Genomic DNA, 49,284 nt, shown 5'->3' with positions numbered 1-49,284 from the left:
CTTATATATTTAGGGCCTGTTGCAGCTCAGGCAACCGCACAGTTATTGAAATCTTCTGGAAAGTCTGCCCATTTGACTCTAATAAATTTGCCTAATGAGGCAACAGAACAATCGTTGGCTGTATTTCATTTTAATGGTGTAAAAGTAAAACATCAGTTGCCTATACAAGCAGTATCAGACATAAGACGTTTCTCTCTTTACGGAGCAGATCGAGAATTAATGAACAACAAAGATCAATTTATTCGAGAGCTCTCCTGCCTACATGGAATTTCTGAATCCCCACGGCACGAAAATATACTTGAAACTGCATACGACATAAATGAAGAGCTATACCTAGATGCAGCTGAAATATTTCAGTACTACTACTAACTAAGTAAAAAATGAACTATTTAGTATTAGATTTTGAAACAACCGGGCTTGACCCTTCATTTCACGAAGCATGTCAAGTATCCGCTGTATTTTTAAACCAAAAATTTGAAAAATATGCGGAATTTAACTCTCAAATTAAGCCAATATACCCAGAAAGAATCGATCCTGAAGCACTAAAAATTCAAGGAAAAACCCTTAATGAATTGAACAACGCCCCCAAAAGCTCCGATGTTTTTCGCGCATTAATTCAGTTTAGCAAATTAAATATCGAACCTTCCATCATAGTTGGCCATAATATTGCATTTGACCTTCAATTTTTAAGAAAACTGGAAGAAAATCACATTGAAACACTCGTAAGAACAGAAAAATACATTGATACTTGCATAATTTCAAAAATAGTCCTGCAAAGTCGAAAACTCATACCAAACTGCAAGTTATCAACTCTAACATCTTATTATGAAATAGAACATAATGCACACAATGCAGATAGCGATGCAAACGCAACCGCAAAACTCTTACATAAGCTATACCTTGCTTCACCAAAACTAATTGAAGCCAGCATAAACGAAGGAGTTTATCAATACATCATAAGATCAGCGTATATTATCGAGCCAAATAGCTCCTTTATTAAATCATGTGAAAAATTCCTAGAAAAGAATGGATTCCTCTCATCAAAACAACTATTAGCTCTAGCAAATATATGTCATCAATAATCATATAAAAACAATTAGACTACTCAAGTCATTAATTGACCATAGCGCATCCTCGCCCAACTCTTTCCCAATGGCGTCTATAGCACAGGCTGAGCTATAATAAATGCATAACGATTTGATAGAGGATCTACCAACCATGCTTACCAGCGACCTTTCTCACCTCATCTCCAAAGCCTTTGCCGACCGCTCCCTACTTGAGCGCCAGGACGTTAAAGATGCCGTTCTCGACGTCATCGCCCGCCTCGACCGAGGCGAGCTTCGCGTCGCCGAGAAGGTGAACGGCCAGTGGATCACCAACGCCTGGGTCAAGGAAGCCATTCTCCTTTACATGGCAAGCCAGCCCGTCCGTGAGATGGACGCAGGCAGCCTTCAGTTCCTCGACAAGATTCCTACCAAGCGCGACCTGGCCAAGACCGGCGTGCGCGTGGTGCCCCCGGGTGTCGCCCGCTACGGCTCCTTCCTCGAGCCCGGCTGCATCTTGATGCCCGGCTACGTGAACATCGGCGCCTACGTGGGCGCTGGCTCCATGGTCGATACCTGGGCCACGGTGGGCTCGTGCGCCCAGATCGGCAAGAACGTCCACCTCTCGGGCGGCGTCGGCATCGGCGGCGTGCTCGAGCCCCCGCAGGCTTCGCCCGTCATCATCGAGGACGGCGCCTTCATCGGCTCGCGTTGCATCGTGGTCGAGGGCGTCGTGGTCGAGGAAGAAGCGGTGCTCGGCGCGAACGTCGTCATCACCGCGAGCACGCCCATTGTGGACGTGACCGGGCCCGAGCCCGTAATCATCAAGGGTCGCGTGCCGGCGCGCTCGGTCGTCATTCCCGGCACCATGCCCAAGGAATACCCGGCGGGGACCTTCGGCGTGCCCTGCGCGCTCATCATCGGGCAGCGGAAGGAATCGACCGACAAGAAGACGTCTCTGAACGACGTGCTACGTACCTTCAACGTCGCGGTCTAAGGAATCGGATTCACTTCCCCGCCCCTCCGGGGGCGGGGATTTAATAGGAATAGAATGTCCATGACGCTGGCTGAAATGACCCTCCAACTCTGCCGCATCCCGAGCGTGACGGGCGACGAAGGGGAAATCACCCGCTACATCGCGGGTACTGCGAGCCAGTGGGTGCCTCAGTCCTGCATCCGGGTGGTGGGGAACGCCGTGGTCATCACCCCGCCTGCCAAGCCGGGGCTCCCCACCATCGCCCTCTTCGGTCACACTGATACGGTCAAGCCGGCGGCAGATCAGCCCTTGCGGCTGGACCGCGATCGCGTCTACGGCTGCGGCGCAAGCGACATGAAGGGCGGCCTTGCCGTCATGCTCGAACTCCTGCGCCTCTCGCCCGGCATGACCCGCGCCAATCCGGTCTTCGTCTTCTACGACAAGGAAGAAGGCCCCATCGCGGACAGCGGCCTGCCGCCCCTGTTCGAGGCGGGCGCCATCCCCAAGGGCATCGACCTGGCCTTCTGCCTGGAGCCCACCGACAACCGCATCCAGGCGGGCTGCGTCGGAGGCCTGCACGCCGAGGTCACCTTCCGGGGCAAGCGCGCCCACAGCGCCCGCCCCTGGCAGGGTGAGAACGCCATCTACAAGGCCACCGGCTACCTGCATCGCCTCCGGGACCTGGGCCGCAAGGAGGTCCGCTACGGCGATCTGACCTTCTACGAGGTGATGAACGCGACCATGGCGAGCACCGCCAACAGCCGCAACGTCATCCCCGACGCCTTCACCCTCAACGTCAACTACCGCTTTGCCCCCGGCAAGTCGAGCGAACAAGCCATCAACGAGCTCGAAGCCCTGGTCCAGGGCGAGGGCGAGGTCAAAATCATCGACGTGGCCCCCTCGGGCGCCGTCTGCCTCGACCACCCCTTGCTCGACGCCTGGCGGCGCGCCCAGGACCTCGAAGTCGAAGCCAAGCAGGCCTGGACCGACGTGGCCCAGCTCACCTCGCGCGGCATCCCCGCGGTCAACTTCGGCCCCGGCGAGACGGCCCAGGCCCACCAGGCCAACGAGTCGGTGCCCGTTGCCATGCTCGAAACCAACCTCAAGGCCTTCAAGGAGCTCTTCGGCGCATGAACCCCGTCCTCGCCCAGATCGCCCCGTCCCTCATCCGCGAGCTGAACGCCAAGAAGCGCCCCGACTCCCTCGACTTCGGCCTCGGCGAGCCCACCCTGCGCCCCGATCCTGCCCTGTTCGAGGCCGCGACCCGCTGGGTCGCCGAGAACGGCTGTCCCTATACCCCGAACGCGGGCTTCGGCTGGCTGCGCGAGGCAATCGCGCAACACTACGCCTATCCGAACTACGACCAGGCATCAAACGTCTGCATCACCAACGGCTCCCAGGAGGCCCTCTACCTCGCCATCAAGGCGCTGCTCGATCCCGCTGAGGACGAGGTGCTCGTGGTCGAGCCGGGCTACCCGCTCTATCCCAAGCTCTGCCAGATGGAAGGCATCGCGAGCCGGACCGTCACGCTCGATAGCGAAACGGGCTTCGCCCCCTCGGCCGAGACGGTCCTTGCGGCGCTGGGCCCCAAGACCCGCATGATCGTCCTCAGCTCGCCCTGCAACCCCACCGGCCGGATCTGGCCCGAGCACGAGCTGCGCGCCCTCGCCCAGGGCCTCTCGAACCGACCCGGCGCCCCTGTGTGGGTCCTCTCGGACGAGGTCTACCGCGAGCTCTACTACACCCCCGAGCCGCCCGCCTCCATCGCCCAGTTCTACCCCTACGCCCTGGTCGCCAACAGCCTCTCCAAGAGCAACGCCCTCACCGGCCTGCGCCTGGGCTGGCTCCTGGCCCCCAGCGCCGTCATGCCCGCGATCATCAAGGTCCACCAGTTCGTCACCACGGCGGCGAGCACCTTCTCGCAGGTCGTGGCGGGCGAGGTCTTCCGCACGCCCGGTGGGCTCGGCGTTCACCGGGCCCACTACGCGGCCCTGCGCGAGTCGCTCATCCGACACCTGACGGAGAGCGGCCTGGACTTCGTCGCACCGGAAGGGGCCTTCTACTGCCTGATCCGCCTGCCCGAACCCTACGCGGCGGACTCGATCCAGACGGCCTATACCCTCCTGGATCGTGCCAACGTGGTGCTCACGCCCGGCAAGGCCTTCGGGGCGGAAGGCTGGCTGCGCCTTTCCTGGGTGAGCCCTCCCGAGGTGCTCGCCGAAGGCATCGCCCGCCTCAGCAGGACGCTCCAAGCCTGATCCAAACGCACGAAACGGCGGCCAAGTCTTGGCCGCCGTTTCGCATCGAAGGATTGAAAAATCAGGCGAGGCGCGAGAGGTCGCTGACCGCGTCGCTGAAGACGTTCCAGCCGTTGAGGCCGCCGTTCACGGCCCGGCGCACGCCCTGCCAGTCGCCGGCCACCGCCTTCTCGGGGATGTTCCGGTCCTGGAAGTACTGCACCAGGATCTTGGCCGAGACCGCCGGATCCAGCGCGAGGTCCGGGTTGCTCTCAAGGTCGATGCCGAGCTTCTTGCCGTACTCGCGGTAATTGGCACGACCAGTCAGCTGGATGAAGCCGCGCCCCTTGAAGCGCGCACCATCGCCGGGCTCGGTGTTGCCCAGGTCCGAGCGACCTTCGTAAGCATGGCCGCTCGCGTACTCGGAGATGGGCTGGAAGCTGCCGGTCTCGACCTTGACCGTGGCGAGCATCGCCACCATGGCCTCGGGCTCGTTGATCCCCGCATCCTCCATGGCCTTGGCGATGTGGGGCCAGTACTGCTGGACATTCTCCAGGGGCACGCCGAGCTTGCTTGCGATCTCCTCGGCCGAGACGGGCGGCTTGTAGCCTTCCGGCAGCGGCGAGATGCCCCCGGCACCCGACGCCCCTTCGCCACGGTACGAGTTGAAGCGCTCGGCCCCATTGGCCTTGGCGCGGTCGCCGCCGAGCTTGAGGTTGGCACCGGCGAGGATCTGGTTGGGATCGGTGATGCCGTTGTCCTTGGCGAGCTTCTGGACCGAAGTCCCGAACTTCGCCGCCAGGCCGCTCAGGGTATCGCCCCACTTCACGTTGATGTTCATGGCCACCTCACACAAAATACAACCGAGCCATAGTTTATATTCCCAGAAAATAGACCGCCCTCTCATCAGAGGGCGGTCTATTTTCTGAAAACGCGCACCGCGCTAGGTGGAGAGCGATCGCTTCCGGCCGAGCTCGGCCAGTTTGAGCATCTGGATGTAGTCCATGACCTTCTCGATCTGGGCGGGGCTGAGGCCCCGGACCGCCTCGAGGATGGTCGGCGATCGCTCGATCTCGTCGAAGGGGTCGTGGACCGGGGGCATGACGGCGGCCGGCACGGTCTCGGGCACCGCCGGCAGCATGGTGGGGGCGGGAAGCTCGACCTTTTCGCCCTGCGCCACGCGGTGCAGATCGACCAGGGGGATCGCGAGCCCCTCGGAAAGGGTCCGCATGGTGTCGGCATCGGGCTTGTCACCGTGCTCGATGTCCAGGACGACCGAGACGGGGATCTGACAGCGCTGGGCCACGTCCATGGCCGTCAAGCCACGCGCCTGTCGGAAACTGCGCAAGAACTCGCCGAGCGGATTTGCGAAACTCATGTGCCTGTCCCCCCTTTCTCTGTTGTTTGGCGGCACTCAGCGGTGCCGCTCCTCCTGTAGAGCCGTCCTGGGCACATTATACGCCTATGTGAGCACTCTGCCGATAGTTATTACCGAACAAGCAAGTCGCAAAGCTTTACAAACATTCGTAACGTAAGTAAAATAATCCTACCGTGCAGTCAAGCCATCGCGATTCAATGGCGCATCGCCAATTGGTCCGGCTGCGTGCGCAAGACCTTTCGGTCTCGCTCTCAAGCCCCTTGCAATGGCGCAGGGGGCTTCTTCTATGGCTGCCCCGTCCTGAGGAAGACGTTGTGCACGACCTCGATGGGCCCGTTGACGGTGGATTGGCAGGCGAGACGCCAGTTCCGCTTGATCTTGTCCCGGCCTAGGCGGAAGGTCTCGTTGTGATTAGGGGCGCTGAGGTTCTTCTCCCCGGCCAGGACCTTGACCTTGCACGTGCAGCACCGGCCAGACTTGCACACGTACTCGATGGGGACTCCCGCCTCGATGGCCGACGCCAGCAGATTGACCCCGGGCTCCACCGAGAAGGTCTGGGTCTCTTCGCCAATCGTGAACTTCACATCGATCATGCCGGGGTCCTTGTCTACTACGTCGTTATAGAAGCGCCCAAACGGGCTTGCCAGGCGCTCTTGGTTACCTCATACCCCGCTTAGGTACTTGCAACGCGCTCCAGCTGGGCGATGATGCCGGGCAGCTCGCCCAGAGCGAAGATATCCCCTTCGTCGGCGGCGAATTCGAGCTGCGAATGAAGGGCATCCCGGAGGATACCGGCATCCTCGGCGCCGAGGTCGAGGCGGTAGGCGTTATTGCCGATCTGGTCCTGGGCCTGATCGAACAGGCGCTGGAGGATGGGGGGCATGACTTCGAGGGCGTCCTCCTCGACGGGCGGAAGGGTCGCGAGGTAGGCTTCGCTCAAGAGGCGCAGCTGGCTGATGTCGAGATCGAGGGGCATAGGTTCAAGCTTCTCCTGAGGTAGAAGGGCGTAGGGGAACGGACGGCAAGAAGGAGGTCAGGCGGCGCCAGGCGCTCGAAATGATCTGCAGGCGCGTGTCACCCGCCTCGGGCGAGCTGAGGTATCGCAGGGTGGGCAGCAGCGAAGCGACGAGCTCGCCGCGCATGGCCCGGTCGAAGAGCGATCGCTGCAAGAGCTGGGCCATGGCCTGGTCGGCCCTGCCGCTCGCGAACCAATCGAAACCGAGCGCCCGCACCGGGGCGGCGTCGGGGGTGGTGAGGAAGGCCGCGAGCTGCCCCACGAAGATCGACAGGTCCAGCTCCGGGTGATCGAGCGCGAGGGTCGCGATGAAGGTGAGCTCGTCGCGCTGGGTCGGGGTCAGGGTCTCGAAGAACGCCACCCCTTCGAGGATCAGGGCGCGCCCCGCCTCGGTCTCGAAGGCGGTGGCGAGCCAATCGACCACCGGCTGGAGGCTCAGCGCCCGGTCCGAGAGCATGACCTTGCAGGCGGCAAACGCCGCCCCGATCAGGCGCGAGGCATCCGGGTGGGCGCGCAGCTCGGCGAGCATGGCCAGCACGTGGCGCGCCGGGCCCGCTTCGAGCGAGACGTGACGCACGCGCGGCACGACGACCTCCAGCCAATCCAGTCCGTCGTGGGTCTGGAGGAAGGCGAAGAAGGGCATCAAGACGTCGCTCGGCGACAGGCTGGGGTCCGAGGCGAGGCGGACAACGATGCGTTCGAGCACGCTGTCCTCGGCCATCATCTCGGGAGAGAGCACCGAGACCGTGAGCGCGTTGCGGTGGGCGCGCGCCTCGGCCGAAAGCAGGTAGGAGACGGCCATGGGCGCGAGCTCGCCGACCCGGAAGGTGGGCTCCTTGGCCGCGAACTCGAAGAGCTCGAGCAGCCGGTCCAGGCGGAGGCGATCGCCCTGCATCAGGTCCGCGAAGAGCTTGTCGCGCAAGAAACGCTTCTCTGGGTTGAGCATCAGCTTGCCGGCAAAGGGCAGGCCCACGTTGAGGAACTTGTAGGCAGGCTCGTGTTCGAGCACCACCCCCTCCATGCTACCCACCGAGCGCATGAGGAAGGCGAAGCGCTCGGGCAGGAAGAAGGGATAGTCGTACATGACCTCGCTGACCCGGTCGAGGATCTCCTTGAGGCTGTAGGTCTTGCCCGTCAGCCCCATCTGGGTGACGTAGACGTCCTCGACGATGGGCAGCACCCGCGCGCGATCGACGTTCTCGGGCAGGAAGTCCAGCTTGACGAGGTCGGTGATGAAGCCGTCGAAGTCCAGGTGGACCAGGTGGATGAACAGGTCCACCAGGATGTGCTGGCTCTCTTCGGGCAAGGTGTCCACCATCCCGAAGTCGATGTAGACCACCTCGCCCGAGGGCCGGATCAGGATGTTGCCCGGGTGGGTGTCGGCGTGGAAGAAGCCGTCCTCGAGCACCTGCTTGATGAAGGCGCGCACCCCGAGGTTCGCCACCTCGACGTAGTCCAGGCCCGCGCCCTTGATGCCCTCGTAGTCGTCGAACTTGAAGCCCTCGATGTACTCCTCGGTGAGCACCCGCGTGGTGGTGTAGTCCCGGTACGGCTTGGGGGCCGTGACCATGGGGAAGTCCTTGAAGTTGCGCCGGAAGACCTCGATGTTGTCGGCCTCGCGCACGAAGTCAATCTGCTCGTAGAGGCTATTGGCGAGTCGGTCGGCGATCGCGACGTAGGGCATGTCCTTGGCGACCGGGATGCCGAAGCGCGTCAGGTCCTTGCCCGTGCCCCACTGGGCCAGGCGGCGCAGGATGGCCAGATCGAGCGCGATCACCTCGCTGAGGTTCGGGCGCTGGACCTTGACCACCACTTCTTCGCCCGAGTGCAAGCGAGCGCGGTGGACCTGGCCGATGGAGGCCGCCGAAAGGGGCGTCTCGTCGAAAGAGGCGTAGATCGCATGGGCGTCCTGCCCCAGCTCCTCGCGGATGATCGCCATGGCGACGCGCGAGTCGAAGGGCGGCACCCGGTCCTGAAGGGCGGCGAGCTCCTTGGTGTAGGTCAGGGGCAGGATGTCGGGGCGCGTCGCGAGCAACTGCCCGATCTTGATGAAGGTGGGCCCCAGCTCGATCAGCGCTTCACGGAAACGCACGGCCGCGCGGTGCTCGCGGGCCTTGACCAGCTCGGGGTCGCGCGAGGCCCAGGGCTGGCGGTTGAGCCATGCGACGAAAGCGAAAGAGGCGAGGATGCGCAGGAGCAACCACAGGCGCCGCAGCACCCGCAGGGGGTGGGTGCGAAGCATCAAGTCGGCCTTTTCAGGATCGTAGCGTTCGGACAAAGGGCAAACCGCCGTTTCGAGAGCGAGCAAACCCTATTAGTATCGCCCAAAACGGCACGAGGCGAAAGGGCAGACGGCCCGTTCCTCAACGCGTCCGCGTGTGTCCGACCAGGTGGTTGCTCTTGCCCGCCACCCAGAGGTTGGCGGTCGAGTCCACCGCCGCGCCCGCGATGCCGCCCGGCATGGTCGCCGACGAGAGGCCGCCGCTGCCGGCGAGCGGGCTGCCCGCAGTATCGAGCCACTGGATGACGCCCGTCGTGTCGTTGACGACGATCGGGGCGTTGCCGCCCTTTCGGACGAAGAGGCGATCGCCCGCCGTGGCGTAAGGAGCAGCCGCGCGCGCGACGGTGATGCGCTCGCCATCGAAGCCGAGGGCATAGCGTGCGAGGCCCGCGCTGCCCAGCACCCAGCAGAACCCCTCACTCTGCACCTCGCTGGGCGCCAGGTCCTTGAGGGCCCCGATCCCCGCAACACTGACGGTCGTGCGCGCATAGGAATCCATGGGATCGTAATAGGCGAGCGTATCGCCCCCGAGGGCCCAGAGGCCGGCCGTCTGGTCGAAGGCGAGCGAGATGGGGGCCTCGCCGGCCGCAAAGTTCAGGGTGTAGTTCTTGGTCGGAGTTCGCAGCGCGATCGTGCCGTCGCCCGCAAGCGCCAGCCACTCGCCCGCATTGGTGCGCCGCACCGCCAGGGCGGGGCTGGTGCGCGTGGCGAGGTTGTAGACCTCGCTCGCAATGACGCTCATGCTCGCATCCAGGCGCATGAGGTGCGTCCCGTCGGCCAAGAGGACGTCAGGTCCCGAGAAGGCCATGCGCCGGAACGAGAATTCCAGGGCGACCTGCTGCTTGAAGGCCCCGAAGGCGCCAAACTGCGAGAGGCGGTAGGGCTTGCCCTGGACATCCGGCGTGCTCGGCTGGGAGAGGACGTAGACGTTGTTCGAGCCGTCCACGCCGATCGCCGAAGGATTCTGCACCGCCAAGGCCATGGTGAGGCTGCGATCCCAGCCCTCGGGTAACGAAGAGGTCGGCGCCGGGGTGGGCGTGCGCCGGGGCGGGGTGGGATCGTCGCTGGGCTCTTCGCCCCCGACCTCGCCCATCACGCCCGGCTTATCCCCGGTGCCGGGAAGCAAAAGGATCCCGTCCTCCTCGCTTGCACAGGCGGCGAGAGGGACGAGACAGAGGGCTGTTGCGATCAGACGGCGCAAGGTGATCCGCATGGATAGAATCCTCCTGGAAGCGGGAGGGGGCATCGCTGCCCCCTCCCGTCCCGGCTAGTACTGGTAGTCGATCTGCAAGCGGGTCGCGAGGGTGCCCGAGAAGTTTTGACTCGGCATCACGATCCGCCAGCGCACGTAGCGCTTGCTCAGGGTCTGGACCTGGGTGGTCCAGGGGCTCCAGTTGGCCTTGTCGGCGCTGTCAGAGAACTCGACGTTGGCCAAGGGGGCCCCTGTCGGCTGATCCATGGTGTACGAGAGGTACTGGACCGCCTCGTTGCCGGCGCCCGTGTCGTACTCCTTGGACTGGGCGATCGCCGTGCCGCCCTTCCAGGCGGAGGTCACCCCCCAGTTCATCAGGAACGGCGACTTGGTGGTGTCGCCGGTCTCCAGGTACGCGCGCAGCTTGATCTGACCCGTGTGAGCAGCGAGCGCATCCTTGACGCTGACGGTCTTGCCGAGGTCCTCAGGGGCCAGGGTGTAGAGCACCGCGTTGGCGCTATTCAGGATCTGTACCTTGATGGCGCTCTGGTAGGGAAGCACAACCCCCGTGCTCAGCGTATCCCAAGCCTGCCCGGAAGGCAGTGAGATCAACGGGGATGTGACGTGGTGCGTGCCGCGCGCGTTACTGAACACCGCGCCTGACGAAACATTCTTGCTGAGCATGCCGGCACTCGGGTGCCACACCCAGTAGCAGTCGTTCTTCATGTCGTAGCAAACAGACGCGTTGTTGTTGCCCGAACCGTAGGCGCCGGCATTGATGTAGAACGGGACGGTCGTGTACGGGCGAGTGGCATCCGACTGGACGACCATCTGGTGATAGTAGTAGGTGCTCGGATACGCCAGGTAGTAATAGCGATCGTCACCCGTGAACGTCTGGTAATCTCTGGTGTCAGCCGGCTGCGCCCAGCTCACCATCGAGGAGGCGCGGACGTAGGTCGGTGTCGCGAAGCCATTGACGATGAACTCGTAGATATTGGCCGCCGTGGTGATGTTCGGCGTCGGCGAGGGAGCGGTCCCGCCCCAGATCAAGAGCCGCGTCCCGTTGGACCCGATACGGAAGCCGTAGGTGGCATTGCTCGCATACTTGTTGATCAGGAAGGGAAGCTGCACCACGGGCCCCCGAGTGATGCCGTAGTTCGTGAGCACCAGCGTGTAGAGCTTGTCGGTCGAAGCGATCCCGGTCGGCAGGTAGTAGAAGATATTGCTGCCCGGGAAGCCCGCGAGGCCCGCGGTTTCGTTTGCACGGGCTTCGCTGACGAACGGCAAGCCGAGGTCATTGACCTGGTACTCCTGGTTGAGCTGGCTACCTTCCTTGTTCTTGTACAGGCGAAGGGTGCCGCCAGTGTCCAGCGCGAGCAACACCTCCCCGTTGGTCGCGAGGGACTGGTAAGCGGTCAGCGCCGCGTTGCGGTGGGTCTCCATCTCGACGAAGTTGTTGCTATTCACCGAACGCACCAGGCCGACTCCGCCGCCCTTGGGGTAGGTCCCCGAGAAGGTGTTGACGAAGCTGGTGCCCGACTGGGCGGCGAAATCCATCCCTTCCTGGCGCCACCTCACCACGTCCGGCATGTCGAGGGTCTTGGTGTTCGACCAGGTCAGGGTCGTGCTGGCATCCCGGGTCGCCGCATCGGTGAAGGTCTCGACCAGCGACTTGGGCCCCGAAGAGATGATCCCCAGGTAATGGGCGCCGCTCACGCCGTTCGAGTTGGTGATCTTGACCGGCCCGCTGGCAGCGCCAGGGGGAACGGTCAGGGTCAGGTGGGTGGCGCTGCCGCCCGTCACGGGCAGGTTCAGCGCATTCAGGGTCACGAGATTGTTGGCCGGCACCGGGTCGAAATTGCGGCCGGTGATGGTCAGGCTGTCGCCCACCCGGAGCACCGAGCGGTTGAGCCCCGTGATGACCGCCGTGTTGACGGTGTAGCCCGGGTTGATGACCGTGAAGGGGAAGCCGTTGCTCGTGCCGTTGACGGTCGTGACCGTCACGTTGCCGGTGGTCGCCCCGTCGGGGACCAGGACGTAGAGCGTCGTGCGGCCGCGCGCCATGAAGGTCCCGGCGGGCGCCCCGTTGAAGCTGACGGTGGCAGCCCCCGAGACGGGGCTGAAGCCGTCCCCGAAGACCGCGACCAGCTCGCCCGTCGCTCCTCGCACCGAGGAGAGACCGGTGACCACCGGCTGGATCCGGGTGATGGTGGCAACCGGGTCCACGTCCCCGCCGAGCGCCGCGGTAACCGAAGCGGTGAGGTTGTTGACCTCGGGGGCGGTGTGGCCCGTGACAGGCCCCGAGTAGGTGCTGACGCCCCCCGCGTAAGCGACCTTCCCGATGGTGGAGGCGGGCGTCACGTTGGCGGGGTCGATCTGGCTCAGCAGACATAGCGCCGTGGTCATCGCCGTCAGGGCGATGGTCGAGGAGCCCGTCGTGCTGGTCCAGCCCGCGTTGGTCCACTGGAGGTAGGTGCGCAGGCGAACCGCCGTGTTGCCGAGGCCGTTGCTGCCCAATCCCTTGACCGCCTGGATCGTGAAGACCTGGCCGGGGGTCGGGGTGTAGGTGACGGGCAGCGAGAGGCTGAAGTTCTGGGCGGCCGCCCCGGTGTTGCCGGTGACGCCGGTGGTGATTGTCATGCCCGTGGCGACGTCGATGAGCTGGAGGCTCGCCGCGTTGATCACCTCCGCGGCGGACGCCTGAGTCGTGCGCGCCACCGGAAACTCGATGACACCCGAGAGCACGCGCGGGTCACGCTGAATCGTGGCCCCGCTGCCCTGGGCGGCAGGGGCCGAGAGACCCAGGCCCGGCGAGAGACTCAGCGAAGCCGGGGCCTTGCAAGCGGCGAGCAGGGAAGCGGACAGGACCAGGGCGGTCAGAAGACGAAAATGCGACATGGTTCCACCTCCCTAGTAGTGGTAGTTGATCTGCACGCGCCGGACCACGGGCGGTGCCAGAACAGTGGCGGGTGAGGCGGCGACCGTCGGCACCACCTGGAACTTCAGGAAGCGGCGGCTGACTGCGTAGAAACCGCTCTGGAAGCTCGAGAAGCTGACGCCGTCCTCGCTGTCCGCGAACTTGTAGTCGACGGCCCCGCCGTTGGCGGCCTGGGTGAACTGGACCGAGTCGATGATGATCCGGTCGCCGGCACCCGCGCCGGTATTGATCGCCTTGGACTGGGCGATGGGCGGGGTCGCCATGGTGTTCAGGCGGATCCCCCGGATGACCGGGGTCGTGGTGGTCCCGCCCGAGAGATTGAGCCTCACGCGGATCGTGGGGGCGACGAGCCCCGTCAGGCTCGCCCCGGGGGCGAGGTTCTGATAGCCCCCGATGGCGTTGCCCGAGCCGTCGAGGATGTCCACCGTCACGGCAGCACCCACGGGCAGCGGATCCATGTTGAGCTCCACGTTCGCCCACATCCGGCCGGCAGGCAGGTTCTGGTTCGGGGTGGTCACGTTGGCGGTCGCCTCGTAGACCTTGGCCTTGGCGAGTGTCGAGGGGATGTAGTGGCGGTAGATGTAGCCGGTGTTGTAGGTCCCCGAGTAATAAAGGTCGTTCACCGCGTCGTACACCACCGCGGAGTAGTTGGTGTCGTTCGCGCGGAACCGGACGTTGATGTTCTTGCTCAGCTTGGACCTGAGCGAGTAGGCCATGTAAGTATCGTTGCTGCCCGCCGTGCGCACAGGCAGATAGAAGGCCCGACCATCCACCGGCATATTGGTGTACTGGTAGAACATGAAGGTCGCACCACCCGGCATCTGCACATCTTCGAGGATGCCGACCAGGGTCAGGCGGGTGGGATTGGTGTAGGAGTCGGGACGGAATTTGTAGAGGTTGATGTTCGACATGTACTGGTTGTAGCCGCCGACCACCGCGGTGCCCGACAACAGGTACAGGTAGGTGCCGTCCGACCCGATCTTGGTGCCGTGGACCAAGCCACCGATGAGGCCGCTTGCGATCTTGTTGATGGTGATCGGGCTGACGTCGTCGAGGCCGTACAGGAGCACCGTCTTGCTCGACGCATTGGCGAAGGCATTGGGGCCGGGTGCCGTGATGATGCCCATGTTCGCGAACTGGGCGGTGGTTTCATCGTGGTAGCAATAGACATCGCTGCCCACGAAGCCCGCGATCTGGACGTTGGCAGGCAAGCTCGGAAGCCCCGCGATCGTGGAGCCCGAGTAGGGCAGGCCTGTCGCGAACGGGAAGCCGTCGGCCCCCGTCGAGAGGTAGCGGCTAGTGTTGCTGCCGTTGCTCATGAACAGGCTCGCGCCGTTGGTCGCGAGCTGGTAGATCGCGTAAGTGCCGCTGGTCCGCATATCGGTGTGCATCGTCTGCCCATTGGTGTACGGGTAGTTCGCGTTCGTGTCGGACAGGGCGATCTTGATGGAGGCCGGGTTGGCGGCACTCAGGCTATCGAAGCCGATCTGGGCGTTCTGCGCGGCGAGGGTGTCGAACTCGGCAAGGGTGTCGAAGTCCGCGAGCGGCGTCCCGAAGGGCACGATCCCGCCGATCCACGAGGTGTTGGTGACGGCGGTGTCGTTGCGGCTGTTGTCGACGAAGGTCTCGACGATGGAGCCCGCCGCGTGGAAGACCTCGATCCAGTAGCCGTTGCCCGTACCGTTGTTGTTGGTCACCGTGATGGGACCGCTCTTGGCACTCGCTGGGACCGCCACCGAGATCTCGTTGTCGCTCAAGAGAGCCGCCGCCGCGGTGGTGGTGCCGGCGCCCGTGGTGAAGGTGACGGTGTTGGTGCCGTTGTTGAAGTTCATCCCCCCGATCCGCAGGGTCTCCCCGACCGCGGGGGCGGGCTTGTTGACGCTGCTGATCTGGGGGCTGTTGGGCAGGCTGCCGATAGCCGGGGTGACCGTGAAGTGGGTGGTGCCCGAGGTACCGGCGGCGGTCGTGACCGTGACGTTGCCCGTGATGGCGCCCGAGGGCACCGCCACGATCAATGCACCCTTGCTCGCGTACATGACGCTCGCGGTCGCCGCCCCGGCGAACAGGACCGTGTTGCCCGAGGGCAGGGGGCTGAAGCCCGAGCCCTGGATCTGGACGACGGTCCCAGCAGGGGCCGCGTAGGTGCTGAAGGTGTTGGTCACCGGCACCAGGGCCGCGTTGGCACCCGCGATCGGATCCGCGTCGGCCGTGAGGCTGTCGACGACCATCGCGTTGAGGCCCGCGAGTTGCGCGTCGGAGACGCCCGCCCCCGTGAACTGATTGGCCTGACGCAGGGAGCCGCCGAGGGTCACGGTGCCGCGGTTGTCCCCGAAGTACACGCTCGCAAGCGGGATCGGGCCGAAGCCGTCGACGCTCTTGAGGTAGACGGCCGTGGTCATGGGGCTGACGCCGATCGAGTCCGTGCCCGTCATGCTGGTGAAGGCGCCCACCCCGCTGAGCTTGCGGATGAGGGTGCGCATGCGCACGACGTTCTTGCCCATGGCGTCGCCGCCGAGGCCCTTGTAAGCTTCGACCACGTAATCGCCCCCGAGAGGAGGGTTCCAGCTGGCCGGCAGGGGGATGGTGAAGTTGCCGGCGCCGTTCGTCACCGAGGTCGCGACGGTGGTGTTGGTCGCCGCGTCGATGATGGCCACGGTCGCGTTGCTGACCACATCGGCGCTCGTCGCCTGGGTCTTGAAGCCTTCATCCCCGAGTGACAGGCGTCCCGAGAGGGAGTGGCCCGTCATCTGGATGGTGGTCGTGTCCCCGTCGCGGACGACGCGCGCGCCGTCCTGCTGGGTGACGACGGCCGGGCCGTTCGTGTCCGTGGGGCGCGCGAGGAAGCCGGGGAAGCAGCCCGCGACCAGGCCGGTGATGGCCAGTGCGGCAGCGAGAGGGCGGTGTTGCTTGCTCATGTTGGACCTCGCTTACATCGTGCCGACGCCCGACACGGTCGGCACGACGTAGAAGGGGACACTGACGCTGGTGTTGGGGCCGACCGTGACGGTCAGGGGGCCCGAGGTGGCGCCGGGCGGGACCGTGCAGGTCAAGGAGGTGTCGGTCGCGGCAGTGACGGTCGCAAGCTGGCCGTTGAAGCGGACCGTGTTGGCGAGCGTGCTCGAGCCGTCGAAGTTGGTGCCGGTAATGACCACGGCCCCGCCGATGACGGCGGTGTTGCGGTCCAGGGCGGTGATCCCCGGGAAGACGGTGAAGGGCTTGGGGAAAGTGATTCCGGCGTTGGTGGTGACCACCACGTTGCCGGTGGTGGACCCCAGGGGCACCTGGCAGGTCAGGGTCGTGGCCGAGGCCGTCGAGACGGGAGCCAGGATGCCGTTGAAGCGCACGATGTCATTGTTCGGGTTCAGGTCGAAGTTCAGGCCCGTGAGGGTCACGGTGGTGCCGACCGAGCCGGTCGCGACGCTCAAGGAGTTCAGCACCGGTACCAGGGTGGTGAACGAGGCCCCGGTGGTCACGCTGCCCTGGGGGGTGGCGACCTGGATCGCGCCGGTGGTGAAATTGTTGGGCACCACGACGGCCATGCGGCTCTCGCCGGGGACGTCCAGCCGCGGCGCCACGTAGATGATGTCGGCGGGCACGCCGTTGAAGGTCACGGTCGTGCTGCCCGGGTTCGGGTTGAAGCCGGTGCCGTAGAGGGTGACGATGGTCCCCGGCGAGCCGGCCGTGGGGTTGAACGAGCCGACGGTCGGCTTGATGGCGTTCACGTTCAGCAGCGGGTCCATGTTGTTGGTGAGGTAGCTGCTGATGTCGCCTGCGAGCTGGTAGACCTCGGCGTCGGGGTGGTGCGGAGCGAAGGCGTTGGTGGCCAGCGTCGCCGGGGGGACGACCTTGCCGATGGTCGAGCCCGCCGACACGTTGACCGAGTCCAGGTAGCTTTCGATGGCGATCGCGGTGGTCAGGGCGTTGATCACGATGCTCGTGCCCGAGACCGAGGTCCAGCCGCCCGCGGTCAGCTTGATGAGGGTGCGGAAGCGCGGAGTATGGTAGCCCGGGGCATTGTTGGAGAGGCCTTTGTAGGCCTCGACCACGTACACGGCGTTGAGGGCCGGCACGAAGGCGCCCGTGAACTGCAGCATGAAGTTACCAGTCGGGCCGGTCAGCGCGGTGGAGACCGCGTTGTTGGTGCCCGGGTCGATCAGGGTGACCGTCGCCGCCGACAGCACCTCGGCGGGCAGCGCCTGCGGGGCGAAGCCCGGCAGTTGCAGCTGGCCGATGAGCGGCGGCACGGCGGCAGCCGGCTGCGGGGCGTCCACTTGGACGTTCGATGGGGCGCTTGGGGTCGATTGGCAGCCGAAGAGCGCCACCGCGGCACCCAGGGCCAAGCATTTCCATTGCTGCGACATGTGCTTCCTCCTCACCTTCGCCCTAGGGGCTGAAGGATCCTCCGACGCCGGAGATGACCTGAAAGGCGTAACCGGTCGTGGTGCCGCCCGAATGGGTGACGGTGACGTCGCCGGACGTCGCCCCCACAGGAACCGTGACCGTGAGCCGGCGGGACGTGCCGCTCGAGATGACGGCAGGTGTCCCGTTGAAGTGAACCTGGTTGTTCGAGATGATCGGATCGAAGTTGGTGCCCTCGATGACGACCGTGGTACCGGGCAAGCCGATGGTGGGGCTGACGCTGCCCATGAGCGGCGGCCCGCTCAGGAAGGGGTCCGTCACCGAATCCCCGTTGACGGTGAAGACCGGCCCCTTCGCGACGCCCGCGGGGGTGGTGACGGTCACCGGGCCCGTGGTCGCCCCGGCCGGCACGACCACCGTCAGGCTGGTCGCCGCGACCGAAAGCAGGGTGGCGGGCTTCCCGTTGAAGCGCACGTGGATCTCGCGCGGATCGGCGCTGAAGTGGGTGCCCGTGATGATTACCCCGATGCCCACCGGCCCCTCGGTCAAGGACAGGGCCGAGATGGTGGGCGGCGTGCCGAGATCCAGCTTGCCGCCCGAGTCCGCCACGACCATCAGGGGCACGGAGGCACTGGTGCCGCCGCCCGTCTGGACGCTCACAGGCCCGAGATCAGGGATGAGGGGCGCGCGCACCGTGAGGGTCTCGGTGGTCGCGGCGAGCACGGTCCCGGTCGCTCCCGCGAAGTGGACCGTGTTGGCACCGGGGATGGGGACGAAGTTCGCCCCCGCCAGGGTGAAGACCTCGCCCGGCAGGACGGTGCGGGCGCTCGCGGCGACCAAGACGGGCGCCCCCACGGTGAGGTGCAGGCCGTTGCTCTTGATGCCGACCCGGCCCACCTTGACCTCGCCGCTGCCCCAGTCGGGCGGCAGGGTGACGGTCAGGCTGGTGCTCGAGGCGGCGGTCGGCCGGATCATCCGACCGTTCCAGTAGACCTGGTTGGCCTGCGGGTCCGGATCGAAGCCCTCCCCGGTAATGGAGACGGTCGCGCCGGGCGTGACCGCGAGCGGCGAGAGGGCGGTGATCACCGGGGTGTTCTGGGTGGGGCGCAGCGCGCCGCCGATGGTGTCGAGCACGACGAACTGGATGCCGTTGCTCTCGCCCGCGGCGTTGACGACCCGGATCAAGCCGGTGGTGGCGTCGGGGGGCACGATCACGCTCAGCTCGGTGGGCGAGGCGGCGAGCACCGTCCCGGCCGCCCCGTTGAAGGAGACGGCGTTGTCCGAGAGGCCTGGGCCGAAGTTGAGGCCCGACAGCACGAGGGTCATGCCGGGGCCGCCCACCAGGGCGCTCAGGCCCTGGATCGTGGGCCCGGTCGGCGAATAGCCGCCCCCGCCGCCGCCGCTCAGGCTCGCGAGGGTGTACACGTCGAAGACCGCGTTGTAGCGGATCCGGAACATGGGGTCCGAATCCTCGGTCAGGGCCTGATTGACCATGCCCGCCACCTGGTGGAAGGTCGCGTTGGAGATGCCGCTGTCCGTCGGGTCGAAGGTGCTCTCGGTGGGCGGATCGATGGAGGAATCCGCCTGGCCGTGCGCGACGGTGCCCATCAGGTAGAAGGTCTCGATGTCGGGGTGGTAGGCCGTAATCACCGAGATCGCCGTGGTGTCGGGGGTGATGTAGACGCCGCCGCTCTTGTTGGTCTTGTTGGTCAGCGAGGTCCAGCCGTTGCGATAGACCAGGATGGTGCGCAGGCGCACCCCGGCATGGCCGGGATGGTTGTTGTTGAGGCCCTTGACGGCTTCCAGGTAGTAGGGCGCGTTGGTGCGCGGGCGCCAACCGCGCCCGAAGTTGAAGTTGAAGGCGCCCTGGGGGGTCGTCAAGGTGGTCGCGATGGTGTTGCCGGTGGGCACGTCGATCAAGGAGACCGTCGCCCCCGAGGCCACGTCCTCGATCGCCGCCTGAGGACGCCGGGCGCCGAAGTCGACCATGCCCGAGAGGCTCTCCTGGCTCGCGATCGCCCGAGCCTCGTCCGGGGAGGCCGCCCCGCCCTTAGCGGTCGGGGATGTGTTCGGCGCGAGGAAGCAGCCTGCCGACAGCAGCGCGATCGCAACGCAGAAGGCGGCGATGATTCGCATTGCAACCTCCATCCGACCGACGAACGTGAAGCAGGTTCCAGGGGAAAGCGGCAGGAAGTGCGACGAGATGCGCTTCAAGCAAGCCTTCATAATCCAAGTACCCGGATTGAGCAAGAATTAGCAACTTTTCGCAACACTAGGTAATAAACGCTCAACAATTTCCGAATTTCAGGCCCAAGCCCTGACCCCGCTCAGGAAGTCAGGAGGAAGACCGCATCAATACAGATAGTTTTTTAAATAATCAAATCGCCTAATTATATTAGAATTAACCTTCCATCAAACCAACCTAAACCAATAACCGCCGCAAACTGGTCGCAAAAATGCACCCAATTCAAGCCAGCGCGATGGTTTTAGAAGCGCGTATGCAAAATTCGACCCTCGGCGAGGCTCGACACCCACAAGTTGCCCTGTGCGTCCATAGCGGCCCCAGCGATGCCGCCTTCGAGCTTCACTATGGGCTCTGGTGTCCCATCCGCCTTGAATCGGCAGATCTCGCCGGCCGAATCCTTCACCACGACGGGGTTGCCGCTCTTGACGAAGAGACGATCGCCCCCGGAGACGACGATCTTGCCGCCTTGGCGGTTCCCGGCCGAGTCATAGCAGGCGAGGCCCGTCGTCCCCAGCACCCACAGCGAGGTATTGCCGGTCACGTTCTCGATCACCACGCCGACCAGGTTGCCCAGATCCGCCACGTTCAACACGATCGGGTCGTCGCTGGGCTCTGCCTTGAGCTTGGCGAGAGTCTTCCCCCCGACGCCCCAGACGTTGCCCATGTAATCGAGGGCCAACGAGACGGGCGCAACACCCTCGGGAAAGTCGCGCTCGTCGGCGACGCCGTTGCGCTCAATCGTGACCTTGGCGCCCGCCGCCACGGCCCGGTACTCGCTCTGATTCGAGGTTTTCAGGACGCTGAAGGCCAAAGCCGACGCCCCGGAGTAGCGGACCGTCTGCTTGGCGACGTGCGTCGCATCGAGGGTGACCAGCGCATTTCCGCTCGTATAGAGCGGGGTGTCCCCCAGGTAGGCGAAGCGCTCGGGCAGCAATTCGAGCGAGGCCGTGGCCTTGACGACGCCGAACTCGCTGAGCACCACGAGGGTGCTGGGTGCCGAGGCCACGTACAGATCACCGCTACGGCCGATCCCGATGGCCCGGGGATTCTGGATGGGCAGCATACCGGGGCGCGTGCCGCTGTTGTCGAAGCCGCTCGGCAAGGGCGTCGGCGTGGGGGGCGGGGTGCGAACCACTCCCGGCCCCTCCTCGTAGGGGATCTCACCCTCCATGTCGGCCGGGGTGGGGGTGGGGCGGGAGACGATGGCGAGCAAATCCTCGTCCTCCGAGGCACACGCCAGGAGCGGCAAGGCCAGGCAGGTCGCGATCAGCATCGCTCGCAGGGCGGATTGGCGTTTCATCGCAGGACCTTCCTAGGGATTGAAGCTGCCCCCGAGGGGCGGGATGACCACGAACGACAGAGGGGCACTGCTGCCGGCCCCGGTCCGAACCGTCAGGGGACCGGTGGTGCCGGCCACCTGGACCACCAGCATTCCCCCGCTGCCCGCGACGGGTTTGACCGCCACGCCGTTGAAGAGGACCTGGTTCTCCGCGAGGACCGGCGAGAAGTACCGCCCCGTGAGCGTCACGTTCTTTCCCGGCAGGGCCGCATCGAGGCTCACTGACGCGACCTGGGGCGGGTCGACCACGTACGGCGCCACGCCGGAACGCCCGAGCGGCGTCGAGACCCAGAGGGCGCCGGAGCGCACCCCCGTGGGCACCACGACCTCGAGCCGATCCGGCGCGGTGACCTCGGCCGAAGCCGACGCCCCCTCGAAGTGGACCTGGTTCTCGGCCTTGAGCGGATGGAACCCCGCGCCGAGCAGCGTGAGGCGATCGCCGGGCAAGAAAGCCGCCTGGCTGAGCCCCGTCACCTCGGGAGGCGTCGTCGGCTCGTCGAAAGCCTTTGCACCATCGCCCGACGGCCCGGACGTCCCAAGACTGGGACATCCGAGCAGCGTCAAGGCGCAGAGCGCGAGGATCGGCTTCAGCGAGCGCATGGGCCTAGTGCTGGTAGTCGATCTGGACCCGCTTCACCAGCGGCCCCGAGAACGTCGTGGGCACCGGGGCCACGATCTGCCAGCGGACGTAGCGGCGGCTCAAGCGCGAGACGTCGCCGGTCCAGGGGCCCCAGGTCGCACCGTTGGCGCTGTCCGAGAACTGGATGGTGACGGGCGGCGCCCCATCGGGCTGATCGACCGAGTGGGACAGGTAGGTGACCAGCCCCGAGGCGACCCCCGTGTCGTAGCCGTTGGACTGGGCCAAAACCTGGCCAGGCCACGCCGAGGTGATCCCCCAGCTGGTGAGGTAGGGGGTGAACGTACCGTTGGTGGTGTCCAGCCAGGCCCGGAGCTTGATGGCACCCGAGTGATTGGCCAGGGCGCTGCGGACGCTCGTCGTCGAGTTGAGGGCCGAGGCGGGCAGCGTGGTCAGGACGCTGTTGTCCGAGGCCTTCAGCACATCCAGCCGGATGGTGGTGTTCGGCGCAAGGGTCCCGCTGTACGAGACCTTGTCCCAGACCTGACCGTTAGGCAGGCTGATCGCCGGGCTGGTGACGTGGGCCGTGCCCTGGATGGTCGTGTACGTGGCTCCACCGCGCACGAGCTGCTCGATGTGAGCGTTCGCGTTGGGCTGGTTGACCGCCCAGTAGCAATCGTTCTTGGAGTCGTAGGCCATCTGGAAGTAGCTGGCGTAGCTCGAACGGTGGAAGGGGATGCTGAAACCGGTGCTGTAGGCGTTGTAGTTGGTCTGATGCAGCAGCTGGGTGGTCATGGGCGAGGTGTACGGCATGAACATGTACTGATCGTCCGCCGTGATCTGGAGGTACGAACTCGAATCGTACGCGTTCCCGTTGAAGGCCTTCACGTCGACCAGGGCCATGGTGTCTCCGTTCACCGCGAAGCGATAGACGTACCCGGTCGAGACGGTGTTGCCCGTCGACTGGCCACCCCAGATGTAGAGGAACTGACCATTCGAACCGATGCGGTGGCCGTACGAGTACGTACTGTAGCGGTTGATCGTGAAGGGCAGCGGCAGATCCGGCAGGCGCTCCCAGCCGTAATCCGTGACCCTGATGCGCCGTAGCGAGCTCACGCTCGTCTGGCTCACGGCGTTGTTGAGGTAATAGAAGACATCGCTGCCCGTGAGGCCCGCGAGCCCGAGGTAGACGTTGCCCCCGTCATTGAGGAACGGATACCCGATCTTCCGCGCCGTGATCTCCTGGCCGCGATCCCCGATCAGCGACTTGATCTTGATCGAGTAGAGGAAGCTGGCGTCTGAGCCGAGCAGCACGTCGCCGTTGGTGGCGATCATGGCGGTAGACGGCAGCATCGCAGCATCGTAGATGCCGACGTTGGTGAACGCGTTGGAGTTCACGGTGCGCTGCATCGCCACACCGCTGCGAGGCGCCGTGTTGACGAAGGTATCGGTCGTGGCCGCGGCCGAGTTGACCTTGGAGAAGTCGTTGCCGCTCTCGCTCCAGTTGACGAGCGCGGGATAGTTCAAGGCCCCGGTGTTGCTCCAGTCCAGGTTGGTCACCGCCGCGTCCCGGGTCGCCGTGTTGGCGAAGGCCTCCACGATCGACTTGGGCGCGCTCGTGAGCACCCCGAGGTAGAAGGCGCCGCTCGTGCCGTTCACGTTGGTGACCGTGATGGGGCCGCTCGTCGCGTCGTTGGGGATGGTAGCCGTGAGGTAGGAGGCGTTGCCCCCGGTGACGGCCAGGGGGCTGCCGTTCAGGCTCACCGTGTTCAAGAGATAATTCGCGTCGTAGTTATAGCCGAGCAGGGTGAGGGTGTCCCCCCGCCGGACCACGTTGCGGCTCAGGGCCGTGATGACCGGGGTGATGGTCGTCGCGCCCGGGGTCGAGACCGTAAAGGGCATGCCGTTGCTGGTGCCGTTCACCGTCGTGACCGTCACGTTGCCCGTGGTCGCGCCGCTCGGCACCACCACGTACAGCGCGGTCCGGCTACGCACCAGGTAGGTGCCCGCGTTCGCGCCGTTGAAGCTCACGGTGGCGGCACCCGTGACCGGGCTGAAACCGTCCCCGAAGACCGCCACCACGTCGCCGATGGCGCCGCGGTTGACGGTCAGGCCGGTCACCTGCGGGGTGATGCGCCCGACGTTCGCCACCGGGTCGGTATTGCCCGAGATGAAGGTCTTCACCGAAGCCGTGAGGTTGTTGACCTCGGCGGCCGTATGACCGGGCAACGCCCCGGTGAAGGTGCTGTTGCCCAGCGAGTAGGTCACGTCCCCGATGGTCTGGGCGGGCGGCACGTTGCCGGGATCCACGCTGCTGATGATCGAGACCGCCGTGGTCATGGCCGTCAGCACGATCGAAGCGTTGCCCGTGATGCTCGTCCACCCATTCGCGGTCCACTGGACGATGGTCCGCAGGCGCAGGGCCTCGTTACCCGGCGCGTTGCTCCCCAGCCCCTTGACCGCTTCCAGCAAGAAGGTCTGGCCGACCGCGGGCGCGAAGGTCGAGGGAATCGTGAGGGTGAAGGACTCGTTGCCGGTCCCGCCGTTGGTCATCACCCCCGAGACCACCGTCAGGTTGGTCGAGGTGTCGATGAGCTGGAGGGTCGACGCGTTCACCACGTCGGCCGACGTGGCCTGCGCCTCGCGGCGGGCGGGGAACTCGACCAGCCCCGAGATGAGGCGCGGGTTATCGAGCGTCTGCCTCAGCTCCTGAGCAGGGGCCGAGACAGCCCCAGGCATCCCGGTCGAAACCAGCGCGGGCGGCTTGCAACCTGCGATGACGGCGGTCGCCGCCACGAGCAATGCGAGAATGCGATTCTTCTGCATGATGTCTGCCTCCACGCTAGTAGTGGTAGTTGATCTGGATCCGCCGGGTGATGGGCGGAACCATGGCCGAGTTGGTCGAGGTCGCTACCGCCGGGATCACCTGCCACTTGAGGTAGCGGCGGTTGATGCTGGTGAAGCTGTCCTGGAAGGTGGAGAAGCTCACGTTGTCCGCGCTGTCCGCGTACTGGTAGGTGAGACTGCCACCGTTGGGCGAGTGGGTGATCTGGACCGAGTCGATGATGATCCGGTCGTTGGCGTCGGCCCCCGGGATGGTGAACGAGGTCGAGCGCGCCACGGGGTCGTTCGAGATGGTGTAGAGGTTGATCGCCCGGACCACCGGGGTGACGGCGGAGTTGCCCGTGAGGTTCACCCGGATCTTGATGTCGGTCGTCGCCAGGCCCCGCAGGCTCGCGCCCGAGACGAGGTTCTGGTAGCCCGCGATCGGGGCACCGCCCGCGGTGAGCACGTCGTACTTGACGGTCGTGCCCGCCGGCAGGGGATCCGTCACGAGGCTGACCTGAGACCAGGCGGAATTGGCGGGCAGGCTTTGAACCCCCGTCGTGATGCTGCCAGCCGTCTCGTAGGCCTTGGTCGTGATGTGATGGCGATACAGGTTGGCGAAATTGTAGGCGCCGGCGTAATAGACGTCGTGCATGGCGTCGTAGGCGGGCGTCGGGTAGTTGCCGTTGGCGGCCAGGAAGCGCACGTGCAAGTTCTTGCTTGCCCCGGTCCGCAGCGAGTAGGGGGTCATGGCGTAGACGCTTCCGCCGGCCGGGTAGCCCGGCAGGTAGAAGGCCCGGTGATCCACCAACATGCTGGTGTACTGGGTCCCAAGGTAGCTGGTGGCGGGCGGCACGATGTTCTCGAAGGGCGGCTGCGCCAGGATGAGCTTGGTCGGCGCCGTGTAGGAATCCGGCCGGAACTTGTACAGGTTCCAGGGCTGGTTGTAGGTGGGAACGCCCGCCACGTGACCCACCCCCGAGAGGATGTAGAGGTAGGTGCCGTCCGAGGCGATGCGGGTGCCGTAGGTCGAGCCTGCGTTCTTGAAGAGACCGATGGCCGTCACCCCATCGGCGGCGTAGAGGGCGGCGTTGCCCACCACCGGCGCCGCCGGGTTCGCGAGGTTCTGGTAGCTGAGCCCGAAGAACGAGGGCGTCGTCTGGTCGTGGTCGAAGTAGACCGGCGAGTCCGTAAAGCCGGCCAGATCGGTCGTCCCGTTGGCTGCGATGTTGTTGGTGATGTTGTAGTTCGGGTTCAGCATGCCCAAGGGCAGCCCGTCGAAGCCGCCCGAGATCAGCTGCAGGGTGCCGTTGAAGTTGCGGTAGACCTGGTTGCCGTTGGTGGCGAGGCCGTAGGCGCCGCTCTGACCGTCGATGTAGTTGTCGGTGGGAATGTTGGCCGCGTTGGCGATGGGGTAGGCCTCGGTGATGGCGAGGCGCACCGAGTCGGGGTAGAGCGGGTTGGCGTTGTCGTGAACGATCTGGACGTTCGACTTGGTGTTGCCATCGAAGTCGGCCACCGTGCTCTGGATCGCGGTGCCGATGCCCACCGGCGAGGCGCCGCCCACCCACTGGATGTTGGTCGCCGCATCCCGCTTGGTCGAGCCGGCGAAGTCCTCGACGATGGTGCCCGAGGCGTGGATGACCTCGACCCAGTGGCCGTTGCTGGTGCCGTTGGAGTTGGTGATGGTGATGGGGCCGCTCTTGGCGCTCGCGGGCACCACGACGCTCAGCTGGTTGGCGTTGATGTAGGTGGCCGCCGCCGTGACGGTGCCGGCCCCCGCCGAGAAGGTGATGGTGTTGGCGCCGTTGACGAAGTTGACCCCGCCGAGCTGGATGGTGAGGCCGGGCGAGGGCGCCGCGTTGCTCACGCTCGACAAGGTCGGAGCGCCGCTCGCGCTGCCCACCGGCGCCGAGACCGTGAAGTTGGTCGCGTTGCTGGTGCCGAGGGTGGTCGTCACCGTGACGTTGCCGTTGGTCGCACCGCTCGGCACCGCCACGATCAGCTGGCCCTTGCTCGCGTACAGCACCGTGGCGCTCACCCCCGAGTTGAAGGTGACGGTGTTGTTGCCGGGGATGGGGCTGAAGCCCGAGCCGTTGATCGAGATCAGCGAGCCAGCGGCTGCCATGTAGGTGCTGAAGCTCGTCACCTGGGGTACGAGCGCCGCGTTCGCCCCGTCGATGGGGTCGAAGTTGCCCCCCACGCTCGCGGCGACCATCGTCGAGAGGTTGGTGAGCTGCGTGTCGGTCACCCCCGAGCCGGTGAACTGATTGGCCTGACGCAGGGTGCCGTCCAGCTTCACCGTGCCGAGCTTGTCAGCGTAGAAGGTGTCGGTGAGGGGCACGTTGCCGACACCCGCCACGCTCCTGAGGTAGACGGCGGTCGTCATGGGGCTGATGCCGATCGAGGCCGAGCCCGTGAGACTCGTGAAGTTGCCGTTGCCCGCGAGCTTCTGGATCAGGCTGCGCATGCGGATCACCCGCTGGCCCGCAGCGTTGCTGCCAAGGCCCTTGAAGGCCTCGATCACGAAGGTGCTGTTGACCGGCGGGTTCCAGCTAGCGGGCAGGGGGATGGCAAAATTCCCCGATCCGTCGGTCACCGAGGTGGCGACCGTGACGTTGGTGGTGGTGTCGATGATGGCGACCGTGGCGTTGCCGACCACCTCGGCGGTGGTCGCCTGGGTCTGGCGATCGCCGCCCTCGAGCGTCACCCGGCCCTTGAGCACGGTATCCAGGCGCTGGATGGTCGTGGTGTCGCCCTGGGTGACGACATGGAGCCCGCCCTGCTTATCGACCGTGGGCATCTCACCCTGGCCGGTAGGCCGCGACAGGAAGCTCGGCATGCACCCGGCCAGGATGCCCACGAGCAGGAGGGTCCCCGACTTCTGGATGGCGTTCATTCTCATGGTGGACCTCGCTTACAGCGTGCCGTTGCCGGACAGGTTCGGCACGACGTAGAAGGTGACGGCGGTGCTGGCCTCGGCGCCGACGGTGACCGTCAGGGGGCCGCTGGTGGCCCCTGGCGGCACGGTGCAGGTGATCGAGGTCGGGGTCGAGGCGGTCACGGTCGCGAGCGTCCCGTTGAAGCGCACCTGGTTGTTGAAGGGGGTCGCCCCGTCGAAGTTGTAGCCGGTGATGACGACCGTGGAGCCGAGGGGCCCCGAGGGGCGGCTGAGGCTCGAAATCACCGGGTGGACCGTGAATTGCAGGCCGTTGCTCGGGCCCGCGTTGGTGGTCACCACCACGTTGCCGGTGCTGGCCCCCACGGGCACCTGGCAGGTGAGCGTGGTCGCGGTCGCCGCGGTGACCGGGGCGAGCATGCCGTTGAAGCGCACGATGTCGTTGCTCGCGTTCAGGTCGAAGTTGGTACCGGTGATGGTCACGGTGTTGCCCACCGAGCCGGTCGCGATGCTCAGGCCCGAGAGGGTGGGCACGTTGGTGGTGAAGTTGGTCGCCGTCGAGGCGGTGCCGACCGGGGTCGAAATCTCGATCTTGCCCGTGTTGAAGGCGGGCGGGCAGATGACCGCCAACCGGCTCTGCCCCGGGGTGTCGAGGCGCGGGGCCACGTAGATGACGTTGGCGGGCACCCCGTTGAAGGTCACGGTGGTGCTGCCCGGCACCGCGTTGAAGCCCTTGCCGTAGAGGGTCACGATGGTCCCTGCGCCGCCCGAGGTGGGGTTGAACGAGGTGACGCTCGGCTGCACCGCGCTGACGCTGAGCAGGGGGTCCAGGTTATTGGTCAGGTAGTTGCTGATGTCGCTGGCGAGCTGGTACACCTCGGCGTCCGGGTGGTGGGGCGCAAAGGCGTTGGTCACGAGCGTCGCCGGCGGGGTGATCTTGGCGATGGTGCTCGCCGCCGCCACGTTGGTGCCGTCCAGGGCGCTCTCGATGGCGATCGCGGTCGTCAGGGCGTTGATGTAGATCGAGGTGCCGGTGATGCTCGTCCAGCCGCCCGCCGTCAGCTGGATGATGGTCCTAAAGCGCGGCGCGTAGTAGCCAGGGGCGTTGCTGCCCAGGCCCTTGAAGGCCTCGAGCACGTAGGTGCTGCCGATGCCGGGGTTGAAGTTGCCGGAGAACTGGATGGTGAAGTTACCAGAAGCATCGGTCAACGCCGAGGTGACCGCCTGGTTCGAAGCCGGGTTGATGAGCGTGACCGTGGCGGCCGTCAGCACGTCAGCGGGCACCGCGAGCGTCGTGCGCTCGGGCAGCTGCAAGGTACCGCTCAGGCTCGGCACCGTGCTCGGGGCGACCTGATCGGGCCCCTTGCCGTTCGCCGACGAGAGCGGATCACCCACCTGGCAACCGACCAGGCAGGCGAGCGTGAGGAGCGTCAAGAGGCTTCTTGTTTGCATGCGGTTCTCCTTTGGTTGCCCCGCAGCTAGGGGTCGAACGTGCCGCCGATGTTGGAAAGCATCACGAAAGGTCGAGGGTCGCTCAGGCCGGCGTCGGTCCGGACGCGGACGCCGCCCGTGCCGGCCCCTGCCGGCACGATGACGGTGAGGGAGGTGGCGCCTCCCGCGCTCGGGGTCGCCGTGGCGCCGACGAACTCGACCGTGTTCCGGGAAGGGTCCGGGTGGAAGTTGGCGCCCGTCAGGGTCAGGGTGGCGCCCGCCGGGGCCGAGTCGCGGCTGAGGCTCACGAGCACCGGATCGCCCGAGAGGACGAAGGGCTCGGGGTCCACCGTGAAGGCGCCCCAGACGGCGCGTCCGCTCGGGGTGTCCACGGAGAGGAGGCCGGTTTTCGCCCCGGCCGGCACCGCACAGACGAGGCTCGTCGCTGAGACGGTCGCGATCGGCGCGCTCAAGCCGTTGAAGCGCACCGCGTTCGCCCCCAGGATCGGCCAGAAGTTGGTCCCGGTCAGGGTGACGGTCTCGCCCACCCGGGCGTGGCCCGGGGTGACGGCCGAGACGGTGGGGGGCGAGGCGATCGCCACCTGCCCCGAATGGCCCGGGATCACGAAGAAGGGCTGCGCCGTCGAGGTCCCGCCCGAGTGGGTGACCGTCACGTTGCCGGCGGTGGCCCCCACGGGAACCGTCACCGTCAACTGCTCCGAGGTGCCGTCGGCGGGCACGGCGACGACCCCGTTGAAGCTGACGTGGTTGTTGGCCACGATCGGGTCGAAGTTGGTCCCCGTCACCGTGACGACGGTGCCGGGCAGGCCCTGGGTGGGACTCAGGCCGGAGAGCATGGGCACGCCCTGCACCGCGGGGTTCGTCACGGCGGGGCCGTGCACGGTGAAGGTCCCGGCCACGACCCGGCCGGCGGCCACGTCCACGGTGACCGGCCCCGTCGTCGCTCCCTCGGGCACGATCACGTCGAGCCGGGTGGCGGTCGCGCTGGTGATGGTCGCGGGGATCCCGTTGAAGCGCACGATGTTGCCGGGCAGCCAGGTGCTGAAGCCCGTGCCGGTGATGGCGACCGCAAGGCCCACCGGGCCGCGCACCGGGGCCATGGCCGTCACGGTCGCCGCCTCGCCCAGGGCCACGGTGCCGCTGGTGCCCGTGAGCACCCCGAAGGCGAAGGGCAGACTCGGGCCCGCCGCGGTGCGGACCGTGACCGGTCCCGGCTGGGCGCCCGGCGGGATCGTCACGGTGAGCGAGGTCGCCGAAGCCGTCGCAGGAGCGGCCGTGGCGCCCACGAACTCGACGAAGTTGGCCCCCATGGCCGGCACGAAGTTGAGGCCGGCGAGCGTAATCGTGATCCCCGGCGGTGCCGAGGGGATGTTGGCCGCGACCACCACCGGCAAGCCGACGGCCAGGTAGAGCGGGTTGCTCGGGGCGGTGCCGCGGGTGACCTGGATGGGGCCGCTCTGCCAGCCCGCGGGCACCACGAAGGTGAGGCTCGTGGTGGTCGAAGCCGAAGCGGTGGTCGCCTTGCCGTTCATCCAGACGACGTTGGCGCCGGGCGAGACGTCGAAGCGCGTGCCCGTCAAGGACACGGTGGCCCCCGGCACGACCGCGAGCGGCGCGACCGACGAGAGGGTGGGCGAGAGCAGGGGGTTGAAGCCGCCGAGCAGGTTGGTCAGGACCGTGAAGATGATCCCGTTGCTGGTGCCGAGGCTGGTCGTGACGGTGACCAGGCCCGGGGTGGCCTCGGGGGGCACGACGACGACGAGCTCGGTCGGCGAGGCCGAGAGGATGGTGGCGACCGTCCCGTTGAAGGAGACGGCGTTGTCGGCCACGTTCGGCCCGAAGCCCTCGCCCAGCAGGGTGATCGTCATGCCGGGGCCGCCCACGTAGCTGCTCAGGCCCTGGAGCTGGGGGCGATTCGAGCCGCCGCCCGAGCCGCCGGTCGACAGGGTGTAGAGCTTGAAGACCGGGTTGTAGCGGATGCGGAACATGGGATCGCTGTCGTCTGCGATCGCCTGGTTCACCAGGTCCGTCACCTGGTGGAAGATCTCGTTGGTGATGCCGCTCCCTGCCGGGTCGAAGCTGCTCGCGGTCGGAGGCGACACGCTGTTGTCGGCCTGGCCGTGGGCGATGGAGCCGATGAGCAGGCGCGTGTCGATGTAGGGGTGGTAGGCGGTGATCACCGAGATGGCGGTGGTCTCCAGCGTGATGTAGATGGCCCCGCTGGTGGAGGTGCGGTTGGTCAAGGAGAGCCAGGCCCCCCGGTACACCAGGATGGTCCGCACGCGGACCCCGTCGCTGCCGGGCAGGTTGTTGTCCAGGCCCTTGATGGCTTCCAGGTAGTAGGGCACGTCCGTGCGCGGGCGCCAGCCGCGGGCGAAGCTGAAAGAGAACCCGCCCGTGGGGGTCGTGAGGGTGGTGGCGATGGTGTTGCCGCTGACCACGTCGATCAAGGAGACGGTCGCCCCCTTGGCCACGTCGTTCATGCCGGCCTGGGCGCGACGCACCCCGAAGTCGACCATCCCCGTGAGGGGCTCGAGGCTCGCGACCGTGCGATCGCCGACACCCGGACCACCCACAGCCGGAGGGGCCCCGCTGGGCGCTCCGAAGCACCCGGCGGAGAGCAGCAGGAGCATCGCACAGGCGATGCTCAGTAGTTGCCGCCCACTCCAGCCTTTCCTCACGTCGTCCTGCACCCCCTTGCGACCGGGATGTACCCCTGAACCACAAAACCCTGCTGACTAAATGAGAAAAACATCACTTATTCACAAAACTCACAAGATCCCAGAGGAACATGGCCTTCATCCGAAAAACAGGACCCCTGGCGATTCATATCCCCTCAACAGGGGGAAAGAATCCATAGACAACGCATGGACAACGTTAAAGAAGCGTCCAACCCCCGGGAGTCGTACCACCCTTGCTTCCTGGGGAACCTATACAAGCACTGACAAATTCCGACAAGCAATCTGTTGATGTACCAGGGAAGCCCAGCGGGTAAGAAAACATAACGCGTGACCGATGTCTCAGACTTCCAATCGCCCTGCGGACGATAATGGGAAGCGAACAGCCGGACGCAGAACAAAGGGGGGGCGCGTGAGAATTGGCCGCAAGTGGGGATTGGGCTTGCTCGGGATCGCGGTAGCGGGAACCGTCGCCCTGGTGCTGCCCGTCCAGGCCCCAAGCACCCCGGGCGATCAGACCTACGCCCTGGCGGCCATCCAGCCCGACCGCGCCGTCCAGCAGGAGGCGACCGCGCTCGCCAACCGGGTCGACACCGCCCTGCGGCGCAGCACCTCCCTGCTCTCCACCGTGGCCGAAGGGGACCTGAGCGCCTTCTCGCGCGAGCGCCTCGCCCTGAACGCGGGCAGTAGCCAGTGGCCCCTGACCCTCTTCACCGCCGTCCCCGGCAAGGGCTCCGAGTACACCCTCCAGCCCGCCGGCGAGCGCTACCTGAGCGCCGAGGACGTGAGCGACATCCAGCGCCGCGGGCCATGGGTCGCCGAGCGCCCCCAGCTCGCTGCCCTCATCGCCGCGGTCAACAGCCCGACCGGCCAGGTGCTCGCCGCGCGGATTCCCTTCTCCTACTTCTCGGAGGCGCTCGCGTCGCTGCCCAAGGCGGACGGTGTTCGCCACTACCTGCTCGACGCCCAGGGCAAGGCGCTGTCGAACGCGGCCGCGCCGAGCGGCGAGGACCGCGACTGGTGCCAGCAGCTCATCCGTGAGGGCGAGGGCTTCCTTGCAACCTCCGATGCTCTCTTCGCCGTCGCCCGGGTGCCCTCGACGGGCTGGGCCGTGGTCGTGCGCCATCCCCTGAGCGGGGTCAACCCGCCCCTGGCCCTCGACTCCACCTTCATGAGCGGCCCGGCCATGGTCTCGACCGCTCCGCTCGGCAGCCCCGGCATCCCCAAGGGGCTCGTCCTCTACCCGCTCGCGGGAGTCGCCCTCCTCTTCGGCCTCGCCCTGGTCGGCTGGAAGCAGCGCTGGCCCGGCCTCGAAGAAGGCCCCATCGCCTTCGGCGAGCACGCCCTGCGCCGGGTGACGGGGCCCTTGCGCGATCGCCTCAACCGGGGCCGCACCACCCCGCGGTCCTCGGGGCCCGAGGGGCTGGTGCCCTTCGCCGACGTGCCCTCGCAGCTACCGGCGGCCATCGCGGGCGACGACGTGGAGTTCCTGCGATCCGAGCAGGTGCGCAACCTCAGAGAGCTGTGGAGCCACACCGAAGAGCGCCTCTCGGGGCAACGCAACTGGGTGCGTGAGGAAGTCCGCAAGCTCCAGGACACGACCGCTTCGAGCGTCGGCGAGCTGAGCATCATCGTGAACCAGGCCGAGCAGCGTCTCGAAGACGCCCGGGCCGCCTGGGGCGACGTGCAGGCCTCGCTCCTGACACGAATCGACGAGGCCCGCACCGGGATCATGGACGAGCAGGACGCCCGCCGCGGCCTGGAGGATCGCCTCACGCGGCAAGAGCGCGGCCTCAACGACTCGCTCGAAGCTTTCGAGACCCGCTTCGGCGAGGGGCTCGAAGCCGCCGACGCGCGCCTGGCAGCGAAGCTCGCCGAGATCGACCAGCGCCTGACGGGCGAGATGGCGAGCCTCGGCGTGAAGCTCAAGGTGGAGCTCGCGGGGCTCACCGCCCGCACCGACGAGCAGCTCGGCTCGCAGGACACCGAGCGCGATGCGCTCCAGAGCAAACTCACCAGCGAGCTGAAGGCGGCCGAAAGCCGCACCGCCGAGCGCCTCACCACCCTCGACGAGCGGCTGGAGACCCTGCGCAAGGCGCTGCACGAGCAGCTTGCGACGAGCCTCGAAGCCGAGCAGACTCAGCGCACGGCCGGCCACGAGGCCCATGCCGCCCGGCTCACCGCGCTCGACGAGCGCCTGGCCAAAGAGGTCGCGGCGCTGCGCACCCAGTTCACGGGCGAGCTCGAAGCCGCACAGGCCCTCGCCGAAGCAGAGCGCGGGGCGCTCGCCGCCAAGCTCTCCGGCCTCGACGAGCGCTTCGTGACCGAGACCCGGGCCCTGCGCGATCGCCTCGACCAGGACCTCTCCGCCCAGCAGGCACAGGCAGGGCAGGATCTCGCATCGCTCGATCAGCGCTTCGACGCACGCGTCCGCGAGCTCGAAGCCCAGCTCGCGCACGACCTGGCCTCGACCGACGCGCGGATGCAGGAGGACTTCACCCGTCTCGAAGCCTCTATCGTGAGCGCCCGGGCTGCTCTCGACTCGCTCGAAGCGCGCGAGAGCGCCGACTCGGACGGCACGCGCCGAGCCCTCGATGCCCAGACCGAACGCCTTGCGACCCTGGAAGGCGCCCTCGCCCAAGCCGAGGCCGAGCTGGGCAGCGACCTCCAGAGCCAGGCCCACGCCGTGCGCGATGTCGAGCAGCTCATCCAAAGCACGGCACAGCGCTTCGCCGACGAGGTCACGGCCCTCGGTGCCAATGCCGAGCGCCTCGAGGAATCCCTCCTGGGCTTCGAGGAGCGAATCGCCGCCTACCGCAACGCGCTGGACGAGGGGCTCGCCACCCTCCAGACCGACCTGCGAGCGGATCTGAGCGCACGCGAGGCGCAGGGCCGAGAAGCCCTCGCCGAGCAGCAGCTTGCGCTCGAAGGGCTTCGTAACGAGCTGGACGCCGCCGTCGCCCAGGATCTGCCGCGAATTCGCGCCGACATCGAAGCGGTCCGCGGCCAGGTCGCCGAGCGGGTAGACGGCTTCATCCTGGACCTCGAAGCCCGGCTCGAAGCCCTCGACGCGCGCCTGATGGAAGCCGGCGAGCAGCGCCTCGCCTCGGGCCTCGAACACCTCGAGACCACCCTCGAAGAGCTGCGCGACGAGCTCGCGGCCGCCCAGCAAGGCCACCAGACCGATCTCGAAACCCTCATGACCGAGCTGGCGACGATCGTGGACGACGCCATCCCCGCCCTGCGGCGCGAGGTCGCTCCCGTCCGTACCCTCGACGAGCGCGCCCAGGCCGTCGAGGCCCGGACCGCCGCCTTCGAGGCTCGCCTCGCCACCTTCGCCGAGCAAGTAGAGGCGATGCAGGCGGAAGCCGCCGCCTTGGCCGAGCGCAACGAGGCGAGCGACAAGCGCCAGGCGACTCTCGAAACGCGCGTCGAAGGCCTCGCCGACGAAAGCCGGCAGCTCGACGGCCGCCTCGGCACGCTCGCAGACACCCTCTCGCCGCTGCCTTCGCGGCTCGACTCCCTCGAAGGGGCCCTGTCCCCGCTCGCAGGGCGCCTCGAAGCGGTCGAAGCGGAGCTCAAGCAGTTCGACGCACGCTGGGATTCGGCCCAGGGGCGCCTCGACTCGCTGCTCAAGGAGGCCGACACCGGCCTGCGTGGAATCGGCGAGGACCTGCGCCGCGAGCAGGGCGCGCTGGACAAGCGGCTCCAGGAGGCCGAAGGGCGTTTCCTCGGCAAGTTCGAAGACCTCGCCACCCGCACCGGGGCGGTCGAAACCCTCGCCAACCAGCGATTCGAGCAGGCGCAAGCAGCACTCGGCAGCCTGGAAGCGAAGTTCGAGAAGAGCCAGCAGGCCACCGAGAGCACCCAGCGCCTCAGCGGCGAGCTGGGCGGGCTCAAGGGCCGCCTCGAAGGCCTCGCCCTCGCCCACGGCCGCCAGCAAGAGGCCTTGAACGCGGCCCTCGCGCAGCTCGGCAAGTTGCAGCAAGAGGTCGGTACCAATCGCCAGGACCCGGCGCTCACCGGCAAGGTCGACGACCTGACCGGCCTGGTACAGCAGCTGGCCGAGCAGAGCAGCCTGCTTGCTCAGGCCCTCGACGCCAACACCGCGGCGGCCGCGCGCACCGAGACCTGGATCCAGGAAGAGCTCGGCAGCCTGCAAGCCTCGCAGGGGCAGGCGCTCACCGCGCTCGAACAGGAGAACGCGGCCCTCAAGGCGAGCCTCGAAGCGATGCGCGAGACCCAGGACGCTCTCTCGCACCGCATGCACATGGTCGTGCAGGTGCTCAGCAAGCTCTCGAAATAGGCAAAATTCAAGCGGCCCCACGGTTCAACCGTGGGGCCGCTTGAATGATATGACGTGCGTCAGGGGGTGACGGGTTCGGTCTCGTCCACGACCTGCTCGCGCGGCGGGCGCTTGCCGAAGTACTGGTACAGATCGCAGCGGATGTTGCCGTTGTAGAGCTTGCGCTTCTTGTGGGCGACCCGGTCGAAGAGGCGCTCGAAGCCCACGTGCGGGGTCAGGACGTAGATGCCCCAGGTGTCCAGGGGCGCGAAGACCTTGCCCATGTCGCGATAGAGCTGGTCGACTTCGGGCTTGTCCCCCAGGCGCTCGCCGTAGGGCGGGTTGGTGATGATGGTGCCGTACTTCTTCTTGGTCTGGAAGTCCTTGAGGGCCTTCTTCTCGAAGAAGATGTCGTTCTCGAGGCCCGCCTCCTTGGCGTGGTAGCGGGCGGTGCTCAGCACCTCGGCGCTGATGTCCGAGCCGTAGATGCCCCGGATCTCCGCGTCCCGCCGCACCAGGTCCTGGGCCTCCTGCTGGGCCTCGGCCCAGACGCCCTTCGGGACCACGCGCCAGTCGGACGCGTCGAAGTCCCGGTTGAGGCCCGGCGCGATGTTGCGCGCCATGAGGCCCGCCTCGATGGGGATGGTGCCCGAGCCACAGAAGGGGTCGATGAGATAGCGGTCGGGATGCCAGCGGCTGAGGGTCACGAGCGCCGCGGCCATGGTCTCCTTGAGCGGAGCCGGGGCGGTGAGCTTGCGGTAGCCGCGCTTGTGCAGGCCGATGCCCGTCGTATCGAGGGTCAGCGTCGCCACGTCCTTGTGGAGGGCCACCAGGATCCGGTAGCGGGCGCCCGTTTCGGCGAAGACCTCGCGCCTGTAGCGGCGCTTCATGGCTTCGACGATGGCCTTCTTGACCACGCCTTGGCAGGCGGGAACGCTGCTGAGCTGAGAGAGGTGGCTCTTGCCTTCGACGGGGAACATGGCGTCTTCGGGCATGAACTCTTCCCAGGGCAGGGCCTTGGTCTGGTCGAAGAGCTCGTCGAAGGTGCGCGCCGGGAACTCGCCCAGCTTGATGAGGACGCGCTCGGCGGTGCGCAGCCAGGTGTTGGCGCGGGCGACCCCCGACCAATCGGCCTGGAAGGTGGCTTTGCCATTCTCGACTTTGACGTCGTCGTAGCCGAGGGCGCGGAGTTCATGGGCGGCGAGGGCTTCGAGGCCGAAGGCCGTGGTCGCCACCAAGGTCAGGTCTTTCTTCATCCCCCTATGGTAGCATTGGAAGCATCATGAACAAGCAAAAAGGTCTTTTCATCGCCGTCGAGGGCATCGACGGGATGGGCAAATCCACGCAACTCGCCCAGCTCGAGCAGTTCCTCGAGGCCCAGGGCTTCCCCGTCAAGCGGACCCGCGAGCCGACCGACAGCGTCTACGGGCGTGAGATCCGGCGCATCGCGGCCGAGGGCCGGGACGGCATCACCCTCGACGAGGAATTGAATCTCTTCATCCAGGACCGCGCGCTGGATGTGAACGAGAACATCCTGCCCGCCCTCGAAGCGGGTGCGGTGGTGCTCGTCGATCGCTACTTCTACTCGAACATCGCCTACCAGGGCGCGCTCGGGATCGATCCCGACCACATCCGCGCGCTCAATGCCCACTTCCCCAAGCCGGACCTCGTCCTCATGCTGGACGCGCCGCCCTCAACCGGGATCGGCCGCATCCGCGGCGGGCGCGGCGAGGCGAACAACAAGGGCTACGAGCAGGAAGAGTTCCTGGTGAAGGTCCGCGAGATCTTCGCGGCCATGCCGGACGCCAACATCGTGCGGGTCGACGCCAGTCGGGATCTGGCGACGGTCACGAACGAGGTGCGCGCGCTGGTGATGGATCGCCTCGCCGCACGCCGGTAATTCAAGCTTCCAGCTTCTTTTCCGCGAACTGCTCGCGGTAGAGCTTCGCGTACAGGCCGCCCCGCGCAAGCAGCTCGGCGTGCCTCCCCTGCTCGACGATCCGGCCCCGCTCGACCACGAGGATCTGGTCCGCGTGCAGGATGGTCGAGAGGCGGTGCGCGATCGCAACCGTCGTGCGGCCCTCCATCAAGGGCGTGAGCGCAGCCTGGATCAGGGCCTCCGAGTGGGAGTCGAGGGCCGAGGTGGCCTCATCCAGGATGAGGATGCGCGGCGACTTGAGGATGACCCGCGCCAAGGCCAGGCGCTGCTTTTCGCCGCCCGACAGGCGGTAGCCCCGCTCACCCACCGTGGTGTCGTAGCCCTCGGGCAGACTTGCGATCATCTCGTGGATGTTGGCAGAGCGGCACGCCGCGACGATCTCGTCGTCCGTGGCCTCGGGCTTGGCGTAACGGAGGTTCTCCTTGATGGTGGTGTGGAACAGGAAGGGCTCCTGGGTCACCACCCCGATCTGGGCCTCAAGGCTTTCGAGCGTGAGATCGCGAAGGTCCGTGCCGTCCAGCAGCACGCGCCCCTCGGTCGGGTCGTAGAAGCGCGGGATCAAGTAGCTGATGGTGGATTTGCCCGCCCCGGAGGGGCCCACCAGCGCCACCAGCTCGCCCGGCCGCGCCTCGAACGAGACGTCTTGCAGCAGGGACCGATCCGGCCGGTAGTGGAAGCCCACGTGCTCGAACGAAAGATGGCCCTCGGAGGTTGAAATCGCCCGCGCTCCCGGTCGGTCCTGGATGCTCGGCACCAGGTCCAGGACGCCGAAAAGGCGCTCGAAGACGGCGATCGCCGACATGACCTCGACGTGCACGTTGGCGAGCGCCGAGACCGGCCCGTAGAGGCGACCGAGATAGGCGACGAACGCCACGATGGTCCCCACCGTCAGCGCCCCCTGCACGATCAGGTGCGCGCCGTACCAGTAGATGATGGCGGGCCCCAAGGCCGAGAAGAGGCCAAGCGTCAGGGTGAACCAGCGCCAGACCAGCGAGCGCCGGATCTGGATATCGCGCAGGTCCCGGCTCAGCGTGGCGTACTTCGAGCGCTCGCGCTCTCGGTTGCCGAACACCCGGCGCATCAAAAAGCCGTTGATGCTCATGGCGTCCTGCACGTAGGCGGTCAGGTCGGCCTTCTTCTCCTGGCTCTGGGTGACGATGCCCTGGCGGATACGGCCCACCCAGCGCGCGGGCAGGATGAAGAGGGGCAGGATGGCGATCGCAAGCAGCGCGAGCCGCCAGTTGAGCGTGAAGACCACCACCAGGGTCGAGACCACGATGAACAGGTTGTTGGAGATGGCGACGACCGTGTCCGAGAAGACGTCCTGGAGGTCATTGACGTCGTTGTTGAGGCGGCTCGTGATCTCGCCGGGGCGCGTCGCCGTGAAGTAGGCCATGGTCTGCTGCTGCAGCCGCGCGAAGAGCGACAGGCGCAGATCGAGCATGATGCCCTGGCTGATCTTCTCGTCCAGGAAGGTCTCGAGCACCCCCAAGAGACCGGCGGCCAAGGGCGCCAGGATCATGCCCAGCGCGAGCCAGTTGACCAGGGCGAGGTTGCCGTGGGGCAGGGCGTCGTCGATGAGGGTCCGCAGCAAGAGGGGCGGGATCAGCCCCAAAAGGGCCGAGACGGCCACCACCCCGAGCGTGGCCGCCACGAGAGCGCCGTAGGGTTTGAAGTAGCGCGCGATCCGCTTCAGGTGCGTCCGCGACAAAGTCGCCTTTTCGCTCTGTGCCCCGATCCGCCACGATCCGTAGAACCCACCGCCTCCGATCAACGCCTCGTCCTTTCGTCGTGCCTTGCGCCAAAGGGTATTGTAGGCCCATTGCGGGCAAAGCTCGACACCGGCCTGGTTTTGTTGGATGCTGATAAAGGGCCTTTCGGCCCCTGTGCCCCATCCTCACCGGATCTGGACCTACGCCATGCTTATCGGAATTCTCGGCGCCCTCATCATCATCGGCCTGATCTGGGTCGGCCTCGCCGCCATGCGCGACCCCGAAGGGGGCCTCGTCGCCCAGGACCTGCCGGCCCTCATCATCCCCAAGGCCGCGCTTTTGGACGCGACCCAGGCCGAGGTCTTCAAGCTGCTGGAGGGGCTCGCCGCCCGCGAAGGCCTGGTCATCTTCCCCAAGGCGCGCCTCGAGAGCGCCTTCGACCCGGGCCGCCTCACCCACACCGGCTGGCACCGCATGCGCCAGGCGCCGGTGGACTTCCTGCTCGCCTACCGCGACACCCTGGCCCCCGCGGGGCTCTTGCTCATCGAGAACGGCACCAAGGCCAACTACCTCGAAGAAGAGAACCGCCAAATGAAAGAGAGCGCGATCGCCGAATCCGGCGTCCCGCTCTTGAAGCTTTCCCTGATCCCCGGCGAGCCGCTCGACGTGGCCGCCGAGGAAGTGCTCGCCTGGGTGATTGGATTGGGGGCGCGCTACTCCGAGGGGAGCAGGACCCAGGTCGACTTGTTGTAGTCGAAGAAGACCATCGAACGACGGATCTTGTTGCCGAGCTCTTCGTAGGGGACGTAGGGCTCGGCCGAGCTGACCTCGTTGGTCTGGAGGTTGGTGCCGACGCAGTACTTGACGCCTTCGAGTTCGAACAGGGTCATGCACAGGGTGCGCTTTTCACCCTCGACGTACCAAAGCTTGTTGTCCGCCACGACGTAGCGAACGTTGGGGTGCTCGGCGGCGAGCTCGGCGGTCCAGGCCTCGGCGAGCGAGTCGTCCCAAGTGAACACGTCATGGCCGCAGTAGCGGTCCTGGTCGAGCAGCTTGGTCACGACGAAAACGCGGGCCTGCCCTTCGGCGTCGGTCTCCTTGACCAGCATCCCGGGCTGTAGCTCTTTGCTCTTCAACTTCAAACGGCCTCCTCAACATATTGTCTTGCGGGTAGGGCAACTGGCGAAACGGGGGGTGCGGGCGAACGCGACCAGGTCTCGGCGACGGGTGGGATCGATCTCAGCTAGATTGTATCCATGTTCAGCAGCCGCACCACTTCAGTGTGGATGAAAAAGATCGGCACGGTTCTCCCCTCTTGGGAAGTCCGCGCAGGGCGCGCCTATTAGGAATGGCGTCACGAAACCATTATAGGCCATCAGGGCCCCAACTTGCGACCTTTGTTCGGCCTGTTACGTAAAGATTAACGAATCGTTTGCCGCCACCAGCCGCGCAGCGGTAAAATATCCACCTTGCGCGCCATGCCGCCCCGTACGGAAAGGACTCCCCTCGATGCTTGCGACCGACACCGCCTTTGAACGCCCCACCGAGTTCACGCCCGCCTTCGTCCGCGCGGCCTACGCACGCCTCGAAGCGGAGCGGCGGACGCTTGCGAGCGACGCGGACTGGGAGGCCTTCTACCTGCGCTGGAACTCGCTGAAGTGCCTGATCTCGGGCGAGCATGCGCGCCGCGTCTACACCGAGGCCCAGGACGTCTCCAACGCCGAGGCCGAAGAGGCAAGCCGCGTCATCCGCGAAGAAGTCGTCCCGGTCGGCGAGGAGCACGACGCGGCCATCCGCGCGGCCCTGCTCGAATCCCCCAGCCGCCCCCACCTGGAGGCGCGCTTCGGGAAGCTGCTCTTCTCCCAGTTCCAGATCGAGCACGAGGCCTTCGCCGCCCCCAACATCCCGCTCAACGTCGAAGCGGCCGATCTTTCCACCCGCTACGAGCGCACCCTCGGCACCGCCGAGATCGAGGTGGACGGCGAGACGCTGACCCTGAGCCGAGCGGGCGCGCTCCTGACCCACCCGGACGAGGCCAAGCGCAAGGCCGCCTGGGAGGCGATCGCTGCCTGGACCTTCGCCCACGGCGACGAGTTCCACGGCATCTACTCGGATCTCGCCGGCCTGCGCCAGCAGATGGCCGAGAACCTGGGCGAGGCCAACTTCATCCCGGTCGGCTACCGCCGCATGCGCCGGCTCGACTACGGCCCCGCCGAGGTCGAGACCTTCCGCGAGGGGATCAAGCGGCACATCGTGCCCCTGCTCAAGCAGTTGCGCGCCAAGCAGGCCACCATGCTCGGCCAGCCGACCGTGAAGCCCTGGAACATGGCCTACTTCCCCGGCCTCTCGCTGCCCCCCGGGGTCGCCCCCATCGGCGAGCAGTTCGAGCGGGCCCAGGTGCTCTTCGACCGCCTTCACCCCACGCTCGGCGGCCACTTCAAGCGCATGGCCACCGAAGGCCTGATCGACCTCGAAAATCGTCCCGGCAAGCGCCCCGGAGCCTTCTGCACCTCCTTCGACGACACCAACCAGGTCGTCATCTTCTGCAACAGCACCGGCAACGAGGACGACGTCAGCACCCTGACCCACGAGATGGGTCACGCCTTCCAGGGCTGGGAGAGCCGCTGGATCGTGCCCCTCGAGCTGCGCTGGCCGAGCATGGAGGCCTGCGAGATCCACTCCATGGGCATGGAGTTCCTGGCCCTCCACGAGCTGGACGCCTTCTTCGCCCCCGAAGACGCCCGCAAGTTCCGCAAGCTCAAGCTGATCGACACCCTCACCATGCTGCCCTACATTGCGGTGGTCGACGCGTTCCAACATTGGGTGTACGCGCATCCTGGGCATTCCCCAGAAGCGCGCGACGCCGAGTGGGACCGCCTGTGGGACGAGTACCTGCCGGGTGTGGACTTCGAGGGGCTCGAAGCCTACAAGGCGGTGCGCTGGAAGCGCCAGGCCCACATCTTTGCCGACCCCTTCTACTACATCGACTACGCGATCGCCGAATCCGCCGCCCTCCAGCTCTGGCGCATGGCCGAGAAGGACCGCGCTCAGGCCATGGCCACCTACATGGAGCTGTGCCGGATCGGCGGCAGCCAGTCCCTGCTCGACATCTTCCGCTCGGCGGGCCTCGTCTCGCCCTTCGACCCCATGGTCTTCGCGCCGGCGGTCGAGGCGATCGCCGCCGAACTGGAGCTGAACTAGGCCCCGATGACCGACGCGCCCACCCCCGATACGATCCGCGAATGGCTCGCCCAGACCCCGCTGGGCGAGCTCGCGGACGAGATTGCCCGTCGCCTGGCGGAAGCCCATGCGGCCGGCTACCGTGACGGCCACGCGGCCGGTCGCCACCTTGCGGCCGAGCAGCGACAAGCAGCCTACCAAGAGGGTGAGGCGGCGGCGACCCAGCGTGTGACCACCGCCCACGAGCGCCAGCGCGCCGAGTGGGAGACCCTCGTCACGGCGCGCGTCGCCGCGGAGTTCGAGCGCAAGCAGGCCGAGTGGGAGGCCACCCGGGCCGAGGCGACCCTCAAGGAAGCCGAAGAGCGGGGCCTCGCCTTCGAGCGCCTGATGCGCGATCGCGAGCGGACCATCGAGCTGCGGATGCAGGCCCAGCTCGACGAGGCCCGCCGCAAGGGCTACCAAGAGGGCGCGCAGCTCGGCCCCCGGCGTGGGCTCGGGATCGAGGGTTCGCGCAGCTGGGCCCTTGGGGTCATGCACCTGAGCGACGAGGCGACCCTCGACGAGATCCGCCAGCGCTTCCGCAAGCTCTCCCTGCTCATGCACCCCGATCGCCAGCCCGGCCTCGATGACGCCTACATCAAGAACCTCCAGCGGGCCCGCGATATTTTGGGGGGCTGACGCGGCTCCCTCACGCCTTTCGTCGAAGTTGACTAAAAACCTCCGTTAAGCTCGCATAGCGATTACCCTCGCTTCCCCGCTCATGATGGGTGGCACGACCCGGATGCGCCGTCATGCCACGAGGGGAGGTAGCGCCATGCAGCTTACGATCGTCGTTTATTCCGACCGTCCCACCTTCAAGGCCATGCCCCTGATCCAGCGCCTCTTCACCCAGAGCGTCCGCGACCTCGACGTACTGCTTGCCTGCACCAGCCCGCCCCTCGACCTCGAAGCCGTCCAGGCAGAGTACCCCGTCACGCTGCTCGAGTTCCCGACGGGCAGCAGCACGAGCGCCATGCTCAACGTGGCCTTCGCCCGCAGCCAGACCGAGCTCGTCGTGACCCTGGACGGCAGCTGGATGCCCCGCGACGACAAGTGGCTGCTCGCGCTCACCCGGCACTTCGGCTCCAACCCCCAGGTGGTGGCGGTTTCGGGGTGCGACTTCGACCCCTCGCGCGTCTCGATCCGCGCCCCCTGGTACGCCCAGGACCTGCTCGACTTCCTGGCGGCTCCCGACTACGGCCTCAACTTCGCCAACGCGGCCTTTCGGCGCGATGCCTGGCGCACCTGGGCCTTCGAGAACTCCGACGCCGTCAGCGCCGACAAGCGCTGGGCCTACCAGGCCCTGCAAGCGGGCAACTGGATCGTGATGGACTACGACGCGCGCTGCCACCAGGGCGAGGCTCCGAGCGACGAGGCTCAGTTCCGCCGGTACTGGGCGCTCAATCTCTCCTTCGGCAACTTCATCCAGGCCCGCGAGGACCTCAAGGGACTCTGGCAACAGGCGCTCACCGAGTGCTGGAGGTATCGCTCAGTGGCCCCCCTCCAGCGCCTCTACCGGATGGAGCAGCTCATCCGCCGCCAGCGCTACTGGCGTCCCGGGGCCGCCCAGGCCCTGCTCGCCCGCGAGCACTTCGCTCGCGGCGGCAAGTGGGCGGTCTAGTCTCAAGAGCGGGCGTTGCCTCCTCATTGGACGAGGGCTAGAGTCGCAGCGGGGGGAACACCCCCGGCGCGACCCCTGCTCAGGAGGAGGAACGATGGCTGAGAAGAGACGTTCGACCACCGGCAAGCAGCCCGTCGAGAAGGCGGGGATGACCGTTCGCGAAGCCGGCCGCAAGGGCGGCCAGAAGACCGCCGAGACTCACGGCCACGAATTCTACGCCGAGATCGGTCACAAGGGCGGTCAGAAGACCTCCGAGACCCACGGCCCCGAATTCTACGCCGAGATCGGCCACAAGGGCGGCCAGAAGGTCCACGACCTGATCGAACGAGGCAAGAAGCGCACCAAGGAATGATCGCAGCGAGCCGGCAGCACCCGGAGCAGGTCGTGACCTGCTCCGGGCGTTTACGATCAACCCGCTCTCGCGCTATGCTGGAAGGCTATGAGAACCAAACGCCTTGCCAAGCAACTCGTCATGCAGGATCCGCGCGTCCTGCCCTTCAACCCCGAGACCGAGCAGCCCACCTGGGCTGACGTCTTCGGCCGCAAAGCCCCCCTCCACCTGGAGGTCGGCATGGGCTCGGGACGCCACCTGGCCCATACGGCCAAGAATCAGCCCGAGACCAACCATGTAGGCCTCGAGAGCAAGTACTACCGCGTCCTGAAGGGGACCTGGTGGGCCAACGAGCTTTCGATCGACAACACCCGCTACCTCTTGGGCGACTGCTATGAGATGGACGAGGCCTTCGCCGCGGGCGAGGTGGACGCCATCACCATGCTCTTCCCCGACCCCTGGCCCCGGGCCAAGGGCGATCGCTTCCGCCTGACCAACCCGACCCTGGTCGAGCGCTACAAGCGCTGGCTCAAGCCTGGCGGGTACTTCCACTTCCGTAGCGACCACGAGCTCATGTTCACCTACTCGCTGGAGCGCTTCCGCCGCGCCGGCTTCGAGATCGAAGTGAGCGTTCCCATCCAGCGGGTGCAGTCGGACTTCGAGATGCGCTTTCTCTCCAAGGGCCTGCCGATCTACGGCTTCGTGGCCCGCCGCCCCCTGGACGCCTGACGACGACACGTTCCAAAAGTCGTCCCCCTCACGTCAGGGGGACGACTTTTGGACACTCATTTTTGATTAGGGGCTGGCCCCCAATCCCGGCGATCGGGGTTGGGGGCCAGCCCTCTAATTTAGTCATAGCAAGGCTTTTCAGGGAATTCCTCACGATTTCTTCATCGAAAAAATGACCTTCCGACAATAGAATACGCTTGTCCGTTTTTGGGCGGAGAGCGCTCATTTTAGCAAGCCATCGGTCCGCCTTTGCGGACCGGTTTCGACTGTGGAGGTTTGTCCTTATGACAGCAACGCGCCTGGGGATGGCTGCGCTGGGGCTCGTGACCCTGGCCGGCTGCGTGTACGTTCCCCTGGGAACCCTCTCAAAGGTCCCCACTGAGGCCCTGGCCACCGCCGGCAACCTCGCAGTCACCGTCAAGCCCCAGCTCGCAGCCGGCGGCTACACCGTGCAGGCCCCCGATCCGAGCATCGTGGAGCCCTACAAGCCAACCGACGTGAACCACGTGGTCGTTCAGCTCTACAAGGTCTCGAACGGCGCCGAGGTCGCGCTAGTGGACGCCAAGGGCCTTCCCAAGCTCTACGATCTCGCTCCTGCTTCCTTCAGCGCGCCGCTCACCTTCAGCGGCCTGAGCCCGAACACCACCTATCGCTTCAAGGCCTTCGCCTTCAAGGCGACGGGGCTCTCCGAGGCCGACAAGATCAGCGTGGATGCAGGCTCCTCGCTCGAGGTGGCCCTCACCAACGACCAAACGCCCGGCGTCCGCACGGTGCCCGTCCAGCTCATGGACAAGCCCTTCGACGGCCGCGTCTCGCCCGCCCTCGACATCGCCTCGGGCAGCCTCACCATCGAGGACGAGGACATCCTTTGGGAGGATCCCCGCTGATGAAATACGCACGCCATCTGCTCTGGGGCGGGGTCACCCTGCTCGCGGGCTGCGCAGCCCTCCCCTCGGCCCTCACCACGGCGCATCAAGCGACGTTGCAAATCATGCCCCAGGTCATCGCGGGTCGCCGTGTCCAGGTCTCCGATGCTCAAGGCTACACAGCGGCCGATATCCACCACTTCAAGGTCCGGCTCGACAAGCTGGCCGGTGATGTCGTCGATCCTCAGCACTCGCCGATCGTCGTGACGAGCGAAGGCAGCACCGCGAACAAGGGGCTCACCATCACCAGCCTCGCCTCCAACACCAGCTATCGGCTGACGGCTTTCGCCTACAAGGCGGCCGATGAGGGCGCCGAGAGCCTCATCAACGACCCGGCGAGCTCCTCGGTGAAGGTGTCTATCGGCACCGGGCAGAATGCGGGCCACAAGACCTTGCCCGTCGCCCTGATCAACAAGCTCTTCAGCGGCACGGCCACGGGCTCGCTCTCGCTCACCGAGGGGCAGTTGGTCACGTCTGACGCCCAGGTGAAGTACGGCGCGCTTCTCAATACCCTCTTGGCCACGGACCTCGTCACTCCAAACGGGGTGGCCTACGACTCGTCCGGCAACCTCTTCATCGCCAGCAACACGCGCATCTTCAAGATGGACTCGAACGGCGTCGTGACGCCGTTCGCAGGAAGCGGCACCAGCGGCAGCGCCGACAGCCCCAACCGCCTGCAAGCCACGTTCAGCTACCTGTGCGGTATCGCCATCGATCCCAACAACAACCTCTACGTCTCAGACGGCAAGCTGCTGCGCAAGATCACCTCAGAAGGCGCGGTCAGCACGCCCGCAGGCGACATCTTCGCCATCACCGATGGCGATGGCACGGGCCCTAACGCGAGATTCGGTTACATGTACGGGCTCGTAGCGGATGCTGACGGCAACGTGTACGGCGCGGATGCTACCAGCCACAAGATTCGCAAGTTCACCCCGAGCGGCAACGAGATGACGATGACCACAATTGCAGGCACTGGGAACAGCACGGATCTCTTCGGACCGATGGGGCTTGCAAGGGATAATGCCGGTAACCTCTACGTGAGCGACACCGCTAACTATCGCATCCGCAAGCTTCCCTTCAACGGCAGCAGCTTCGGCCCCCTCGAAACATTCGCGGGCGGCACCAACGGTGGAACCGACGGCGTGGGTACGAACGCCAGCTTCCGCAACCCGAGGGCGATCACCATCCTCAGCAACGGATTCATGCTGGTCGCCGACGGCCAGGATAGCAGTTTCTTCGCGTACTACCCGGCCTTCTTGCGGCTGATCTCGCCTTCGGGCAGGGTGAGCACGGTGGCAGGCCGCAATGACTTCTTCGCGATCTACCCCGACGGGCGCGGCTCGGATGCCGGCCTCGCCGCGTCTTATGGCCTCGCCGCTCACCCCACTGACGGCACGGTCGTGATGACGGATCGCTTCTTCAACCGCCTTCGCAAAGTGAGCTTCTAAGAGATGAGGAAGACCAACGTGAACAAGCGTATTGCATATGGACTGACGGCGGCGGCACTGCTTGCGGGCTGCGCCTCACTCGCCCCTTTCACCGGCGAAGGCACCGCCACCCTCGAAATCCAGCCCACCTTCAACAGCGGCCGACTCGTGCAGACGATGCCCGAGGTGCGCCCCTACGACGAGAGCAGCGTGGATCGGGTGATCGTCGAGCTCTACCGCGACGGCGAGAACACCCCGCTGAAGCAGGCCACGGTCACCAACCACCGGATCCCCGTGCAGTTCGTCAAGCTGCACCCCAACACCACCTACCGCATCCTCGCCAAGGCCTACACCGACGATGACCACAAGATCAGCGACGACGCCAGCTCCTCGGTGACCTTGGCCATCGCCTACAACGATCGTCCGACCCTCGCGAAGCTCCCGGTCGGCCTCCTCAACCGCGGCTTCAACGGCCAGGCCACGGCCTCCATCGCGATCGCCACCGGCAGCCTCACGACCACCGACCCCGCGTCGATGAGCGTCGAAGTGCTGGATAATTAAGGAGGCGCATCCGTGAAGCAACACCTCGCCCTCCCTCTCGCGGGCCTCTCGGGCCTCGTCCTGCTCGGCTGTGCCACCGTGCGCCCCGGCGCGGTCGGCGCTCCTGACACCCACGAGCGCACGGCCGTCATCGAGCTGACCCCTCGGCTTGAGGAAGCACGCCACGTCCAGGCAATCAGACCCGTCTACAAGGCCGCTGACATCGCCTCCCTGAGCATCACCCCCTACGTTGAGGAGAGCCCCTTCGGCTTCCCCATCTACAAGAACATCGACGCGGTGACGGGGCTCGCCACCGACTCGACCGCCACGGGCGTCCTCATGCTCACCCAGGCTTCGCCGAGCATCGCGTTCAACAAGAAGATTCGCTTCGCCAACCTCAAGCCCAACAAGCGATACCGCGTCATCGCGCGGGCCTACAACATGAGCAACACCCTCATCAGCGACGACGTGAGCTCGCAGGTAAATCTCCCGGTTCTCGGCGATGAGACCCTCTCCCTCGGCACGCTCCCCATCAAGCTCATGAACACCGTCTTCGCCGCAAGCACCTCCGTCCGCGTGCTCGTGAACGGGAGCGGTAGCCAGATCGAGACCTTCATCACCTCGCTCCACGCGCCTGACCTGGTTCCCAACTCGACCCAGCTCGTTCCGGGCGTGTTGAAGGACTTCTACCTGTACAACCTGAAGCCCAACACCACTTACCGGGTCGAAGTCGAGGCCCGTAAGAGCCACGGGGGCTTTTTGGCGTCGGGTTCGACCGAGGTCGTGGTGGGACTAGATGACGTGCTCCCCGGCGCGACCGTCTCGATCGAGATCTCCCCTCCTTAGTTGAGCGAGGAAGGAACCATGAAAATGAACAACATCACGCTCTCCTCGCTGCTCGTCGCTGGCGTCCTCGCCGGCTGCGCGGCCCCTATCGCTCAGCCCTCCGCCGGCACGACGACCCTCGTCCTGACCCCCCGGATCGCCTCGGAGCGCACGGTCCAGGGCAGCAGCGGCGTCGAGCCCTGGAAACAGGCAGACGTCACCCGCGTCGTCCTCGAGCTCTACACTGTCGCAAACGAGGTCGAGACCCCTGTCCTGGACGGGGGCGCGCCCGTCA

37 protein-coding genes (1 of these 37 cut by a window edge) are annotated in these 49,284 nt (G+C 66.0%); 18 read left to right on the top strand and 19 right to left on the bottom strand.

The window, feature by feature from the left end:
• From J7643_17340 to J7643_17320, 5 genes are all read left to right on the top strand, one after another.
• Window positions 1-369 (top strand): hypothetical protein (locus J7643_17340; protein MBO9542358.1); only part of this gene is annotated, 369 nt, incomplete at its 5' end.
• A gap of 11 nt (window positions 370-380) precedes the next feature.
• A complete protein-coding gene (locus tag J7643_17335) occupies window positions 381-1,082 on the top strand; it encodes a 3'-5' exonuclease (GenBank protein ID MBO9542357.1) in 702 nt (233 codons plus the stop codon).
• A gap of 136 nt (window positions 1,083-1,218) precedes the next feature.
• Window positions 1,219-2,040, top strand: a complete 822-nt coding sequence (locus J7643_17330; protein ID MBO9542356.1) for a 2,3,4,5-tetrahydropyridine-2,6-dicarboxylate N-succinyltransferase — start codon at window positions 1,219-1,221, stop codon at window positions 2,038-2,040.
• A 54-nt stretch (window positions 2,041-2,094) separates the two neighbouring features.
• A complete protein-coding gene (gene dapE / locus J7643_17325; GenBank protein ID MBO9542355.1) occupies window positions 2,095-3,153 on the top strand; it encodes a succinyl-diaminopimelate desuccinylase in 1,059 nt (352 codons plus the stop codon).
• Complete coding sequence (locus tag J7643_17320; protein MBO9542354.1) at window positions 3,150-4,277, top strand: pyridoxal phosphate-dependent aminotransferase; 1,128 nt, start codon at window positions 3,150-3,152, stop codon at window positions 4,275-4,277. Before dapE ends, J7643_17320 begins: the two co-directional genes overlap by 4 nt.
• Window positions 4,278-4,338: 61 nt before the next feature.
• Here the strand turns inward: J7643_17320 and J7643_17315 are convergent, their stop codons facing one another.
• The 16 genes from J7643_17315 to J7643_17240 all read right to left on the bottom strand — a co-directional run bounded on the left by J7643_17315 (window position 4,339) and on the right by J7643_17240 (window position 31,438).
• Window positions 4,339-5,097 (bottom strand): LysM peptidoglycan-binding domain-containing protein, encoded by a 759-nt coding sequence (locus tag J7643_17315; protein MBO9542353.1) that lies wholly within the window; start codon window positions 5,095-5,097, stop codon window positions 4,339-4,341.
• A 102-nt stretch (window positions 5,098-5,199) separates the two neighbouring features.
• Complete coding sequence (locus J7643_17310) at window positions 5,200-5,634, bottom strand: helix-turn-helix transcriptional regulator (protein ID MBO9542352.1); 435 nt, start codon at window positions 5,632-5,634, stop codon at window positions 5,200-5,202.
• Between the two features lie 284 nt (window positions 5,635-5,918).
• Window positions 5,919-6,227 (bottom strand): (2Fe-2S)-binding protein, encoded by a 309-nt coding sequence (locus J7643_17305; GenBank protein ID MBO9542351.1) that lies wholly within the window; start codon window positions 6,225-6,227, stop codon window positions 5,919-5,921.
• Between the two features lie 80 nt (window positions 6,228-6,307).
• Window positions 6,308-6,610, bottom strand: a complete 303-nt coding sequence (locus J7643_17300; protein ID MBO9542350.1) for a hypothetical protein — start codon at window positions 6,608-6,610, stop codon at window positions 6,308-6,310.
• A gap of 4 nt (window positions 6,611-6,614) precedes the next feature.
• Window positions 6,615-8,891: an AarF/ABC1/UbiB kinase family protein gene (locus J7643_17295; GenBank protein MBO9542349.1), complete on the bottom strand. Its 2,277-nt coding sequence runs from the start codon at window positions 8,889-8,891 to the stop codon at window positions 6,615-6,617.
• Window positions 8,892-9,012: 121 nt separating this feature from the next.
• Window positions 9,013-10,143: a hypothetical protein gene (locus tag J7643_17290; protein ID MBO9542348.1), complete on the bottom strand. Its 1,131-nt coding sequence runs from the start codon at window positions 10,141-10,143 to the stop codon at window positions 9,013-9,015.
• Between the two features lie 54 nt (window positions 10,144-10,197).
• Window positions 10,198-13,020, bottom strand: coding sequence for an IPT/TIG domain-containing protein (locus tag J7643_17285; GenBank protein MBO9542347.1), 2,823 nt, complete (start codon window positions 13,018-13,020; stop codon window positions 10,198-10,200).
• A 12-nt stretch (window positions 13,021-13,032) separates the two neighbouring features.
• On the bottom strand, window positions 13,033-15,975 hold the full coding sequence (locus J7643_17280; GenBank protein MBO9542346.1) for a hypothetical protein: 2,943 nt from the start codon (window positions 15,973-15,975) through the stop codon (window positions 13,033-13,035).
• A gap of 12 nt (window positions 15,976-15,987) precedes the next feature.
• Window positions 15,988-17,421 carry an IPT/TIG domain-containing protein gene (locus J7643_17275; GenBank protein ID MBO9542345.1) on the bottom strand — a complete coding sequence of 478 codons (1,434 nt, stop codon included), beginning with the start codon at window positions 17,419-17,421 and terminating at the stop codon, window positions 15,988-15,990.
• Window positions 17,422-17,443: 22 nt separating this feature from the next.
• Window positions 17,444-19,555, bottom strand: a complete 2,112-nt coding sequence (locus J7643_17270) for an IPT/TIG domain-containing protein (GenBank protein MBO9542344.1) — start codon at window positions 19,553-19,555, stop codon at window positions 17,444-17,446.
• 350 nt (window positions 19,556-19,905) lie between these two features.
• Window positions 19,906-20,964: a hypothetical protein gene (locus J7643_17265; GenBank protein MBO9542343.1), complete on the bottom strand. Its 1,059-nt coding sequence runs from the start codon at window positions 20,962-20,964 to the stop codon at window positions 19,906-19,908.
• Between the two features lie 12 nt (window positions 20,965-20,976).
• The gene (locus tag J7643_17260; protein MBO9542342.1) at window positions 20,977-21,603 is read right to left on the bottom strand and encodes a hypothetical protein; all 627 of its coding nucleotides are present in this window, start codon (window positions 21,601-21,603) and stop codon (window positions 20,977-20,979) included.
• A 4-nt stretch (window positions 21,604-21,607) separates the two neighbouring features.
• Window positions 21,608-24,406 carry a hypothetical protein gene (locus tag J7643_17255; protein ID MBO9542341.1) on the bottom strand — a complete coding sequence of 933 codons (2,799 nt, stop codon included), beginning with the start codon at window positions 24,404-24,406 and terminating at the stop codon, window positions 21,608-21,610.
• Between the two features lie 16 nt (window positions 24,407-24,422).
• Window positions 24,423-27,311 (bottom strand): hypothetical protein, encoded by a 2,889-nt coding sequence (locus tag J7643_17250; GenBank protein MBO9542340.1) that lies wholly within the window; start codon window positions 27,309-27,311, stop codon window positions 24,423-24,425.
• Between the two features lie 12 nt (window positions 27,312-27,323).
• Window positions 27,324-28,757: an IPT/TIG domain-containing protein gene (locus tag J7643_17245; GenBank protein MBO9542339.1), complete on the bottom strand. Its 1,434-nt coding sequence runs from the start codon at window positions 28,755-28,757 to the stop codon at window positions 27,324-27,326.
• 26 nt (window positions 28,758-28,783) lie between these two features.
• Window positions 28,784-31,438 (bottom strand): IPT/TIG domain-containing protein, encoded by a 2,655-nt coding sequence (locus J7643_17240; protein MBO9542338.1) that lies wholly within the window; start codon window positions 31,436-31,438, stop codon window positions 28,784-28,786.
• 409 nt (window positions 31,439-31,847) lie between these two features.
• Between J7643_17240 and J7643_17235 the strand changes: the two genes are divergently transcribed.
• Entirely contained in the window at window positions 31,848-35,741 is a 3,894-nt protein-coding gene (locus J7643_17235; protein ID MBO9542337.1) for a hypothetical protein, read from the top strand.
• Between the two features lie 59 nt (window positions 35,742-35,800).
• Here J7643_17235 and J7643_17230 read toward each other — a convergent pair whose 3' ends face one another.
• On the bottom strand, window positions 35,801-36,976 hold the full coding sequence (locus J7643_17230) for a class I SAM-dependent RNA methyltransferase (protein MBO9542336.1): 1,176 nt from the start codon (window positions 36,974-36,976) through the stop codon (window positions 35,801-35,803).
• Window positions 36,977-37,002: 26 nt separating this feature from the next.
• Between J7643_17230 and tmk the strand changes: the two genes are divergently transcribed.
• The gene (gene tmk / locus J7643_17225) at window positions 37,003-37,620 is read left to right on the top strand and encodes a dTMP kinase (GenBank protein ID MBO9542335.1); all 618 of its coding nucleotides are present in this window, start codon (window positions 37,003-37,005) and stop codon (window positions 37,618-37,620) included.
• 1 nt (window position 37,621) lies between these two features.
• Here the strand turns inward: tmk and J7643_17220 are convergent, their stop codons facing one another.
• Window positions 37,622-39,370: an ABC transporter ATP-binding protein gene (locus J7643_17220; protein ID MBO9542334.1), complete on the bottom strand. Its 1,749-nt coding sequence runs from the start codon at window positions 39,368-39,370 to the stop codon at window positions 37,622-37,624.
• A gap of 208 nt (window positions 39,371-39,578) precedes the next feature.
• Here J7643_17220 and J7643_17215 point away from each other — a divergent pair, with 208 nt between their 5' ends.
• Window positions 39,579-40,124, top strand: a complete 546-nt coding sequence (locus J7643_17215) for a DUF2726 domain-containing protein (GenBank protein MBO9542333.1) — start codon at window positions 39,579-39,581, stop codon at window positions 40,122-40,124.
• Here the strand turns inward: J7643_17215 and J7643_17210 are convergent.
• Window positions 40,085-40,513, bottom strand: coding sequence for a hypothetical protein (locus tag J7643_17210; GenBank protein MBO9542332.1), 429 nt, complete (start codon window positions 40,511-40,513; stop codon window positions 40,085-40,087). The two genes, J7643_17215 and J7643_17210, sit on opposite strands and share 40 nt — an antisense overlap.
• Window positions 40,514-40,880: 367 nt before the next feature.
• Here J7643_17210 and J7643_17205 point away from each other — a divergent pair, with 367 nt between their 5' ends.
• The 10 genes from J7643_17205 to J7643_17160 all read left to right on the top strand — a co-directional run.
• Window positions 40,881-42,572 (top strand): M3 family oligoendopeptidase, encoded by a 1,692-nt coding sequence (locus J7643_17205; protein MBO9542331.1) that lies wholly within the window; start codon window positions 40,881-40,883, stop codon window positions 42,570-42,572.
• A 6-nt stretch (window positions 42,573-42,578) separates the two neighbouring features.
• A complete protein-coding gene (locus tag J7643_17200; protein MBO9542330.1) occupies window positions 42,579-43,229 on the top strand; it encodes a DnaJ domain-containing protein in 651 nt (216 codons plus the stop codon).
• A 136-nt stretch (window positions 43,230-43,365) separates the two neighbouring features.
• A complete protein-coding gene (locus J7643_17195; protein ID MBO9542329.1) occupies window positions 43,366-44,211 on the top strand; it encodes a hypothetical protein in 846 nt (281 codons plus the stop codon).
• Window positions 44,212-44,305: 94 nt separating this feature from the next.
• On the top strand, window positions 44,306-44,563 hold the full coding sequence (locus J7643_17190) for a general stress protein (protein MBO9542328.1): 258 nt from the start codon (window positions 44,306-44,308) through the stop codon (window positions 44,561-44,563).
• 87 nt (window positions 44,564-44,650) lie between these two features.
• Window positions 44,651-45,271 carry a tRNA (guanosine(46)-N7)-methyltransferase TrmB gene (gene trmB, locus J7643_17185; protein ID MBO9542327.1) on the top strand — a complete coding sequence of 207 codons (621 nt, stop codon included), beginning with the start codon at window positions 44,651-44,653 and terminating at the stop codon, window positions 45,269-45,271.
• A 284-nt stretch (window positions 45,272-45,555) separates the two neighbouring features.
• Window positions 45,556-46,158 (top strand): hypothetical protein, encoded by a 603-nt coding sequence (locus J7643_17180; GenBank protein MBO9542326.1) that lies wholly within the window; start codon window positions 45,556-45,558, stop codon window positions 46,156-46,158.
• On the top strand, window positions 46,158-47,645 hold the full coding sequence (locus J7643_17175; GenBank protein ID MBO9542325.1) for a hypothetical protein: 1,488 nt from the start codon (window positions 46,158-46,160) through the stop codon (window positions 47,643-47,645). Before J7643_17180 ends, J7643_17175 begins: the two co-directional genes overlap by 1 nt.
• An 18-nt stretch (window positions 47,646-47,663) precedes the next feature.
• Window positions 47,664-48,185: a hypothetical protein gene (locus J7643_17170; GenBank protein MBO9542324.1), complete on the top strand. Its 522-nt coding sequence runs from the start codon at window positions 47,664-47,666 to the stop codon at window positions 48,183-48,185.
• A gap of 12 nt (window positions 48,186-48,197) precedes the next feature.
• Complete coding sequence (locus tag J7643_17165) at window positions 48,198-49,010, top strand: hypothetical protein (GenBank protein MBO9542323.1); 813 nt, start codon at window positions 48,198-48,200, stop codon at window positions 49,008-49,010.
• Window positions 49,011-49,028: 18 nt separating this feature from the next.
• On the top strand, window positions 49,029-49,284 hold the beginning of the coding sequence (locus J7643_17160) for a hypothetical protein (GenBank protein ID MBO9542322.1). 305 nt of this gene lie beyond the right edge of the window; the window shows 256 of its 561 coding nt (coding positions 1-256); its start codon is at window positions 49,029-49,031; its stop codon lies off the right edge, out of view.

The organism is bacterium, assembly GCA_017744355.1.
Classification (GTDB): domain Bacteria; phylum Cyanobacteriota; class Sericytochromatia; order S15B-MN24; family UBA4093; genus JAGIBK01.
The sequence above is the reverse complement of the archived record's forward strand: the minus strand, read 5'-3'. Positions and strand labels throughout refer to the sequence as shown.

Excerpts from the sequence above, each read along its gene's own strand:
- J7643_17335 (MBO9542357.1), top strand. The coding sequence starts at position 381 with ATGAACTATTTAGTATTAGATTTTGAAACAACCGGGCTTGACCCTTCA.
- J7643_17330 (MBO9542356.1), top strand. The coding sequence starts at position 1,219 with ATGCTTACCAGCGACCTTTCTCACCTCATCTCCAAAGCCTTTGCCGAC.
- dapE (MBO9542355.1), top strand. The coding sequence starts at position 2,095 with ATGTCCATGACGCTGGCTGAAATGACCCTCCAACTCTGCCGCATCCCG.
- J7643_17320 (MBO9542354.1), top strand. The coding sequence starts at position 3,150 with ATGAACCCCGTCCTCGCCCAGATCGCCCCGTCCCTCATCCGCGAGCTG.
- J7643_17315 (MBO9542353.1), bottom strand. The coding sequence starts at position 5,097 with ATGAACATCAACGTGAAGTGGGGCGATACCCTGAGCGGCCTGGCGGCG.
- J7643_17310 (MBO9542352.1), bottom strand. The coding sequence starts at position 5,634 with ATGAGTTTCGCAAATCCGCTCGGCGAGTTCTTGCGCAGTTTCCGACAG.
- J7643_17305 (MBO9542351.1), bottom strand. The coding sequence starts at position 6,227 with ATGATCGATGTGAAGTTCACGATTGGCGAAGAGACCCAGACCTTCTCG.
- J7643_17300 (MBO9542350.1), bottom strand. The coding sequence starts at position 6,610 with ATGCCCCTCGATCTCGACATCAGCCAGCTGCGCCTCTTGAGCGAAGCC.
- J7643_17295 (MBO9542349.1), bottom strand. The coding sequence starts at position 8,891 with ATGCTTCGCACCCACCCCCTGCGGGTGCTGCGGCGCCTGTGGTTGCTC.
- J7643_17290 (MBO9542348.1), bottom strand. The coding sequence starts at position 10,143 with ATGCGGATCACCTTGCGCCGTCTGATCGCAACAGCCCTCTGTCTCGTC.
- J7643_17285 (MBO9542347.1), bottom strand. The coding sequence starts at position 13,020 with ATGTCGCATTTTCGTCTTCTGACCGCCCTGGTCCTGTCCGCTTCCCTG.
- J7643_17280 (MBO9542346.1), bottom strand. The coding sequence starts at position 15,975 with ATGAGCAAGCAACACCGCCCTCTCGCTGCCGCACTGGCCATCACCGGC.
- J7643_17275 (MBO9542345.1), bottom strand. The coding sequence starts at position 17,421 with ATGTCGCAGCAATGGAAATGCTTGGCCCTGGGTGCCGCGGTGGCGCTC.
- J7643_17270 (MBO9542344.1), bottom strand. The coding sequence starts at position 19,555 with ATGCGAATCATCGCCGCCTTCTGCGTTGCGATCGCGCTGCTGTCGGCA.
- J7643_17265 (MBO9542343.1), bottom strand. The coding sequence starts at position 20,964 with ATGAAACGCCAATCCGCCCTGCGAGCGATGCTGATCGCGACCTGCCTG.
- J7643_17260 (MBO9542342.1), bottom strand. The coding sequence starts at position 21,603 with ATGCGCTCGCTGAAGCCGATCCTCGCGCTCTGCGCCTTGACGCTGCTC.
- J7643_17255 (MBO9542341.1), bottom strand. The coding sequence starts at position 24,406 with ATGCAGAAGAATCGCATTCTCGCATTGCTCGTGGCGGCGACCGCCGTC.
- J7643_17250 (MBO9542340.1), bottom strand. The coding sequence starts at position 27,311 with ATGAGAATGAACGCCATCCAGAAGTCGGGGACCCTCCTGCTCGTGGGC.
- J7643_17245 (MBO9542339.1), bottom strand. The coding sequence starts at position 28,757 with ATGCAAACAAGAAGCCTCTTGACGCTCCTCACGCTCGCCTGCCTGGTC.
- J7643_17230 (MBO9542336.1), bottom strand. The coding sequence starts at position 36,976 with ATGAAGAAAGACCTGACCTTGGTGGCGACCACGGCCTTCGGCCTCGAA.
- tmk (MBO9542335.1), top strand. The coding sequence starts at position 37,003 with ATGAACAAGCAAAAAGGTCTTTTCATCGCCGTCGAGGGCATCGACGGG.
- J7643_17215 (MBO9542333.1), top strand. The coding sequence starts at position 39,579 with ATGCTTATCGGAATTCTCGGCGCCCTCATCATCATCGGCCTGATCTGG.
- J7643_17205 (MBO9542331.1), top strand. The coding sequence starts at position 40,881 with ATGCTTGCGACCGACACCGCCTTTGAACGCCCCACCGAGTTCACGCCC.
- J7643_17200 (MBO9542330.1), top strand. The coding sequence starts at position 42,579 with ATGACCGACGCGCCCACCCCCGATACGATCCGCGAATGGCTCGCCCAG.
- J7643_17195 (MBO9542329.1), top strand. The coding sequence starts at position 43,366 with ATGCAGCTTACGATCGTCGTTTATTCCGACCGTCCCACCTTCAAGGCC.
- J7643_17190 (MBO9542328.1), top strand. The coding sequence starts at position 44,306 with ATGGCTGAGAAGAGACGTTCGACCACCGGCAAGCAGCCCGTCGAGAAG.
- trmB (MBO9542327.1), top strand. The coding sequence starts at position 44,651 with ATGAGAACCAAACGCCTTGCCAAGCAACTCGTCATGCAGGATCCGCGC.
- J7643_17180 (MBO9542326.1), top strand. The coding sequence starts at position 45,556 with ATGACAGCAACGCGCCTGGGGATGGCTGCGCTGGGGCTCGTGACCCTG.
- J7643_17175 (MBO9542325.1), top strand. The coding sequence starts at position 46,158 with ATGAAATACGCACGCCATCTGCTCTGGGGCGGGGTCACCCTGCTCGCG.